The 57671-nt window shown below is 64.6% G+C and carries 46 protein-coding genes (2 of these 46 cut by a window edge); 14 read left to right on the top strand and 32 right to left on the bottom strand.

All coding sequences use genetic code 11. From position 1 onward, the window contains the following. Positions 1–1387, top strand: the 3' portion of a protein-coding gene (locus tag ACIPY3_RS00705; protein WP_400328864.1) for a catalase. 95 nt of this gene lie to the left of the window's left edge; only the last 1387 of its 1482 coding nucleotides appear in the window; its start codon lies beyond the left edge, outside the window; its stop codon occupies positions 1385–1387. A 120-nt stretch (positions 1388–1507) separates the two neighbouring features. Continuing rightward, positions 1508–2143, top strand: a complete 636-nt coding sequence (locus ACIPY3_RS00700) for a DUF2461 domain-containing protein (RefSeq protein ID WP_400328861.1) — start codon at positions 1508–1510, stop codon at positions 2141–2143. On the opposite strand, the gene ACIPY3_RS00695 is transcribed toward ACIPY3_RS00700, so the two are convergent. The 6 genes from ACIPY3_RS00695 to ACIPY3_RS00670 form a co-directional block, all read right to left on the bottom strand. Beyond that, positions 2140–3648 (bottom strand): amino acid permease, encoded by a 1509-nt coding sequence (locus ACIPY3_RS00695; RefSeq protein WP_400328858.1) that lies wholly within the window; start codon positions 3646–3648, stop codon positions 2140–2142. The two genes, ACIPY3_RS00700 and ACIPY3_RS00695, sit on opposite strands and share 4 nt — an antisense overlap. A gap of 238 nt (positions 3649–3886) precedes the next feature. Then, positions 3887–4318, bottom strand: a complete 432-nt coding sequence (locus tag ACIPY3_RS00690; protein WP_400328855.1) for a DUF779 domain-containing protein — start codon at positions 4316–4318, stop codon at positions 3887–3889. Then, a complete protein-coding gene (adhP, locus tag ACIPY3_RS00685) occupies positions 4318–5340 on the bottom strand; it encodes an alcohol dehydrogenase AdhP (protein ID WP_400328852.1) in 1023 nt (340 codons plus the stop codon). The genes ACIPY3_RS00690 and adhP overlap by 1 nt, the downstream gene beginning before the upstream one ends. 95 nt (positions 5341–5435) lie before the next feature. Beyond that, positions 5436–6959 (bottom strand): aldehyde dehydrogenase family protein, encoded by a 1524-nt coding sequence (locus ACIPY3_RS00680; RefSeq protein WP_400328849.1) that lies wholly within the window; start codon positions 6957–6959, stop codon positions 5436–5438. Positions 6960–7059: 100 nt separating this feature from the next. Beyond that, complete coding sequence (locus ACIPY3_RS00675; RefSeq protein ID WP_400328845.1) at positions 7060–8421, bottom strand: GAF domain-containing protein; 1362 nt, start codon at positions 8419–8421, stop codon at positions 7060–7062. Between the two features lie 130 nt (positions 8422–8551). Beyond that, entirely contained in the window at positions 8552–9991 is a 1440-nt protein-coding gene (locus tag ACIPY3_RS00670; RefSeq protein ID WP_400328842.1) for an FAD-dependent oxidoreductase, read from the bottom strand. Positions 9992–10121: 130 nt separating this feature from the next. Here ACIPY3_RS00670 and rarD point away from each other — a divergent pair, with 130 nt between their 5' ends. Continuing rightward, on the top strand, positions 10122–11201 hold the full coding sequence (rarD, locus tag ACIPY3_RS00665; protein ID WP_400330575.1) for an EamA family transporter RarD: 1080 nt from the start codon (positions 10122–10124) through the stop codon (positions 11199–11201). Between the two features lie 153 nt (positions 11202–11354). Here the strand turns inward: rarD and ACIPY3_RS00660 are convergent, their stop codons facing one another. The 5 genes from ACIPY3_RS00660 to ACIPY3_RS00640 all read right to left on the bottom strand — a co-directional run bounded on the left by ACIPY3_RS00660 (position 11355) and on the right by ACIPY3_RS00640 (position 18376). After that, positions 11355–12710, bottom strand: a complete 1356-nt coding sequence (locus ACIPY3_RS00660) for an alpha-L-fucosidase (RefSeq protein WP_400328839.1) — start codon at positions 12708–12710, stop codon at positions 11355–11357. Further along, on the bottom strand, positions 12707–14656 hold the full coding sequence (locus tag ACIPY3_RS00655; protein ID WP_400328836.1) for a DUF2264 domain-containing protein: 1950 nt from the start codon (positions 14654–14656) through the stop codon (positions 12707–12709). Before ACIPY3_RS00655 ends, ACIPY3_RS00660 begins: the two co-directional genes overlap by 4 nt. A gap of 69 nt (positions 14657–14725) precedes the next feature. Then, positions 14726–16375: an extracellular solute-binding protein gene (locus ACIPY3_RS00650; RefSeq protein WP_400328834.1), complete on the bottom strand. Its 1650-nt coding sequence runs from the start codon at positions 16373–16375 to the stop codon at positions 14726–14728. A 29-nt stretch (positions 16376–16404) separates the two neighbouring features. Then, positions 16405–17352, bottom strand: a complete 948-nt coding sequence (locus tag ACIPY3_RS00645) for a carbohydrate ABC transporter permease (RefSeq protein ID WP_400328832.1) — start codon at positions 17350–17352, stop codon at positions 16405–16407. Next, a complete protein-coding gene (locus tag ACIPY3_RS00640; RefSeq protein ID WP_400328830.1) occupies positions 17336–18376 on the bottom strand; it encodes an ABC transporter permease in 1041 nt (346 codons plus the stop codon). Before ACIPY3_RS00640 ends, ACIPY3_RS00645 begins: the two co-directional genes overlap by 17 nt. Before the next feature lie 256 nt (positions 18377–18632). Here ACIPY3_RS00640 and ACIPY3_RS00635 point away from each other — a divergent pair, with 256 nt between their 5' ends. From ACIPY3_RS00635 to ACIPY3_RS00625, 3 genes are all read left to right on the top strand, one after another. Then, positions 18633–19658, top strand: coding sequence for a hydroxyacid dehydrogenase (locus ACIPY3_RS00635; RefSeq protein ID WP_400328827.1), 1026 nt, complete (start codon positions 18633–18635; stop codon positions 19656–19658). Then, complete coding sequence (locus ACIPY3_RS00630; RefSeq protein WP_400328824.1) at positions 19658–20752, top strand: LacI family DNA-binding transcriptional regulator; 1095 nt, start codon at positions 19658–19660, stop codon at positions 20750–20752. Before ACIPY3_RS00635 ends, ACIPY3_RS00630 begins: the two co-directional genes overlap by 1 nt. Before the next feature lie 181 nt (positions 20753–20933). Then, complete coding sequence (locus ACIPY3_RS00625) at positions 20934–23342, top strand: polysaccharide lyase 8 family protein (RefSeq protein WP_400328821.1); 2409 nt, start codon at positions 20934–20936, stop codon at positions 23340–23342. Between the two features lie 176 nt (positions 23343–23518). On the opposite strand, the gene gabT is transcribed toward ACIPY3_RS00625, so the two are convergent. Next, positions 23519–24874 (bottom strand): 4-aminobutyrate--2-oxoglutarate transaminase, encoded by a 1356-nt coding sequence (gene gabT, locus ACIPY3_RS00620; protein ID WP_400328818.1) that lies wholly within the window; start codon positions 24872–24874, stop codon positions 23519–23521. A 93-nt stretch (positions 24875–24967) separates the two neighbouring features. Next, positions 24968–26398: an aminobutyraldehyde dehydrogenase gene (locus ACIPY3_RS00615; protein WP_397324399.1), complete on the bottom strand. Its 1431-nt coding sequence runs from the start codon at positions 26396–26398 to the stop codon at positions 24968–24970. 147 nt (positions 26399–26545) lie between these two features. Between ACIPY3_RS00615 and ACIPY3_RS00610 the strand changes: the two genes are divergently transcribed. The 3 genes from ACIPY3_RS00610 to ACIPY3_RS00600 all read left to right on the top strand — a co-directional run bounded on the left by ACIPY3_RS00610 (position 26546) and on the right by ACIPY3_RS00600 (position 30067). Next, complete coding sequence (locus ACIPY3_RS00610) at positions 26546–27988, top strand: PucR family transcriptional regulator (protein WP_400328814.1); 1443 nt, start codon at positions 26546–26548, stop codon at positions 27986–27988. Between the two features lie 112 nt (positions 27989–28100). Then, positions 28101–29384 (top strand): MFS transporter, encoded by a 1284-nt coding sequence (locus ACIPY3_RS00605; protein WP_400328811.1) that lies wholly within the window; start codon positions 28101–28103, stop codon positions 29382–29384. Further along, complete coding sequence (locus ACIPY3_RS00600) at positions 29381–30067, top strand: FadR/GntR family transcriptional regulator (RefSeq protein ID WP_400328808.1); 687 nt, start codon at positions 29381–29383, stop codon at positions 30065–30067. The genes ACIPY3_RS00605 and ACIPY3_RS00600 overlap by 4 nt, the downstream gene beginning before the upstream one ends. Before the next feature lie 65 nt (positions 30068–30132). Here ACIPY3_RS00600 and ACIPY3_RS00595 read toward each other — a convergent pair whose 3' ends face one another. The 4 genes from ACIPY3_RS00595 to ACIPY3_RS00580 form a co-directional block, all read right to left on the bottom strand. After that, positions 30133–31590 (bottom strand): rhodanese-like domain-containing protein, encoded by a 1458-nt coding sequence (locus tag ACIPY3_RS00595; RefSeq protein ID WP_400328805.1) that lies wholly within the window; start codon positions 31588–31590, stop codon positions 30133–30135. Positions 31591–31675: 85 nt separating this feature from the next. Continuing rightward, complete coding sequence (locus tag ACIPY3_RS00590; protein WP_400328802.1) at positions 31676–33142, bottom strand: FAD-dependent oxidoreductase; 1467 nt, start codon at positions 33140–33142, stop codon at positions 31676–31678. Between the two features lie 105 nt (positions 33143–33247). Further along, on the bottom strand, positions 33248–34510 hold the full coding sequence (gene cobA / locus ACIPY3_RS00585; protein WP_400328799.1) for a uroporphyrinogen-III C-methyltransferase: 1263 nt from the start codon (positions 34508–34510) through the stop codon (positions 33248–33250). A 109-nt stretch (positions 34511–34619) separates the two neighbouring features. Beyond that, positions 34620–35531 carry a glutaminase gene (locus ACIPY3_RS00580; protein ID WP_400330572.1) on the bottom strand — a complete coding sequence of 304 codons (912 nt, stop codon included), beginning with the start codon at positions 35529–35531 and terminating at the stop codon, positions 34620–34622. Positions 35532–35774: 243 nt separating this feature from the next. On the opposite strand from ACIPY3_RS00580, the gene ACIPY3_RS00575 reads away from it, so the two are divergent. Next, positions 35775–36140 carry a hypothetical protein gene (locus ACIPY3_RS00575; RefSeq protein WP_400328796.1) on the top strand — a complete coding sequence of 122 codons (366 nt, stop codon included), beginning with the start codon at positions 35775–35777 and terminating at the stop codon, positions 36138–36140. Positions 36141–36276: 136 nt separating this feature from the next. Here ACIPY3_RS00575 and ACIPY3_RS00570 read toward each other — a convergent pair whose 3' ends face one another. The 11 genes from ACIPY3_RS00570 to ACIPY3_RS00520 all read right to left on the bottom strand — a co-directional run bounded on the left by ACIPY3_RS00570 (position 36277) and on the right by ACIPY3_RS00520 (position 48380). Beyond that, positions 36277–37347: an LLM class flavin-dependent oxidoreductase gene (locus ACIPY3_RS00570; RefSeq protein WP_400328793.1), complete on the bottom strand. Its 1071-nt coding sequence runs from the start codon at positions 37345–37347 to the stop codon at positions 36277–36279. Between the two features lie 131 nt (positions 37348–37478). Beyond that, on the bottom strand, positions 37479–38036 hold the full coding sequence (locus tag ACIPY3_RS00565; RefSeq protein ID WP_400328790.1) for a dihydrofolate reductase family protein: 558 nt from the start codon (positions 38034–38036) through the stop codon (positions 37479–37481). A gap of 489 nt (positions 38037–38525) precedes the next feature. Then, complete coding sequence (locus ACIPY3_RS00560) at positions 38526–39464, bottom strand: ABC transporter permease (protein ID WP_400328787.1); 939 nt, start codon at positions 39462–39464, stop codon at positions 38526–38528. Beyond that, positions 39454–40185, bottom strand: coding sequence for an ABC transporter ATP-binding protein (locus tag ACIPY3_RS00555; protein ID WP_397324415.1), 732 nt, complete (start codon positions 40183–40185; stop codon positions 39454–39456). Before ACIPY3_RS00555 ends, ACIPY3_RS00560 begins: the two co-directional genes overlap by 11 nt. A gap of 120 nt (positions 40186–40305) precedes the next feature. Further along, entirely contained in the window at positions 40306–41454 is a 1149-nt protein-coding gene (locus ACIPY3_RS00550) for an ABC transporter substrate-binding protein (protein ID WP_400328784.1), read from the bottom strand. Positions 41455–41608: 154 nt separating this feature from the next. Further along, complete coding sequence (gene mmuM / locus ACIPY3_RS00545; protein WP_400328783.1) at positions 41609–42562, bottom strand: homocysteine S-methyltransferase; 954 nt, start codon at positions 42560–42562, stop codon at positions 41609–41611. A gap of 98 nt (positions 42563–42660) precedes the next feature. Continuing rightward, complete coding sequence (locus tag ACIPY3_RS00540; protein WP_400328780.1) at positions 42661–44073, bottom strand: sulfate adenylyltransferase subunit 1; 1413 nt, start codon at positions 44071–44073, stop codon at positions 42661–42663. Next, complete coding sequence (cysD, locus tag ACIPY3_RS00535) at positions 44074–45081, bottom strand: sulfate adenylyltransferase subunit CysD (RefSeq protein ID WP_400328775.1); 1008 nt, start codon at positions 45079–45081, stop codon at positions 44074–44076. Then, positions 45078–45791 carry a phosphoadenylyl-sulfate reductase gene (locus ACIPY3_RS00530; protein WP_400328772.1) on the bottom strand — a complete coding sequence of 238 codons (714 nt, stop codon included), beginning with the start codon at positions 45789–45791 and terminating at the stop codon, positions 45078–45080. Before ACIPY3_RS00530 ends, cysD begins: the two co-directional genes overlap by 4 nt. Then, positions 45788–47530: a nitrite/sulfite reductase gene (locus ACIPY3_RS00525; RefSeq protein ID WP_400328769.1), complete on the bottom strand. Its 1743-nt coding sequence runs from the start codon at positions 47528–47530 to the stop codon at positions 45788–45790. The genes ACIPY3_RS00530 and ACIPY3_RS00525 overlap by 4 nt, the downstream gene beginning before the upstream one ends. A 151-nt stretch (positions 47531–47681) precedes the next feature. After that, positions 47682–48380, bottom strand: coding sequence for a sirohydrochlorin chelatase (locus tag ACIPY3_RS00520; protein WP_400328767.1), 699 nt, complete (start codon positions 48378–48380; stop codon positions 47682–47684). Between the two features lie 63 nt (positions 48381–48443). On the opposite strand from ACIPY3_RS00520, the gene ACIPY3_RS00515 reads away from it, so the two are divergent. Together ACIPY3_RS00515 and ACIPY3_RS00510 are read left to right on the top strand one after the other, a co-directional pair. Next, a complete protein-coding gene (locus ACIPY3_RS00515) occupies positions 48444–49115 on the top strand; it encodes a trimeric intracellular cation channel family protein (protein WP_400328761.1) in 672 nt (223 codons plus the stop codon). A gap of 13 nt (positions 49116–49128) precedes the next feature. After that, a complete protein-coding gene (locus ACIPY3_RS00510; RefSeq protein WP_397324428.1) occupies positions 49129–49551 on the top strand; it encodes a hypothetical protein in 423 nt (140 codons plus the stop codon). A 510-nt stretch (positions 49552–50061) separates the two neighbouring features. Here the strand turns inward: ACIPY3_RS00510 and ACIPY3_RS00505 are convergent. From ACIPY3_RS00505 to ACIPY3_RS00490, 4 genes are all read right to left on the bottom strand, one after another. Next, positions 50062–50943: a type IV toxin-antitoxin system AbiEi family antitoxin domain-containing protein gene (locus tag ACIPY3_RS00505; RefSeq protein WP_400328753.1), complete on the bottom strand. Its 882-nt coding sequence runs from the start codon at positions 50941–50943 to the stop codon at positions 50062–50064. A 1357-nt stretch (positions 50944–52300) separates the two neighbouring features. Beyond that, the gene (locus ACIPY3_RS00500; RefSeq protein WP_400328748.1) at positions 52301–53404 is read right to left on the bottom strand and encodes a polyprenyl synthetase family protein; all 1104 of its coding nucleotides are present in this window, start codon (positions 53402–53404) and stop codon (positions 52301–52303) included. Between the two features lie 9 nt (positions 53405–53413). Then, complete coding sequence (locus tag ACIPY3_RS00495) at positions 53414–54757, bottom strand: geranylgeranyl reductase family protein (protein ID WP_400328743.1); 1344 nt, start codon at positions 54755–54757, stop codon at positions 53414–53416. 11 nt (positions 54758–54768) lie between these two features. Beyond that, entirely contained in the window at positions 54769–55539 is a 771-nt protein-coding gene (locus tag ACIPY3_RS00490) for a demethylmenaquinone methyltransferase (protein ID WP_400328740.1), read from the bottom strand. Positions 55540–55630: 91 nt separating this feature from the next. Here ACIPY3_RS00490 and ACIPY3_RS00485 point away from each other — a divergent pair, with 91 nt between their 5' ends. Together ACIPY3_RS00485 and ACIPY3_RS00480 are read left to right on the top strand one after the other, a co-directional pair. Next, a complete protein-coding gene (locus tag ACIPY3_RS00485; protein ID WP_400328737.1) occupies positions 55631–56980 on the top strand; it encodes an isochorismate synthase MenF in 1350 nt (449 codons plus the stop codon). Between the two features lie 158 nt (positions 56981–57138). Beyond that, on the top strand, positions 57139–57671 hold the 5' portion of the coding sequence (locus tag ACIPY3_RS00480) for an ABC transporter substrate-binding protein (RefSeq protein ID WP_397324437.1). The gene runs 262 nt beyond the window's last position; the window shows 533 of its 795 coding nt (coding positions 1–533); the start codon lies at positions 57139–57141; its stop codon lies off the right edge, out of view.

The raw sequence follows: 57671 nt of genomic DNA, 5'->3' as shown, positions 1-57671 counted from the left end.
CCACTACCTGGTGGAAAAGCTCGCACAGTTCAACCGCGAGCGGGTTCCGGAGCGTGTTGTGCACGCCAAGGGTGGCGGCGCTTTCGGTACCTTCAAGACCACCTCTGACGTCTCCAAGTACACCAAGGCCGCTTTCCTGCAGCCGGGTGCCGAGACGGACATGCTGATCCGCTTCTCCTCCGTGGCCGGCGAGAACGGCTCCCCCGACACCTGGCGCGACCCCCGTGGTTTCGCCGTGAAGTTCTACACCACCGAGGGCAACTACGACCTCGTGGGCAACAACACCCCGGTGTTCTTCATCCGCGACGGCATCAAGTTCCCGGACTTCATCCACTCCCAGAAGCGCCTCCCGGGCACCCACCTGCGTGACGCCGACATGCAGTGGGACTTCTGGACCCTCTCCCCCGAGTCCGCACACCAGGTCACCTGGCTCATGGGCGACCGTGGCCTCCCGGCTTCCTGGCGTGAAATGCAGGGCTACGGCTCGCACACCTACCAGTGGATCAACGCCGAGGGCGAGCGCTTCTGGGTCAAGTACCACTTCAAGTCCAACCAGGGCGTCAACTCCATCACCGGCGAGCAGGCTGAAGCCCTGGCCGGTTCGGATGCAGACTTCTACATCCGCGACCTCCACGGGAACATCGAGGCCGGCAACTTCCCGTCCTGGGAACTGCACGTCCAGGTCATGCCTTACGAGGACGCCAAGACCTACCGCTTCAACCCGTTCGACCTCACCAAGGTGTGGCCGCACGCCGACTACCCGCTGATCCACGTGGGCACCATGGAGCTGAACAAGAACCCGGAGAACTACTTCGCGCAGATCGAGCAGGCCACCTTCGCGCCGTCGAACTTCGTGCCGGGCATCGCTGCTTCCCCGGACAAGATGCTGCAGGCACGCATCTTCTCCTACGCTGACGCACACCGCTACCGCGTTGGCACCAACCACGCCCAGATCCCCGTGAACCAGCCCAAGAGCCCGGTCCACAACTACAGCCAGGATGGCCAGGGACGTTACCTGTTCAACTCCCCGTCCACCCCGGTCTACGCTCCGAACACCGTTGGTGGCCCGGCTGCCGTTGAGCCGGCTTCCCCGGCCGGTGGCTGGGAGAACGACGGCGAGCTCACCCTCTCCGCACACTCCCTGCACGCTGAGGACAGCGACTTCGGCCAGGCCGGTGCGCTGTACCGCGAGGTCTACGACGAGGCTGCCAAGGCACGCTTCCTCGACACCATCACCGGTGCTGTTGGCGGCGTGAAGAGCGCCGACATCAAGGAACGCGCCATCCAGTACTGGACCAACGTTGATGCCGAACTCGGCGCCAAGCTGCGCGCCAACCTCGGCGCCGGCGAAGGTGCCTCCGACGCCGAAGCAGCCAACAAGCTCTAAGCGTCAGCCCTAACGGGAACACCCCGCTGCGGATTCTTCTCCGCGGCGGGGTGTTTTTCTTTTCCACATAGGATTTCCGGTCTATGGCTTCGCCCGGTAGCGCATCCCTAGGATCCTTGCATGAGCACATTTGAAGGAATCCCCTCTGCCGCTTTCCGCTTCTACGAGGAGTTGGAAGAGAACAACAACCGCGAGTGGTGGCTTGAGCACAAAACGACGTACGACGCCGAGGTGCGGGAACCGCTGACCGCTCTCCTTTTGGAGCTGGAACCGGAGTTTGGGCCGGCTAAGATTTTCCGGCCCAACAGGGATATCCGCTTCTCCCAGGACAAGTCGCCGTACAAGACGGCCCAAGGTGCCTTCGCCGAAAGCAAGGAAGGCGTGGGCTTCTACGTCCAGATCAGCGCCTACGGACTCCTGATCGGCGGCGGCTACCACTCACATACCCCTGCGCAGTTGGCCCGGTTCCGCGCCGCCGTGGATGCCCCGGGTAGCGGCGAAGAACTCCGGAAGATCGTTGACGCAGTGGCCGCTGCGGGCTTTGCCGTCGAAGGCGAAAAGCTCAAGACCGTGCCCCGCGGGTTCGACAAAGACCATCCACGGGCCGAACTCCTGAAGCATAAGTCACTCTCCGCAGGGGTGGAGGTGGGTGAGCCGGAGTGGCTCTCCACCGCAGCGGCCCGCCAGGAGATCGCGGCCCGCTGGGAAACCCTCCGGCCATTGGTGGACTGGGTCAGCGAACATGCCGCACCCTAGCCCACGGGAGAGTCCACAGCCTCCTTGGCCGCGGCGAACTTCTCGTTCAACCGTGAGTGGCGCTGGCCGTAGGCGAAGTAGATGACCATGCCAACAACCAGCCAGATGCCGAAGAAGATCCAGGTCTGCACAGCCAGGTTGGTCATCAGGTAGAGGCAGAGGATCGCGGAGATCCACGGCACTACCTTGCCGAAGGGCACACGGAAGGCAGGCTTGAGGTCAGGGCGCTTCTTGCGAAGCACCAGGATGCCCAGGCTCACCATGACGAACGCGGACAACGTGCCGATGTTGATCATTTCCTCGAGCAGGTCAACGGCGGTAAGCCCGGCAACCAAGGCCACAGCCGCACCACAAATGATCTGCAGCCGGGCAGGCGTGGCGCGCTTCTCGCTGGTCTTGGACAGGGCACGGGGCAGGAGACCGTCCCGACTCATGGCGAGGACCACCCGCGCCAGGCCCATGAGGAGCACCATGATCACGGTGGTCAGGCCCACCAGTGAACCGAAGGCAATGACCTTGGCGGCATCGTTGTTACCCACGGCCTCGAAGGCCGTGGTCAGCGTCGGGGCTTTCTCTGCCGCGAGCTGCGTGTAGGAGACCATGCCGGTCAGCGCCAGGGAGACCAGGATGTAGAGGAGCGTCACCAGGGCGAGGCCGCCGAAGATGCCGCGCGGAAGGGTCTTCTGCGGGTTCTTCACTTCTTCGGCCGAGGTAGCAACGACGTCAAAGCCGATGAAGGCGAAGAACACCAGGGCTGCGCCCGCGAAAATGCCGAGGGTTCCGTATTGCGCCGGTACGGCACCGGTCAGGAATCCGAAGAAGGACTGCTTCATGACGTCGTCCACGCCGCTGCCCGCGGTGGGCTGCGAAGCAGGAACGAACGGGGTGTAGTTGGAGAACTTCACGTAGGTGAAGCCGACGACGATCACGAACAGGACCACGCCGATCTTGATCAGCGTGAAGATGTTGCCGACGCGGGCGGACAACTTTGTCCCCAGCACCAGCAGCACCGTGAAGATGGCGACAATGAGGAAGGCGCCCCAGTAGAGGTCCACGCCTCCGATGTTGATGGCGGGAGGCATGTCCACTCCCATGAGGCCAAAGACCTTGCTGAGGTAGATGCCCCAGTACTTGGCGATCACGGCCGCAGCGGTGAAAAGTTCAAGGATAAGGTTCCAGCCGATGATCCACGCGAGCACCTCGCCCATGGTGGCGTAGGTGAAGACGTAGGCGGAGCCTGCCACGGGGATCGCCGTGGCGAATTCCGCGTAGCACATGATGGCCAAGGCGCAGGTGACAGCCGCAACCACGAAGGAAATGGTGACCGCCGGGCCTGCGAAGTTTGCCGCTGCCTTGGCGCCCACGGAGAAGATACCGGCGCCGACAGCGACGGCGACGCCCATGATCATCAGGTCCCAGGTGCTCAGGCTTCGCTTGAGCTTGCGACCGGGCTCATCGGCGTCGGCTATCGACTGCTCGATTGATTTGGTCCTGAAAATGTTCATAAATATGCCACATTCTGGATGGGGGTGGTATAGGACTCATCAAGGATAGTGTCCGGCCAATGGACGGCCATATTTGTCCCAAATAATGAGACAACAAATGGACTAGTGGGGCTGATGGTGCTGCTGTGACTTCCGCTGTTGCCCCGCCACATCATGCGAAAGGCCCCATTCAGGCGGAAAATTCGCCGTCGTGGGGCCTTTCAGTTACTCAGGCTTGGACGTTCAGGAATGCTTGCTGTCAGACACCTGGCACGTCCCAGTCCATGATGGTGGAGCGGATCAGGAACCGTTTCCCTTCGGGCGCCTCCACGGAGAAGCCGCTCCCCCGGCCTTGGACAACATCCACTGTCAGGTGCGTGTGGGACCAGTAGGCGAACTGTTCCCTGGACATCCAGAACTCAAGGGGCTTGGCCCCAATGGAGTCTCCGTCATCGCCGAGATCGAACCTGCCCAGCAGGACGTCGGAGTCTCCCGTCAGGAAGTCACCGGCCGGATAGCACATGGGCGCAGACCCGTCGCAGCAGCCACCGGACTGGTGGAACATCAAGGGTCCGTGTTGCTCCCAGAGCTTGCGCAGCAGTTCCACTGCGGCCGGGGTCAGTGCCACCCGGGAGAAGTCCTCCCCCGGCAGTGTCACCGAAGCTTCCAGGATGTCCGGGGCCGCGGTCATCAGAACTTCAAGACCACTCGGCCGTCGATCTTGGCGTGCTTCATCTCGTCGAAGACGGCATTCACTTCAGAGAGTTCGCGGGTGGAGACCGTTGGCTTGATCTTCCCCTGCGCGTAGAACTCGAGCGCTTCCTCCAGGTCCTGCCGGGTGCCTACGATCGAACCCCGGACGGTGAGGCCCTTCAAGACGATGTCGAAGATCGGCGCCGGGAAGTCCCCGGGAGGCAGTCCGTTGAAGACGATCGTACCGCCGCGCCTGGCCATGCCGATCGCCTGGCCGAAGGCGGAGGGATGGACTGCGGTGACCAGGACTCCGTGGCAACCGCCGGTTTCCCGCTGGATGACCTCGGCTGGATCCTCGTGCAGGGCATTGACCGTCAGTTCAGCGCCGTGTTCCCGGGCGAGTGCCAGCTTGTCATCCGCAATGTCCACGGCCGCCACCCGCAAGCCCATGGCCACGGCATACTGGACGGCTATGTGGCCCAGTCCACCGATTCCGGAGATGGTGACCCATTGGCCGGGCTTGGCTTCGGTCATCTTCAGGCCCTTGTAGACGGTGACTCCGGCGCAGAGCACGGGAGCAACCTCCACGGGGTCCGAGCCTTCCGGGATGCGCGCGGCGAAACGGGTGTCCACCAGCATGTACTCCCCGAACGAGCCATCGATGCTGTAGCCGCCGTTCTTTTGCGACTCGCACAGCGTCTCCCAGCCTGTGCGGCAGTACTGGCAGTCGCCGCAAGCTGACCAGAGCCAGGCGTTGCCTACGAGGTCTCCTACGGCAACGTCCGTGACGCCTTCGCCCAGTTCCACCACTTCGCCCACACCCTCATGGCCGGGAACGAAGGGTGGCGTCGGCTTGACCGGCCAGTCGCCTTCGGCGGCGTGCAGGTCGGTATGACAGACCCCCGACGTCAGGAGGCGGACCAGCGCCTGGCCCGGACCCGGCGTCGGACGTTCCACTTCCATGACCTTCAGGTCGGTTCCAAATTCGGTAACTACTGCTGCTTGCATGGTCGTCGACATTGACGATCTCCCTTTTTCAGATGAACAACAGGATGTGTTGTGCACGGCGGCCGCCACAGGGACCAGCTGACGGACGGCTGCCGTGCACAAGCTCTCTAGAAGAAGCCGAGTTTGTTCTCGTTGTAGCTGACCAGCAGGTTCTTGGTCTGCTGGTAGTGGTCCAGCATCATGGCGTGGTTCTCACGGCCGATGCCTGATGACTTGTAACCGCCGAAGGCAGCGCCTGCGGGGTACGCGTGGTAGTTGTTGACCCAGACGCGTCCGGCTTGGATTTCGCGGCCCGCGCGGTAGGCAACGTTGCCGTTGCGGGACCAGACGCCGGCGCCGAGCCCGTAGAGGGTGTCGTTGGCGATGCCGATGGCGTCGTTGTAGTCGCTGAAGCGCGTCACCGAGACCACGGGGCCGAAGATTTCCTCCTGGAAGATCCGCATCCGGTTGTGGCCTTCGAAGATGGTGGGCTGGACGTAGTAACCGCCGGCCAGGTCGCCTGGGAGCTCGGCCCGGGCACCGCCGGTCAGGACCTTCGCGCCTTCCTGCTTTCCGATGTCGATGTAGGAGAGGATCTTCTCGAGCTGGTCGTTGGAGGCCTGCGCGCCGATCTGGGTCTCGGTGTCCAGCGGGTTGCCCTGGATGATCTTGTTGGTGCGGGCGACGACGTCGGCCATGAAGGAGTCGTAGATGCCTTCCTGGACCAGAGCACGGGACGGGCAGGTGCACACTTCGCCCTGGTTGAACGCGAAAAGCGTGAAGCCTTCCTGGGCCTTGTCGTAGAAGGCATCGTTCTGGGATGCGACGTCGTCGAAGAAGATGTTGGGGCTCTTGCCGCCCAGCTCCAGCGTGACGGGGATGAGGTTGTTGGAAGCGTACTGGCTGATGAGCCTGCCGGTGGTGGTCTCGCCGGTGAAGGCGATCTTCCTGATGCGGGGGCTGGAAGCGAGGGGTTTGCCCGCCTCGACGCCGAAACCGTTGACCACGTTCACGACACCGGCGGGCAGCAGGTCACCGATGAGTTCCATGAGGACCAGGATGGACGTCGGCGTCTGCTCTGCCGGCTTCAGGACCACTGCGTTGCCGGCGGCCAGCGCCGGAGCGAGCTTCCACACGGCCATGAGAATGGGGAAGTTCCAAGGGATGATCTGCCCCACCACGCCGAGCGGCTCGTGGAAGTGGTAGGCCGTGGTGTCATCGTCGAGCTGGGACAGGTGGCCTTCCTGGGCACGGATCGCGGAAGCGAAGTAGCGGAAGTGGTCGGCAGCCAAAGGGATGTCCGCATTGAGGGTCTCGCGGATTGGTTTGCCGTTGTCCCAGGTCTCAGCGACGGCGAGGAGCTCCACGTTCTCGTCGATCCGGTCGGCGATCTTGTTGAGGATGGCTGCGCGTTCAGTGGCTGAGGTTTTGCCCCACGACGGCGCCACCTTGTGCGCGGCATCCAGGGCCAATTCGATGTCTTCGGCCGTGCCGCGGGCAACTTCGCAGAAGGCCTTGCCAGTGACAGGAGTGATGTTTTCGAAGTAGCCGCCCTTGACCGGGGCCACCCATTCCCCGCCGATCCAGTTCTCGTAACGGTCCTTGAAGGTGACCTTCGATCCCTCTGCACCTGGCTGTGCATAAACAGTCATTGCTAGCTCCTTTGCTGCGAATCACGGTGGCTGTCGCCATTGATCCGAGCCTAGGAGCGGGAAGGTTGCAGCTACGTTGCAACCCTGTGAGGCGGGTCACTCAGACGGCCAGTTCGTCCTCCAGCCGCTCAAGATCGGCCACGATCGCAGCCCGCTTGGGCGAGCGCGGCGGCAGGAGCTTCAGGATCGCAAGGCGGAGTTCGACGTCGAACCGTGCCTCGGGCAGGTCGGCGTACTTGAGCAGCGAATCGGCGCTGCCGTCGCTCAGCAGCGCCTCGCGCAGCAGGTGCGAGACCCGTTCGCGCAACTGCACGACGCCGGGCGCCTCCGATCGTGGGAGGACGGCACCTTTGTAGATCTCCAAGGCAATCCGGTGGGCTCCGCGCTGCAAGCAGGTGAGGACCTGGCCGGAGTCGGGCAGGAGTTCCACGGGCAAGCGGTAGGGCCGGGATTCAGGGACCGCTTCCGGGCTGAGTTCGTGGATAACCTTGCGCAGCCGGACCATCTCGGCGCGGAGCGTCACCGCAGAACCTTCCCCGGGGTACAGCTGGGCACAGAGGTCATCGGCGCTCAGCCCTGCGGGGTGGTTGCCGAGAATGGCGAGGATTTCGCTGTGCCTCGCGGACAGCGTCGCCGTCCTGCCGTCGATGCTGAGCAACGCCTGGTCGCGACCCAGGAGTTGGAGGCTGTTGCGGTACAGCGAATGCTTGTGAGGTTTGTCCCCGGAACCGGCGCTTGCGGCGGAAGGCGAGCTCCGGCGTCGTGGTTTTGCGTTTGCTGTCGCAGCGAGTTGCAGGCGTTCGATCCGTAACTGTGCCTGGGCCGCCGCAACCGTTGCCTCAACGAGCGAAACCGTGTGTGGGGCTACGGCTGTCTCCGTGCCCGTGATGTCGACGACACCCAGAAGGGCCCCGGAATCGGGATCGTGGAACGGTACGGCCGTGCAGCTCCACGGATGGACCGAACGCTTGAAGTGTTCAGCGCCGGAGATCTGGATGCTGCGGTCCAAGGCGAGCGCGGTACCGGGTGCGCTGGTCCCTACGGAGGCCTCGGACCAATCCGAACCGGCAACGAACATCATGCCTTCAGCCCTGCGTTGCATCACGGGGTCGCCATCAACCCAGAGGAGGCGGCCGACGTCGTCCCCCACAGCCACCAGCAGGCCGCTGTCGTGGCTGGGCTGGATCAGGAGCTTACGGATCACCGGCATGATCGTGGCGAGCGGATGCTGCGCCCGGTAGTCCTCGAGTTCGTCAAGGTCCATGGCGAGCGGCGCTTCGGCCACGTCCGGGTTGGCTTGCAGGATGGCCGAACGTTGCCAGGACTCGCGCACCAGGCTGCGGAGGCCGGCCAGGTCCGCCGGATCCCAGGACTCCAGGTGCTCGTGGCCCGTAAGGGCACGCCGCTGCAGCAGCTTGGCGGCTTCGCTACCCGGAAGCGGCGGGTGGACTGGGCTCTTCATCGAACTCCCTGGCTGCGGTACATGCCGCGGTAACGGGGCGGCGTTCACGGCGGGCGGTACGGGCCAGTCTAGTTCGGCACCCGGGCTTTGGGTACAGCCGGGTTTGCCGCCGGCCGGTTTGCTCCGGGGTTCAGCCGCGGGAGATACGGATCATTTCCTCGCGCGGGACCACCTTGATGCGTTCGCGGACCACGCCGTCGCCGTTGTCCGCGCCGCCGGACCACGCCTCACCCAGGGCGGCCTCGTGGGCGTCCAGCCGGTTCCACCCCTCCCACGTGGTGTACTCGACGCCACGCTCCTCCAGGAGGTTGATGATGGCCTGCGGATCCGGGTTCTCCGCCGGGGGCAGGTTCAGCCGGTCCTCGAGCAGGCAGCCAATGGTTTCCAGCGCGTCCCCCTTGGTGTGCCCGATCAGGCCCACGGGACCGCGCTTGATCCATCCTGTGGCGTAGATTCCCGCTACGGGTTGGCCGTCGGCACCCAGGACGCGACCGCCGTCGTTCGGGATGACGCCGCGGCGGGCGTCGTACGGCAGTTCCTCAAGGGGCGAGCCGTGGTAGCCGATGGCCCGGTAGACGGCCTGGACGGGGTACTCGATGAATTCGCCGGTGCCCTTGGCGTTGCCCGTGCCGTCCAGTTCCATGCGTTCGAACTTGATGGCGGACACCGTGCCCGGGTTTTCCGGCGAATCCAGGATCTCCACTGGGCTGTGCAGGAAGTGCAGATGCAAGCGGCGGGAGGAAGGCTGTTCGGACTCGGCGTGTTCCTCCACCAGCCAGTTGGTCAGGGTGTTGACCATGGTCTTGATCTGGTTGTTGGTGCGGATGGCCTCGTCCGAGGCGTCGTCGAACTCGAAGTCCTCCGGGTAGAGGACAATGTCCACGTCCTTGCAGTGCGAGAGTTCGCGCAGTTCCAGCGGGGTGAACTTCACCTGCGCAGGGCCGCGGCGACCAAACACATGGACGTCCGTGACCGGCGATTTCTTCAGGCCCTGGTACACGTTGTCCGGAATTTCGGTGACCAGCAGTTCTTCGGGGTGCTTGGCCAGCATGCGGGCGACGTCGAGTGCGACGTTGCCGTTGCCGATCACCGCGATCTCCTTGGCTTCAAGGGGCCAGTCGCGGGGAACGTCCGGGTGGCCGTCGTACCAGGAGACAAAGTCCGCGCCGCCGAAGGAACCTTCGAGTTCGATCCCCGGAATGTTCAGGTCGGCGTCCTTGATGGCTCCGGTGGAGAAGATCACGGCGTCGTAGAAAGCCCGGAAATCATGCAGCGTCAGGTCCCGGCCGTACGTCACATTGCCCAGGAACCGGATGTCGCCCCGGTCCAGCACCTTGTGGAGCGCGTTGACGATTCCCTTGATGCGCGGGTGGTCCGGCGCTACGCCATAACGGATCAGGCCATACGGCGCAGGATACGCCTCGAAAAGGTCGATGCTGACGTCCACCTGCCCGTCCTTGACCTCGTTGGACTTGGTCAGGATGTCCGCGGCGTACACACCGGCCGGGCCTGCGCCGACGATCGCAACGCGAAGTGGACGACTGGGGGTTGTTGCGGCTGAGTCAGACACCGGGAGCCCTTCCGAAGCAGTGAGCCACGCCCGTTGTTGGGGCGCGCAGGTTTCCAATTCTAGATCTCGACCCCTGCCCCGGCGGCTCATATGGCAGGACTCACACAAATTCCTAATGTTTCAGGGAATATTGCGGAATATTGCGCCCGTGGGTGGTGTTGGCGCTTTTGTGTCGACACCCGAACAAACCACCGCAGCCACGTCCTCTTCGAACCAGCCCACGACGGCGGCAGCCGGGGGCGGCGGTGGCAGCAGTACGGATTCGGGTGCTGTTGCGGTGAAACCGGTTCGGAGTGAGACCACCACCGGCGTGTTGTTCGGCATCGGCGCGTACGGGCTCTGGGGTCTGCTCCCCCTCTACTTCTTCGTGCTGCAACCGGCCGGAGCCATCGAGATCGTCGCCAACCGGATTGTCTGGTCCTTGGTTTTCTGTGCCCTCCTGATCACGATCACGCGGTCCTGGAGAACCCTTTTTGCTGCGGTGAAGGACCGCTCAGTGATGGGACCGCTGGCATTGGCAGCAGGCCTGATCGCGGTCAACTGGCTCACCTACACCTTCGGTGTCACCACCGGCCATGCGGTGGAGACCTCCCTCGGCTACTTCATCAACCCCTTGGTGTCCGTGCTCCTCGGCGTGTTCGTCCTGAAGGAAAAGCTCCGGCCTTTGCAGTGGGCAGCCGTGGGAATCGGCTTCGTCGCCGTTGGCGTGCTGACGTTCTCCTACGGGCAGCTCCCGTGGATCGCCTTGCTCCTGGCCTTCAGCTTTGGCCTGTACGGCTTCGTCAAGAAGAAGGTGGGACCCAAGGTGGACGCGCTCACCAGCCTCTCTGTTGAAACCGTGGTGCTGGCCCCCTTCGCAGCCATCACCATGGTGGTCCTCGGAGCTACCGGCGTTGCCACGCTCACCACCCAAGGTCCGGGACACTTCTGGCTCATCTTGGCCTCGGGCGTCATCACCGCGGTTCCCTTGCTGTTCTTTGGAGCATCCGCCCGCCGTCTGCCCATGACCACCATCGGCCTGCTCCAGTACTTTGCCCCGGTGCTCCAGTTCATCGTGGCGCTCGCCGTTTTCCACGAGGCCATGACCACGGCCCGCTGGATCGGTTTCTGCGTAGTGTGGCTGGCCCTGGTGCTCCTCACCATCGACATGCTGAGGACTGCGCGGAAGAACGCGGTGCTCCGGAGGCAGGCGAAGCTCGCGGCCGCCTGAGTCCCGGGGTGTCGCCGGGTTCGTGGGAACGCTGCGCGGGGTTGCGCGGGGTTGCGCCGCGTTCGTGGGAACGCTGCAGGTTCGCTGGAAGTTTCCCGGCGAAAGCGCAGGCTTCCCGGGAGTTCGCCGGGTTCGTGGGAACAGTACGGGCCCTTACGTGAGCACGTCCGGGTTTGGCTCCCTTAAGCCCTCCCCCGCGCGTTCGGCGGTTTCCAGGCCCAACACGGGCACACCCCGCATCCCGGAAACGTCCACCTCCACCAAGGAATCCGCCAACGGCTTGAACGAATGGGCTCCAGAGCCCAGCAAGCGGAGGCCCACGAGGGCCAATCCGCCCGGCAGCTGGATCCGGATCCGCCCTGAGGCAGGCATACGCGTGACGATCGCAAAAACCCTGCCTGTGGACTGGTCCTCGGTGAAGTACCCCCAGCCGGGGTATTCCCAACCGTCAGCAAAGCCGCAGCCGTACACCGCCTCACCGTTCACCGCGAGCCATCCACCCACCCCGCGTGCGATCTCCACCTCGGCGGGAGCCATGGAACCGTCGCCACGGGGCCCGAAATTCAAGAGCAGGTTCCCGCCCAGGGAAGTGCAGTGGGCGATCATGTCCACAATGTCCAGGGGGTGCTTGAGCGTGGACTGCGCCCATTCGCCTTGGTGGTAACCCCACGATGCCTGCGGAATGGTCATGCACGCTTCCCAATCGCGCTTGGCAACGCCGGTGTTCCAGGGTTCGGGCAGCCTGCGCTCGTATCCGCTCTCGTAGTCGCCCATGAGCCGGCCGTTGGAATCCACGTGCCGCGCACCGAAATCGTCGGCCCGTAAGCGGCTGTTGACCACCACGCCCGGGATGCGTTCCTTGAGCATTTGCTCCACCTCCCACGTCCACCAGCCGTTGGCTTTCACCGACTCGTCCCAGGTCCCGTCGAACCAGAACCCCTTCACGTCCGGATACCTGTCCGCCAGTTCTTCCAACTGTTTCATCGCGAAGTCGAGGTAGCGCGCGAAAGCCGCGTGGTCGCCGTCGTTCTCCAACGTGAAGCGCCAGTCCGGGTGGTGCCAATCGAGCACGGAATAGTAGAAGCAGACATCGATCCCACGGGCCGTGTAGGCCTCGATGAGTTCGGCCAGGACATCACGGCCGGACGGAGTGTTGCCCATGTGGAAGTCCGTGTAGGCACTGGGCCAGAGGCAGAAACCGTCGTGGTGTTTGGTGGTGATGGTCATGTACTTGGCTCCGAGGGCCACCGCTGTGTCTGCCCACGCGCCGGCGTCGAAGTCCGCCAGCGTGAAATCGTTGGCCAGCGCCTCCCACCGCGCCTGCGGAATGCCGGCGATCCGCGGGAGGAACTCGGCCGCGAACTCCACGTCCTTGCCCTCCCACCGGCCCGCGGGCAAGGAGTAAAGACCCCAGTGGATGAATTGGCCCACGCGGTGTCCGCGGAAGCGCCGCATGGCGTCATCCTCGCGGGGATTCTCGCGTGAAGCACCGTACTTGAGCTCGATCACTTCCCCACCTGCCCGTCCCACGGCACGAACGACGCCAGGTCAACGGATTGGGTACCGCCGTCCGCCCACCTCACCGTGACTTCCGTCCCGGAAACCACGACGGCGGCCATCGCCTCCAGCCATTCGGGTGCCGGGGCAGGGTCCCGGGTGAGCGTGTGCAAAGCGACGTGCACTGTTTGCTCCGTGGTCCGCCGGGCAGAGAGATGCGGCACTGCCGAGTGTTCACCCATGGCGTTGGACCCCGTGTATCCGGTGGTTTCAGCGTCCTCCCAACCATGCATCCCCGTGACGGCTGCGAAAACGTCCCCGTTGTTCACCCATGCTGTGGCGCCTGACGCCCCCGCGGACACAGGCTGGTTTCCGGCAACCGCGTGGCCACCTTCACGGACCCGGTAATCCGCCGGACCGCGCACCAGATGGCAGCGCACTTCGTGGATCCCCCTGGTTACCGACACCGTGGTGACGGCAGTACCCGCGAGTGCCTTGCCGTACAACTGCGGAACATGGACCGAGCCGCTGACAACGCCGTCCGTCCGGCTGCCTCGGAGCGCACAACGCCGGCTCGCCACGCCGTCGGATCCCAGCAACGCGAGGTGGCCGTCAATGTTGTCCGCCCACGCCTGTCCCGTTCCCGGCGCGGTGTGGGTGGAATAGGAGAACCTGGCATAGTGCGGATCGTCCGGATCCGGTCCACCGCCAACTGGCAGGCCGCAATGGTCGCTGCCGTGGTTGGTCAGGCGGGACAGGCCTCCGTGGGTACTCAACGTCCACCCCAGGTCCGGCAGCGGGCGAACGATTGGCGGACCATCGCTGGGCTGCGGCTCCTCCACGTCCTGCCACACCGGGTGTTCCGGTGGGAGGGCCAGCCCCAGGAAACCAATGCCGGCCAAATAGGGCGAGCCAAAACCGCTGTAGGCCTGGCACGATCCTTCATGCGGGCCGTACCACCCCAGGCTCAGGGGTTCGTCGACACCCACGCCGAGGGCGGTGAAGTTCGCCAAGACCCCTGACGCCAACCTCCGCGTGGCCCCGGAGGACAACGGATTCACTCCGGACATTTCAGCGCACCACAACGCTGCCAGGACGGCTGTCCGGTACGCCAGGGAACGCCCCACATGGAGCACCGCCCCGTCCGTGGCAAACATCAGGCCCTGCGTCGACACAAACTCACGCAAACGCTCCAGATGCCGCTGCCCGTCAGGGGTTTCCTCCCGCCCTGTCATCTTGTACCAGGCCCAGAGATAGGGGTGGATGGCCCACGCGTTGTAGTAGTCGATCGAATGTTCCGGACCATCGGTGTACCACCCATCGCCCAGGTACCAGGATTCCACCCGGGCAACGTTGCGCCCGCCCGTGCAGCCGGAGACATCCTCGCCCACCGAGCGAAGGAACCCCTCGGCCATGGCAGGGAACAGCTGCCAGTTGTTGCCCCACACCTCCAAGCGGGCGTGGTGCCGCAACCAGCCGGCCACCTGCTTCTTCTCCGACTCCGTGAACGGATCCCACAACCACTCACGGGCAATGAACAGTGAGAAGGCTATATTGGCCGCCTCCACGATCGAATTGGTCACCCCCAGCAACGGCGACTTGCAGGTCACGCCCAACGGCCACCGTTCCTTGCCCACGGGATCAGTACCGGCCAGCAACGCCCCGCGGTACCACTCCGCCAAAGCCAAACGGTCCTGGCCGCGGGCTCCGGCGATGCGCGGAGCCGCCAGCAACAGGCTCCGGCCAATGGTTTCCATGCCCTCGCGGCGCTCGCCGTCGCGGGTCACGTGCCCGGGAAGCCTTGGACTGGCCTTGAGCGGGCTGGAATAGTTCCGGATGTGCTCCAGCCAGTGGTCGGCTGTGGCCTCCCACTGTGCCCGCGTCCAGCCCGTGAACGGGGAGGGTGCGGTCTGTGGTTTGGGCAGCCAGGGCAGGTTGGTGGGGAATGACTGTGTCACGGTGCTGGTTCCTTGGGTCTGGTGCGGGAGGGCTGATGCACGCTGATGAGTCTGATTGCGGCCGGAGCGCTACTTGGCCAGGGCCGATTCGTATTCGCCCCGGATGGTGTCTCCGCCGTTCTTCTTCCAGTCCGCCACCGCAGTCTTGAGTGCGTCCATGGAACCACGGCCCGCAATGACCGCCGTGGCAGCATCGGAGACTGGCTGGCCGAGCTTGGCCCCCTTGCTCGCATTCGTGGGGCTGAACAACGTGCCGCACGGATCTTCCACGCCCAGGGGAATGAGCTTGGAATAGGCGTTGTGCATGACGTCCACAATGTCCTTGTTGCTGGGATCGTAGACCACCTGCTGCGGAGCCGCGAGGTACTTCCACGGCACGGCGTTGTCCAGGAGCGCGCGGTCGGTGACCACGGGGTTGCCGTTGGCATCCAGCGTGTAGTCCGCGCCCTCTGCACCGTAGTTGAGCAGCAGGTACTCTTCACTGCCAAACGGTGCGGCCAGGAAGTTGGCCACGGCCAGGACTTCCTTGAGCTTGGCCTCATCGGCCTTCTTGAGCATCACGGTGGCGAAAGTGATGTTGTCCAGCCACGTCTGGGCCTTGCCGCCGTCGTGGCCCACCGGAATGAACGGGACCGCCTTGTTGGCCTTGTTCGCTGCCGGAACACTGCGCCCGTAGCCCGTGGGACCGATGTACGCGGGCAAGCCGTCATAGATCATGGCTACCTTGCCTGAGATGAAGGAGTTCACCATTTGCGACTTGGTCCAGCCCTCGGAACCCGGGACATACAGGCCGTCCTTGTAGAGCTTGGCGGCGAATTCGATCGCGGCAAAGTATTCGTCCGTTTCGAACGCCCTGGTGAGTTTGCCGCCGTCGTTCTTCCAGACGTTCGGGGTGCGGAACATGTGGTGGAGCATCGTCAGCCCGAACTTGGTGCTGCCCAGGGCCCACTGGTTCTTGGCAGGGTTGGTCAGTTCCTTGGCCACACGGTAGAAATCGTCCTTGTCCTTGATGTCCTCGGTGGACTTCAGGCCCACGGCTTCCAGGAGTGTCTGGTTGACGAAGCCCGAGCCGCCCGTGAGGTTCCGCGGGATGGGCAAGGAGTACAGTTTTCCGGCCTGGACGGTCTGCTTCCAGAAGACCTCCGGGATGGCAGCCAGGTTGGGGTAGTCCTTGACTTTGTCCCCGCCCAGCAACGGAGTGAGATCGGCGCATTTCGCTTGGAGAAACTCCACGATGTTCGGCACGGCGGCACCGTCGTTGAGCATGAGGTCCGGCAGTTCCCCGCCGGCAATGATGGTGTTGAACTTGGTGGCGTAATCGTCCGAGGACACGGACGTGATGTCCACTTGCCCACCCAGGCGCTTCTCGATGGCCTGCCATGCCGGGTTGTCGGCCCGGCCATTCGGGGCCGTGCCGAAGAGGTTGGTGATCGCCGTGATCCTGCCGCCGTTCAAGGGCGCCTTCGCGACGCTCCGGAAAGGGGCGGGGTACTTGTAGAACGCGGCCGGAACGCCCTCGGCGGTGCCTGGAATGTCTGCCATGGACGCCTTCAGCGGAACGGTGGAGGGCAGCAGGGCTTCGCTCGCGTTGGAGGCCACGCCGGTGGTTCGCTGGCCGCAACCGGTCAGGGCGCCGCCGCCGAACAGGGCCAAGGCGCCAATGCCTGCGACCGAGAGGAAGTTCCGGCGGCTGGGGCCGGCAGAGGGTACTGCGTTCATGGGGCTTCCCTTTCAAGTGGAATGGTTGATTAGCCTTTGATGGCGCCGGTGAGGACGCCCTTGGTGAAGTAGCGCTGGAGGAACGGGAAAACGATCACGATCGGAACCAGGGAAATCACGACGACGGCCATCTGGATCGCTTGGGACGGCACCGCCACTTCGGCTACTGCCGAGTCCCCCATCGGCTGGCCGAGCAGCACGTACTGGCGAAGGATCATGGACAGCGGCCATTTGTCGTCGTTGAGGTAGAGCATCGCGTTGAAGAAGGCGTTCCAGTACCCCACCGCGTAGAAAAGCCCGACGACGGCCAGCACACCCCGCGAGAGGGGCAGCACCATCTGGACCAGGATGCGGAAGTCCCCGGCCCCGTCGATCCTTGCGGCCTCGAAGAGTTCCTGCGGGAGGTTCATGAAGAAGGACCGGACCACCACCAGGTTGAACGCGCTCATCAGCGTGGGGAGGACCAGTGCGGCGTAACTGTCCAGCAGGCCGAGTTCCTTGACCATGAGGAAGCTGGGAATGATGCCGGGGCTGAAGAGCATGGTGAACAGTGCCGTCATCAGGAAGAAGCGCCCGCCTACGAGGTCCCGGCGGGTCAGGCCGTACGCCATGGCAACAGTGACCAGCAGGGAAAGGGCCGTTCCAACGGTCGTGATCAGGAGCGAACGGACCAAGGCGTCCGTGACCACGCCCCCGGCAAAGATGGTTTGGTACGCGGCGAACGTGGGTTCTTTCGGGAAGAGCACCAGTCCGTTGTTGGCAGCGATCTCCGACTGGCTGGACAGGCTCGTGGCCAGCACGGCGAGCAGCGGATAGAGGGCCAGGAAGCAAATGGCCACCAGGGCGATGGCCTTGGACAACTGGACAGCAGTGTTGGGCTTCTCCATCCAGGCCGGCCGCTGGCTGCGGCGGTTTACCCTGGCCTTGGCGCCGGCGCGCCCCGGACGGGCCATCAGGGTGCTACTTTGACTTGCCATTGGAATAGACACCTTCCTGTCCAAAGAAATGCGCGAGCTTGTTGGCGCCAAGGACCAGGACCAGGCCAACAACGCCCTTCACGAGTCCCACCGCCGCGGCCGGACCCCACTGTCCGTCCTGGATGCCGTGGAAGTAGACGTAGGTGTCCAGCACTTCACCGGCGCCGGGACCTACGTTGTCCCGCTGCAGCACGATCTGTTCGAAGCCCACCGAGAGGATGCTGCCGAGGTTGAGGATGAGCAGCAGGATGATCACCGGCATGATTCCGGGGAGCGTGATGTGCCACAAGCGGTGACGCGCGCTCGCGCCATCCACGGCGGCCGCTTCGTACAGTTCCTGGTCCACGTTCATGAGCGCCGCCAGGAAGATGATGGTTCCCCAGCCAGCGTCCTTCCAGATGGACTGGATGGTCACCAGGAAGGGGAAGAATTCGGGGGTGGTCATCGCGTCGAAGCGCGGCAGCCCGAGGTTTTCCAGCAGGTGCGGAACGGCGCCCGTGGCACCCAGGACTTCGGAGAACACCGCAACGATGATCACCCAGCCGATGAAGTGCGGCAGGTAGACCACGCTTTGGACGAACTTCCGGATCCTGTCCGAGACGATGCTGTTCAAGAGCAACGCCAGGCAGATGGGCACCGGGAAGAACAGCGCCAACTGGAGTCCCGTGATGACCAGCGTGTTGCGGAGGGCTTCCCAGAAGGCGCCGTCCTGGAACATCGCCGCGAAGTTTTCCAGGCCAACCCACACGCTGTCCATGAAGCCGAGGTAGGGCTTGTAGTCCAGGAACGCGATGATGTTGCCGGCCAAGGGAACGTAGTGGAACACCACGAAGTAAAGGAACCCCGGGGCGATCAGCAGCAACATCACCTTGTCGCGCCGGATCCTGGCCAGGAGGCTCTGCTTGCGGTGCCCGGGCAGCGTTGCGCCCGGAGGCCGTGAACGACGGCGGCCTTCCGCCACCGGGGCCTGCCCGCCGACGTCGGACCTCGCCTGGGGCGGCAGTGTCTGGCTGTTGGTGCTCATGCTTGTCCTCTGTCTGCGCCCCTTGGCGTGCGGGGCGGTGTGGAGTGGCTGGGGTACTCTGGCGCCCCGCGTTGAAATAGTAAGCGTTTACTATGCGTGACAAACTATCCAGAGAACTTATGTGATGTCAATAACATGCTCAAAGCCGCTCCTTTCTGTATGTAGAGCGATTGACAGGCGGCAGATCACGCACCTACTGTGGCGATCAAATAGCAAACGCTTTCTATAACTTTCTACGAGATGCGATGGGATCCACGTGACCACCAAGCTCCAGCAGGCCGGCACCATCAAGGCCGCCTTTGTGATGGGCCGCAACGTCCTGCCCACCTTGTTCAGCACGGAGGACCAAGCCAGGTTGCGCGGCATCGTGAGGCTTGTCAGGGACCAGCCCATCAGCGACTTCTCGGCACCTGGCGCCTTGGGGGAGCTCGCAGATACGGAGCTCCTGATCACCGGCTGGGGTGCGCCCGTCATCGACGGCCGCGTGCTGGACCAACTCCCCCGCCTTCGCTGCATTGTCCACGCCGCCGGAACGGTCAAGACCTTCCTGACACCCGAGGTGTACCAACGCGGCATCGACGTGTCGTCGTCGGCCTCAGCCAATGCCGTCCCGGTCGCGGAGTTCACGTTTGCCGCGATCGTCATGGGCTTGAAGCGTGCCCGGCGTTTCAGCGAGCAACTCCGCACCACAGGCGCCTCACGAAGCACCTTGGGATTCCCGTCCATCGGAACCAACGGCGTCACCATCGGGCTCATCGGAGCCTCCCGTGTGGGCAGGTTGGTGATCGGTCTGCTCAAGAACCTCGACGCAAGGGTCCTGGTCTACGATCCCTACCTGGACGCCGTCGAGGCTTCCCGCCTGGGAGTGGAGTCTGTGGGGCTGGACCAACTCTGTTCACTGTCGGATGTGGTCAGTGTCCACGCCCCGGACATCGCCGAGACGCGTGGCCTGATCGGCCGGCGACAACTGGAACTCATGAAGGACGGGACCCTGGTGGTCAACACGGCCCGGGGAGCCTTGATCGACTCCGCCGCCTTGACCGAAGAGTTGGTATCCGGCCGGCTGGATGCCTACCTCGACGTCACAGATCCCGAGCCCCTCCCGTCGGGCTCTCCGCTCCATGGGCTGCCCAACGTGGTCATCACACCCCATATCGCAGGCGCCTTGGGGAATGAGGTGCACCGCCTGGGCAGCCATGCGGTGACCGAAGTCCGCAGGTTGAGCGAGGGCTTGCCCCTGGCTTATCCGGTATTGGCCGCGGATCTTGCGAGAATCGCCTAGTGACTGAAAAGAGTTCCCCCACAGACCAGCTCCCCGGACGCAGCGGCACCGGCGCAACCATTGCCGACGTCGCGCAGGCCGCCGGGGTGTCAGTGGCCACCGTGTCACGGGCCCTCAGCGGCAACTATCCCGTGGCCAAGGCCACCCGTGAGCGCATCTTCCGTTCCGTGACAGAACTGGGCTACGTGGCCAATGCCCACGCAAGGGCCCTCGCAGGAGCCACCACGCGCACGGTGGGCATCATCATCAATGATGTTGCGGACCCCTTCTTCGCCTACATCGCCCGCGGTGTTGAACGGCAGGCGAGCGCTGAAGGCCGGCTATGCCTGATCACGGCAACCCATGGGGACAAGGAACGCGAACTTGCCCTGGTGGACCTCATGCGCGAGCAGCGGACGGATGCCGTGATCGTGGTGGGTGGAGCCTCGGACGATCCCCGGTACCGCAAGCAGATGGCCGACCGCGCGCGGGCACTGGCAGCCGCCGGTTCCTCGTTGGTGTTGTGCGGCCGCCCTTCCCTGGGCCCTGGTGTCCCCACCAAGATGGTCACTTATGACAACGAAGGAGGCGCCTTCGCTATTACCGACTACCTCATCTCGCAGGGGCACCGCAGGATCCTCTACGTAGGCGGCCCCCGCGATTTCTCCACCACGGCCTCACGGCTGGCAGGTTTCTACCGCGCCTTGGACGCCCGGGGCATCGAACGGGATCCTGATCTGGTACACGAGGGCGCCTTTGGCCGGGGCTTCGGCTACAGCCGGATGAGGGAACTGCTGGACCAGGACCTCCACTTCACGGCCGTGTTCGGCGCCAACGACCTCGTTGCCGCCGGAATCCTGGAAGCCTTGGAAGAGCGGGGCCTCCGGGTTCCCCAGGACATTTCCGTGGTGGGCTACGACGACGTTCCGGTGGCCAGTGAACTCCGGCCACGCCTCACCACGGTGCGGGTCCCCCTGGAAGAACTCGGGCGCGAAGCCGTCCGGCTGGCGCTGGCAGCCACTCCCCACGACGCCGGTGCCTCCGCAGACAACACCCTCACCGTCGGAACGCACATCGTGATCCGCGATTCGGTGTCACCACCCAGCAGATCCTGAGCACTTCTGTTCACTTCTGTTGAGGTGGGCCTCGGCTGATCGTAGGGTTGCTGAAAATTTCCGCCGCACCCATGTAACTGGCACTAGTGGTTGTTCTCAGAGCTGGGAACAACCACTACTGCCAGTCAGTTGCGGCCACCCCTCTCGAAACGGAGCAGTTTTGAACTCAACAGGACACCACATGAGCCGCAGGACCCTCTTCCACGTTGCAGGCGCAGCCGCCCTCGCCGGAGCCATGGTGGCCCAGGCCGGCCCCGCCCTGGCAGCACCGGCCGGGCTCAAAGAACTCATCGACCGCCGCAAGCTGGTCCTCACCGGCGCACGGAGCGCAGAAGGTGTTCCCGAACTCGCCACCCAGCTGGAGGGAATGGGGCAAACTGCCGAAAACTGGTGGACTTCCATGGATAAAGCCCCCGCCCGGACCTCCCTCTGGAACGACATCCCGTTGACCGGCATCGGACAATCCGCCACGGCAACGGGGAACCTGGGGCTGCACTTCAACAGGCTCTACGACATGACCCTGGGGTACGCCGTGCCGGGTAACCCCTACGCGGGCAACGCGGGGCTCGCGGCGGACATCGTCGCAGGGCTCAAGCTGCTCAACGACACCGCCTACAACCCCGGCATCCGAGCCGCCGGAAACTGGTGGTTCTGGGAGATCGGGGTTCCGCGGAAGTCGGTGGACATCCTGACCCTTCTGTATGCGGAGATCCCTGAGTCCCTCAGGACTTCCCTGCTCGCCGCAGTCCGTTGGTTCGCGCCGAACCCGAATTGGCGCGGGCGTGCTACATCCTTGGCGGAGACCGGAGCCAACCGCGTGGACAAGTCCTTGGCGTGCAGCATGCGGGGCATTCTGGACAACAACACAGATGAGATCGCCTTGGGCAGGGACGCCTTGAGCGACACCGTGCGCGGAGGAACCAACAGCGTGTTCACCTACGTGACCAGCGGCGACGGTTTCTACACGGACGGTTCGTTCGTGCAGCACAGTTACCTGCCCTACGCGGGGACCTATGGAGTGGTGGCCTTGGCCGGCATTGCCGAAATCATCGCGATGCTGGGCGGCAGCACTTGGGCCATCAACGACCCCAAGCAATCAGTTCTCCTGGACGCCATTGAAGACACGTACGCTCCGTTCGTGTGGGACGGCCGGATCATGGACACCGTGCGCGGGCGTGCCGTTTCCCGCCAGCGCGAGCCGGACTACGTGAGCGGCTTTGGCTTGATCTCCGCTGTCCTCTTGCTGGCCCCGGGCTGCGAAGAGCCCTACCGTTCGCGCTTCCTGGCACTGGCGAAGGGGTGGTTGGAACGGTGCGCGGACCAGAAGCTGGTAGGCCACCCAACGCAAAGCCTGGCGAAGTCCTTGCTGGCCCTGTCGGTGTTGTCCGATGCCTCCGTGACGGCGGCCCCGGCTCCGGTCTATAGCCGCATGTTCGCGGACCAGGACAGGCTGGTCCACCATCGCCCAGCGTGGGGTTGCACCGTCAACCTTTCCTCCAAGCGCATTGGCCGGTACGAATGGGGCAACAGCGAGAACAACCTGGGCTGGTACCAGGGTGACGGCATGACGTTCGTCTACACGAGGCAGGACCCGGCCCAGTTCAGTGCCGATTTCTGGCCCACGGTGGACCCCTATGGACTGCCCGGCACCACGGTCAACGACCAGGTACGGGCCAGTGGTGCCGGCGGAGCAGGAACGGGCATTCCCCGCGCCTACCAGGCCTTCGCGGGTGGGCTCACAGTCGACGGCCGCTGGGGTGTCATCGGCATGGACCACCTCAACCACAACAAGACTCTCTCCGGCAGGAAGTCGTGGTTCTTCCTCGACGACGCCGTGGTGTGCCTGGGTTCGGCCATCACCGGCACAGGTGGCGCTTCGGTGCAGACCACCATCGAAAACCGCGCCTATGCCCAGGGCAAGGTACCGGCGTTGCGGACCGACTCCCGGAACCGCGCCATGGCCCCCGGGGATGCGGCCGTGGTCCTGAAGCGCTCGCTCCATCTTGAGGGTCACGGTGGTTATGTTTTCCTTGACGCACCGGGAGTCACGGGCAGTCCCGAAGTGGCCGTGGTTCGCCGTACGGGCAGTTGGCATGACGTCAACTCCGGAGCAGATACGGGCGGCAGCAAGGACAACGTCACGCGGGACTACGTGACGCTGACGCACCGGCACGGCAAGGATCCCGTGGGGTCCGGCTACGCGTACATGATGCTGCCTGCCGCGACTCATGACGCCACGTTTTCCCAGTCGGCCAACCCGGACGTGAAGGTGCTGGCCAACTCGGCGGAGGCCCAGATGATCCAGGTGGGCAAGGAAGGCCTGGTGTTGGCCAATTTCTTTGCGGCAGTTGATGCGGCCGGTCATGCGGCATCCGGTCCATGTACGCTCGCCACACATCAAACAGGCGGCAAGCTCACCGTCTCGATTGCCGATCCGTCCCGGACGCAGGCCAGCGTCCGGATCACTCTTCCCGGCACGTGGAACACCCTGCTTAGTGCCGATGAGGGCGTCACCCTGGTGGGCAGCAACACCGTCGAGGTCCAGCTCGACGGTCATGGCCACCAGAAGAACCTGACGCTGGGCACCTAGGCCAGCTCCGCCGTCGAACCTGCCCGGCGAGCACCGCCGTCGAACCCGCCCGGAAGCCTGCGAAACCGCCGGAAGGTTCCGTGCGAAATCGACGGTCTCCCGCGAAATCAGCGGTAACGTGGCAACGCGAAAGAGGCGGGCCGGGGAATCCCCGGCCCGCCTCTCGCAGTAAGTCCTTACGCGTGCGCCTTGATGGCCTTCGCCAGGACGTCAAGGCCGTCCAGGAGCAGTTCGTCGCTGATGACCAGCGGAGGAAGCAAGCGGATCACGTTGCCGTAGGTGCCACAGGTCAGGATGACGACGCCTTCCTGGAGGCATGCGGCGGAAACAGCCTTGGTGAGCTCGGCGTTCGGCTCCTTGGAACCGGCCTGCACGAGTTCGATCGCGAGCATCGCGCCACGTCCACGGACATCGCCAACTACGGAAACTTCAGCAGCCAGTTCGCGGAGCTTGCCCAGGGCGAGTTCCTCGATGTGGCGTGCGCGGCCATTGAGGTCGTGCTGTTCCATGGTGTCGATGGCTGCGAGTGCTGCAGCACAGGCAACCGGGTTGCCGCCGTAGGTACCACCGAGGCCACCCGGGTGGACAGCGTCGAGGAGGTCGGCGCGGCCGGTGATCGCGGACAGCGGGAGGCCGCCGGCGATGCCCTTGGCCATGGTGATGATGTCCGGGACAACGCCCTCGTGGTCAACAGCGAACCATTCGCCCGTGCGGCAGAAGCCGGACTGAACCTCGTCGGCAATGAAGACGATGCCCTTTTCCTTGGCCCAGGCGGACAGCGCCGGGAGGAAGCCTTCGGCCGGAACAATGAAGCCACCTTCACCCTGGATGGGTTCGATGATGATCGCGGCAACCTGGTCGCCACCGATCTGCTTCTCGATCATGGTGATGGCACGCTTGGCAGCCTCGGCGCCGGTGATTTCCGGGTTCTCTTCACGGAACGGGTAGCTCATGGGCATGCGGTAGACCTCGGGCGCGAACGGGCCGAAGTTGGTCTTGTACGGCATGGCCTTGGCGGTCAGGGCCATGGTCAGGTTGGTGCGGCCATGGTAGGCGTGGTCGAAAGCAACCACGGCGTCGCGGCCGGTAGCCAGGCGGGCAACCTTGACGGCGTTCTCCACGGCTTCGGCGCCGGAGTTGAACAGCACGGTGCGCTTGGCGTGGTCGCCCGGGGTGAGGCGGTTCAGCTGCTCGGCAACTGCGACGTAGCCCTCGTACGGGGTCACCATGAAGCAGGTGTGCGTGAAGTGCGCGGCGGCGTTCTGGACGGCGGCGACGACGGCGGGATCGGAGGCACCGACGCTGGTCACGGCAATGCCGGAGCCGAGGTCGATGAAGGAGTTGCCGTCGACGTCGCGGATGATGCCGCCGTCGGCGTCTTCAACGTAAACCGGGACGCCGGAAGCGACGCCGGCAGCAACGACGGCGGAGCGGCGCTCAGCCAGTGCCTGCGACTTGGGGCCGGGGAAAGCGCCGTTGATGTTGCGCTTCTGCTCGATGCGGTACGAGAGTTCGTTCGCGGTGGTGGTCATGGAGTTTCCTTCTTTACTGATGGGGGCCGCACCGGCCGGGGTCCTGGCCGGTGCGAAGCGAAGTGGTGAGCCGGAGGGGACTATGCGATGGGGTTATGCGTCCAGCGCACTCATCACGTGCTTGATGCGCGTGTAGTCCTCGACGCCGTACATGGAAAGGTCCTTGCCGTAGCCGGACTGCTTGAAGCCGCCATGGGGCATCTCGGCCGTGAGGAGGATGTGGGTGTTGATCCAGACAGCTCCGAAGTCGAGGTCGCGGCTCATGCGCATGGCCGTGCCGTGGTCCGTGGTCCAGACGCTGGAAGCCAGGGCGTATTCGACGTCGTTGGCCAGCTCGAGCGCTTCGGCTTCGGTAGTGAACTTCTGGACCGTGATGACCGGCCCGAAGGTTTCCTTCTGCACGATGTCGTCGCTCTGCTTGGCACCGGTGATGATGGTGGGCTCGAAGAAGAAGCCCTTCTCGCCCGCACGGTGGCCACCGGTAACGATCTTGCAGTTCTCCGGCAGGTTCTCCACCACGGAGGTCACGGCGTTGAAATGGTTCACGTTGTTGAGCGGGCCGAAGTAGTTGTCTTCGTCGTTCTGCGAACCGGTCTGCAGGGTCTTGGTGTGCTCCACCATCGCCGCCACCACATCATCGTGGACAGAATCCTCGATGAGCACGCGGGTGATCGCGGTGCAGTCCTGGCCTGCATTGAAGAAGGCAAACTCGGCGATGGCCGCAGCGCTCTTCTTGATGTCCGCGTCCTTGAAGACGATCGCGGGAGCCTTGCCGCCGAGTTCCAGGTGTGCGCGCTTGAGGCCCTTGGCTGCACCACTGGCAACCGCGATGCCTGCACGGACCGAACCCGTGATGGACACCAGGCCGGGGACCTTGTGCTCCACCATCAGCGAGCCGGTTTCGCCGGTACCCAGGACAACGTTGAGGACGCCGGCCGGGAAGATCTCGCCGGCCAGGCGTGCCAGGACCAAGGTGGATTCCGGGGTGGTGTCCGAGGGCTTAAGGACCACGGTGTTGCCCGCGGCCAGGGCGGGGCCGATCTTCCAGATGGCCATGAGGAACGGGTAGTTCCACGGCGCAACCTGGGCCACGACGCCGATCGGTTCGCGGCGCACATAAGAGGTGTGGCCCTCGAAGTACTCACCGGCAGACTTGCCTTCCAGCAGGCGTGCGGCACCGGCGAAGAAGCGGAGCTGGTCAGCGCCGGCGGCAATTTCCTCGGAGGCGATGAGGGAGCGGACCTGGCCCGTGTTGCGGTGCTGTGCCTCCACCAGTTCGTCGCTGTTGGCCTCCACGGCGTCGGCGAGCTTGAGGAGCATGAGCTGGCGCTGGCCGGGCGTGACATGCTTCCAGGTTTTGAAAGCCTCACTGGCGGCGGCCATGGCAGCGTCAACATCTGCCTGCACCGAAATGGGCGACTTGGCGACGATCTCCCCATTCGTGGGATTCACGACATCCAGGAGACCCGTACCTGACGGCGTGACGAATTCGCCGTTGATGAAGTTCTGCAAGGTTTGAACCACGGTGTGCAACCCTCTTTCGGTGTGTTGGCATGGACTGGTTAGCTGATCAGAGCCTATGCCAGTGAGGTGCCCCACGGAATAGTCAGCTGCACACTCCCTGACCCGGCTCTTAGTGCGCTTGCCCAGTGCCGGGTTACCCTTGTATCCATGGCCATGTCCCTCGCTTCCCTCCTTGCTGTCCCCTCCCTGAAACTCCGGAAAACGGGCGCTGCGGAGACCACGTGGAACCAGGACATCAGCTGGGTGGCAGTGACCGAACTCGAGGATCCGCAACGCTTCCTCAACGGCGGCGAATTGGTCCTCACCACCGGCCTGCGCCTCAAGAGTGCCGCGGACCAACGGCGCTTTGTCCGGCAGGTCCAGCGTGCGGGTGCCGTGGGCATCGGCTTTGGCATCGGACTCACCCACGAGGCAGTTCCGGAACCCCTCATCGCCGAGGCCAACCGTTGGGGATTGCCCCTGGTTGAGGTGCCGTATGCAATTCCGTTCATCGCCATCGGCAAGCTCGTGGCGGAATCGCATTCCGCGGACCACTATTCAAACCTGGAACGGCTCCTGGCCGGCCACCAAATTCTGGCCCGCGCCCTCCTCACCGGCGGCGGACTCGCAGAACTACTGAAGCAACTCGGCAGCATGCTGCGCACGGACCTTGTGCTCACCCAGTTCAGCGCCCAGTTGTACAACAGCGTGCCCGGGAAGCCGGCTCCCACCGCGGAGGGCTGGGCCTCCTATCCGATTCCCACGGGCCGCCGCGACGCCTGCACGCTGTGGTTGCGCCAGCCCTTCATCGACTCCGGCATTGTCAGCTATGCCCAAAACCTCATCAGCGTTGAACTCAACAACATGGTCAAGCAGCGTCAGGCCCAGCGCGCCATGGCCGGCCAGGTGCTGGACGACGTCATCCACGGGACCCTGGAAACCATCGAGGCCGCCCGTCGTTTGGCCGGCGTGGGCATCAACAGCACCCGGAAAAACGTAGTGCTGGTTGCCGAATCCACGGCCCACCACAAGCAACTGGTCAGTATCTCGCTGCCGCAGGCGCTGGAAGGCGGCGTGAGCGCCGTCGTCGGGAAGGACCTGGTTGCAGTGGTGGCGGACGACGGCAGTTCGGCCACCGCGCTGGCAAAGAGCCTCAGCGACCACCTTCAGGAGGCGGGAATCCACGCCGTGATCGGCATCGGCGGCGCCTACACCAAGCCGAACGGCCTGCGGTGGAGCTACTTCGAGGCGCGCGACGCCGTGGCGCACGGCTTGCCGGTCAACGAGCCGGAGCGGCTGAGCCTGACATCGTTGCTGCTCGCCAGCGAAGACGTCCCGCTGGCGGACATGGCGAGCGAGTCCCTCACTCCCCTGCGCAAGTTCGATGCCGCCCATGGTGCCGAACTCGTGGCCACGCTCGAAAGCTACCTGAACCACAACGGTTCCGTTGCAGCCGTGGCCGAGGCGCTGACGCTGCACCGGAACACGGTCCGCTACCGGCTGGCCCAGATCACCGAACTCACCGGCTACGACCCCTCCCAGACCCAGGACCGGGTGCAGTTGTGGCTGGCCTTGGCGGTCCAGCGCCTGGGGTCGCGGAACCCCCGGTAGAACGTACGACGGCGGCACTCCCGTTGGGTGCCGCACCGCCCCCTGCGTGTCACGCTGGAGAGATTCGCCACAGAAGTCTAGACATTAGACGTCAAACGTCTAACCTTTAGATATGGCGACGACTTCACTTACTACGACGACAGGAAACATCCCTACGATCTCTCCCGCCGGCACTGCTGCTGCTTCGGTAGCCAGTGCCCGCGCGCCCAAGCCGCGCGTCGTCGCCGTCGTCGGCATTATTGCCGTGGTGCTCATCGGCCTCAACCTTCGTGCCGGCATCACCAGCGCCGCCGCCCTTTTCCACGAACTGCAGCAGTTCCTGGGCTATGGCGCTTTGGTGGCCTCGATCCTGCCCTCCATCCCGCTGCTGTGCTTCGCCGTGGCCGGGCTGGGGACCTCGTGGCTGACCCGCCGGGTAGGCGTAGAGAAAGCCATCTTCATCGCTTTGGCGCTCTTGGCGGCAGGCCTGTTGGTCCGTGGTGTTCCCGCCACTGGCGCACTTCTGGGCGGCACGGTGCTGGCGATGTCCGGGCTGGCTGTCTGCAATGTGGCCATGCCCTCGCTGATCCGTGAGCACTATTCCGAGCGCACCTCCATGATGACCGGGCTCTACACATTCACCATGTCCGGTGGCGCCACGTTCGCAGCGGCCGTCAGCGTTCCGTTGGCGCAGCAGCTGGGTTCGCCGTCCATGGGCTTGGCAGCCTGGGGACTGCTGGGCGTGGCTGCACTCCTCGGCTTCCTGCCCGTGGTCCTGCACAGCCACCGCAATGCCGCCAAGACCGAACGTCCCCGGGTGTCCATGTGGCCGCTGCTGCGCACCCGGTTGGGCATCCTCATCACCGCGATCTTCACCTTCCAGGCCTTCCTTGCCTACGCCGTGATGAGCTGGTTCGCCTACATCCTCACGTCGCAGGGGCTGAGTGCCTCCGAGAGCGGGCTGCAGTTCGGCGTGATGCAGCTGGTCTCCGTTGCTGCCGGCATGGTCCTGCTGGCTTTCGGTTCCCGGCCCGGCATGCTGCGCCCTGCTTTGTACCTGGCCAGCAGCTCCACCCTGGTAGCCATCGGCACCATGCTGTGGTTGCCCACGTCGCTCGCCGTCATCCCGGCCGTCCTGTTCGGCTTCGGGCTGGGCATCTTCCCGCTGGTCCTGGTGATCATCAGCCGCAGCGGCGGCTCCACCGCCGAGACCACTGCGCTCTCCACCATCGCCCAATCACTGGGATACTTGATTGCGGCCATCGGCCCCTTCGGCATGGGGCTGCTCCACAGCGCCACCGGTGGCTGGGTGTTGCCGCTGAGCCTGCTGTCCATTGTGGCCGTGGCGCTCATGGTCACCTGCCACCTGCTCACCAGCAAGCGCACAGCATCCAAGACCCAACCGAGGACGGCATGACCCTTACCCCTTCGCATCGCCCGGTCCTTGCCGAGGAGATCACCGCCAAGCTGCGGGACATGATCAAGTCCGGTGAATGGCCGTTGCAGGAACGCATCCCGGCGGAGCCTGAGCTCATGGCCACCCTGGGCGTGTCGCGGGGCACCTTGCGTGAAGCCATCAAGGCCTTGGCACACTCCGGCATGCTGGAAGTGCGCCGCGGGGACGGCACCTATGTGCGGGCCAACAGCGAGATCTCCGGCGCCGCCCAGCGCATGTACCAGGAGCACACGCAGGAGCACATCGTGGAGGTTCGGCTGGGGCTGGACACCCAGGCAGCCCGTCTGGCCGTCAAGCACGCCACGGCCGAGGACATCGCAGAGATGCGCCGGCTTCTGGCACTCCGCCAGGATGCGTGGCTCGCCGAGGACTACCCCACGTGGGCCGGTGCCGATTGGGAATTCCACGAGCGCGTCGCCCAGGCGTCCGGCAACCCCCTGCTCCACCAGCTGTATGTGTCCTTCGGCGGAGTCTTCCACAACGACCTCCTCCGGCAGCAGCGAAAGGACGGCTTCAACGGCATCCCGCGCGAAGGCCACGACGAACTCGTGGATGCCCTCGAAGCCCACGATCCCGAGGCGGCCGTCTCCAGCGTGTACCGGAACCTCGATTTCTGCGCGGACAAAAGCCCGGTTCAGTCCTGAGCTTTTAGGGTGTGAGTCCGCGATTCCCTTGCAGCCCGGCAACGGGATCGCGGGCTTTCGACGTCCTAGCGAGCCAACTCGATCCCCGCTCCGGCAGCGTCCCGGAACCGGGCGTCGATCAGCACCACGTCCCGGCCCGCCCGGTCCAACAGGCTCGCGGCAACACTGGCCCGGTACCCGGTGGCGCAGTGCACCCAGATCCGTTCCGCTGGCAATTCCGGGATGCGGTGCAGCAGTTCGTAGACGGGCACGTTGAGGGCTCCCTCAACGTGCGAGGCGAGGAATTCGTCCGGCCGCCGCACATCAAGGACCACGTCCTCCGCCGACCGCTCCTGCCGCAGCAGACTCCAGTCGCCGTGCGGGTAGCTCCTTCGCCGCACACCCGGCGCCATGGCGCCCACCCAGCTTGTCCCCGGGCCCTCGGAGCGATCGCCACCCGGCCTGCCGGGTTCTTCCCCGCGGGACCCTTGGCTACCCGTAGAGCGCCCATCGGTGGCAGGCCCGACGGCGGCATCCGGACTTTCGATGCCGATCCTCGCCAGGTCCCGGATCGCCGTGTGCACTTCTTCGTGGGACCCCAGAAGGGTGAGCGGCTGTTCCCAGGGGATCACCCAGCCCAGGTAGCTGGTGAAGTTGGAGCCGTTGCCGTACTCGAAGGCCACGCTGCCTTCCAGATGGTCCTCCGCGAAAGCCACCCTGTGCCGGAGGTCCACCACCCACTCGCCGTCGTGCAGGCGGCGGGCCAACTCTGAAGGTTCAACGGATTCCGGAACATCCAGGTCCGCGGCGGCAGGGCCCGCAGCGTTGAGCGGGCTCATGTGCGCGTAGTAGGCAGGGTAGGCCGTGATGTTCGCCAAGAGTTCTGCCACGAAGTGGTCCTCGCTGGGGTCGGTCAGGGCATGGTTGGACGTTGCCTGCTCCCCCAGGGTGGAAGCATCCTGGTGGCTCGCCGGGCCAATGGAACAGAAGGAACCGAATCCGTGGGTTGGGTAGAGCGCCGCGTCGGGAGATGCCGAAGATACCAAGCGCCGGACGGACGAATACTGGGCGTGCGCCAACGCGGCCGTGTCATTCGGGGTCACGAGGTCCGTCCGTCCAACCGAGCCGTACAGCAAGCTGCCGCCGGAAAACACGGCCTCCGCACCGCCGTCGTGCGTTTCATCCCGCACCACGTACGCAAGGTGCGTGTGCGTGTGGCCCGGGGTGGCGACCACCCGCACGGACAGGCGTCCTACGGAAAAGGTATCGCCGTCCATGACCGGCGCCCGCGCAAACGAAACCTGGTCCGCGGCGTTGACCAGATACTCAGCGCCGTGCTGCTGCGCGAGGACCAGCCCGCCGGTGACGTAGTCGTTGTGGAGGTGGGTCTCAGCGACGTGGGTGATCCGGACGCCGGCTTCGCGGGCGGCAGCTTCCACCCGGTCAATGTCCCGTTGCGGGTCGATCACCAACGCAACGCTGCCGTCGTGCACGAGGTAACTCCGGTCCCCCAGCTGGGGCGTTTCGATGACCACGACGTCCATGCTTCAGGGTACCGCTGAGGGTTAACCCCGTTAAAGCAGCAGCGGGGCCACTCGAAATGAGTGACCCCGCTTGCCGGATAAAAAACTAGACCTGCGCAGCTACGCCGTCGCGGGAGATGCTGACCATTTCCTCGCGCGGAACAACCTTGATGCGCTCACGCTTGACCTCAACACCGTGCGACGTGCCGGCCTCGGTAGCCGCTGCGCCGAGGGCGAGTTCGTGGGCGTCGAGGGCGAGCCAGCCTTCCCAGCTGGTGAACTGCACGCCGCGGGAATCCAGGAGTTCCACCATGGCGTCGGCGGAGGGAACCTCGGCGAACGGCAGGTTTTCGCGGTCCTCGAGCAGGTACGTGACGGTCTCAAGCGCGTCGCCCTTGGTGTGGCCGATGAGGCCAACCGGACCACGCTTGATCCAGCCCGTTGCGTAGAGGCCCGGAACGTGCTGGCCGTCGGCATCCAGGACGCGGCCGCCGTCGTTCGTTACGACGCCCTTCTTGTGGTCGAACTCAACATCCGGCAGGGCCGAACCGAAGTAGCCGATGGCGCGGTACACGGCCTGGACCGGGTAGTCGATGAATTCGCCGGTGCCGCGGGCGTTGCCCGTGCCGTCCAGCTCGGTGCGCTCGAACTTGATGCCGGCAACCTTGCCCGGGGTCTCCGGGGAGTCGACGATCTCCACCGGGCTGTGCAGGAAGTGCAGGTGCAGGCGGCGGGAAGCCTTGAGCTCGGAGAGGTCCTCGGGCTGCTCGGCGATCCAGTTGGTGAGCGTGCCAACCATGGTCTTGACCTGGTTGTTGCTCTGGATGGCCTCGTCCGAGGCTTCGTCGAACTCGAAGTCCTCGGCGTAGAGGATGATGTCGACGTCCTTGGAGTGCGAGAGTTCGCGGAGTTCCAGCGGGGTGAACTTCACCTGGGCCGGGCCGCGGCGGCCGAAGACGTGCACGTCGGTGACCGGCGAAGCCTTCAGCCCGGCGTAGACGTTGTCCGGGATTTCGGTGACCAGCAGGTCATCGGCGTGCTTGGAAAGGACGCGGGCCACGTCCAGGGCCACGTTGCCGTTGCCGAGGACAGCGATTTCGGTGGCTTCCAGCGGCCATTCGCGGGAAACGTCCGGGTGTCCGTCGAACCAGGAGACGAAGTCGGCGCCTCCGAAGGAACCCTCAAGCTCAATGCCCGGGATGTTCAGGTCCGCGTCCTTGATGGCGCCTGTTGCGAAGATGATGGCGTCGTAGTGCTTGCGGAGGTCCTCGATGGAGAGGTCCGTGCCGTAGTCCACGTTGCCGAAGAAACGGATATCGCCGCGGTCCAGCACCTTGTGGAGGGCGTTGACGATGCCCTTGATGCGGGGGTGGTCCGGAGCCACGCCGTAGCGGATCAGGCCGTACGGTGCCGGGTAGCGGTCAAAGAGGTCGATGCTGACGGTGAGTTCGCCGCTCTTGACGGCTTCGCTCTTGGTCAGGATGTCAGCTGCGTACACGCCGGCAGGGCCGGAGCCGATGACGGCGACGCGAAGCGGACGGTCCGCAGAACCTACGGGGGTGCTAGTTGACACGGCTGTGTTCCTTCTTCTTCTCAGTCCTCCCAACTGAGTCGCAGTTGTGCGCGTTTTGAGGGCTCACAACGCGCACTATTGCGACTTAGTTGGGTTGGGCGGGGCTTAGTTGGTGCGGACGCGGGGACGGTTGGGGGTAATGGTGCTGTAGTCAGCGGTCTTGAAGTGCTGGGGCGCAAACGGGCTGACACGGACAACATCGCCAATGACAATCACCGCTGGATTGGCCACGCCGACGGCTTCCGCCTGGTCGGCGATAGTCTCCAACGTGCCGATCGTGACGCGCTGTTCCGGCAAATACCCGTTTTCTACGATACCTACTGGAGTGTCCAAAGGCAGACCCGAGCCTGCCAGGGCCGCCGCAGACTCACGCAATTGGGCCACTCCCATGAGCAACACCACAGTGTGGTCGGGGCGTGCGGGGACTTCGGACAACTCTTCATGGCCGGTCACCACGCTGAAGCCCTTGGCCAGTCCACGGTGGGTCACGGGAATGCCGGCCGCGGCCGGAACCGAGATTGCGGATGTCACGCCGGACACCACTTCAACCTCGACGCCGTTCTGCCGGCAGAATTCTGCTTCCTCGCCACCGCGGCCCAGGACGTAGGGGTCGCCGCCCTTGAGGCGGACCACGCGGTTGCCCTTGAGGGCTTCCTCCACGAGGATGCGGTTGATCTCAAGCTGAGGGACCGGGTGGTGGCCGGGGGTCTTGCCCACCTCGATCACGCGGACGTCCGGCGCCAGTTCTGCCAGCAACCCGCGCGGGCCAAGACGGTCAGCAACTACGACGTCGGCCTGGCCCAGGAGGCGGCGACCGCGGACGGTGATGAGTCCCGAGTCGCCCGGGCCACCGCCAATGAGGGCTACCGAACCGTTCGCTCCCGGCTTGCGGTGCCGGCGCAGCGGGAGACCGCCGGTCTCCAAGGCTGTCGCAACGGCATCACGCAGGGCCATCGCACGGCGCGGGTCTCCCCCGGCGTTGATGGCGATCTTGACGTCGTCCACCACGGCCACGGCGGGGGTCCATGCGGCCGATGATTCATGGTCGGAGGCGTTGACGCACCAGATGCGCTGCGCTTCGGCGTCGTTCGCTACCTGGGTGTCCACGGCGGGAGTGCCGGTGGCAGTCTGGACGAACCAGACGCCGTCGAGGTCTTCCGTGCGGTACTCGCGCTGCTCCCAGGCCAGCAGGCCCGAATCCACCAGGCCGCGGAGTTTTTCGGAGGCAATGGGAGCGACGACCGTAACTTTCGCTCCGGCGTCGAGCAGTCCCTTGGCGCGGCGCGCCGCGACTGGTCCGCCGCCCACCACCAGCACCGGGCGGCCAAGGAGGCGCAGTGCTGTGGGGTAAATGTCCTGTATTGCCATGAAAAAACTGTAGGGCTGGCGCGTAACATGCTTCAAAGGCCCGGACACACCCGGTAACGCTGGGTAATGCAGCGTCACAAATGACGCAACCCAAGGATGCCGCAGGTGCTCAGAAGACGGACCAGCCAGTGCGGGTTGTGAATTCGTCCAGTGCTGCCACACCGGCCACCGAGTTTCCCGAACGCCCCAGGCCTGGGCTCCAGACGCTGATGGCACACTTGTTGGGAACCACCGCGACTATTCCGCCTCCCACTCCGCTCTTGCCCGGCAGCCCTACCCGGTACGCAAATTCGCCCGCTGCGTCGTAGGTTCCGCACGTGAGCATGACGGCGTTGATCCTCTTCGTTTGGGCCGGCGACAACACCAGAGACCCGTCAGCTCCGAGGCCGTTGGAGGCCAGGAACCGGGAAGCAAGAGCCAAGTCCTCGCAGGTCATGGCCAGGGCGCACTGCTGGGCGTAGGACTCCAGGACCTCGTCCACAGGATTTTCGAGGTTGCCGCAGCTGGCCAGAAAGTGGGCCAGCGAGGCGTTCCGGTGACCGCTTTCCAGTTCGGACGCAGCCACGCGTTGGTCGGTTTCAACCAGCCCGTTTCCGGATTCGCGCCGCATTAGCTCCCGTACGGCTCCTGCCGCGTCTCCGGTCAGGCTCAGCAGTCTGTCCGTCACCACGATTGCGCCCGCGTTGATGAACGGGTTGCGGGGTATGCCTTCCTCGCTTTCCAACTGGACCAGCGAGTTGAAGGGGTTGCCCGACGGCTCCCGGAAGACACGCTTCCAGATTCCATCGCCGTCTCTGGAGAGCACCAGCGCCAGGGCAAAGACCTTGGAAATACTTTGGATGGAAAACTCCACGTGCGCGTCGCCTGCAGAGTAGACCTCGCCTTCACGCGTCACCAGGGAAATGCCGAATTGATGGGGATCCACCGCGCCGAGCTGTGGAATGTAACCGGCCACTTGTCCCTGGCCGACATGCGGTTGAACCGCTCCTGCAATGTCTTCGAGAAGGTTTTGGATGTCCATCTTTACCTTTGCTGGCTTCGTCAACCCCCTCCTCGTTGAAGGGGCGTACACATGCGCCGAAGGTGTTCACGCAGCGACGCACAGCCAATAACAGTACCGTTCGGGGCGTCGCAGGGCTTGTTCAATGGAAGCGCACGGGTGATTGGGGTCGTAGTCCACGCCCAACTGTTGGGCGCAGTGGTGGTTGCGCCGGCGCGGCCTGGATCTTTTTTCGCCAGGGACCTTGACTGTTATGGTCGGAGCATGAATCGCGAGGTCGCGTCAGGTACGTTCCTTCTGATGGTGACCCCACTCCTGGCTGGCTGTCTGGGCGACTACTCCGCATCCGGCGACTGCAACGATCTGGCGAATGAGATCTCCCACGTCATCGAAAAGTCCATCGGGTCCGCGCCATCCCTGGACAGCGCGCGGGGCGACGGAGGGATGACGCCATGGTGCCGGATCGATTTCACAACCACCGATGAGTATGCGGCCGACGATAAGCGCCTCAGCGCGCTGAAAACCGACGTCGAGGCTGGAATGGCCAACTGGTCACGTGGCATCGTCGTGACAATACATGGCGGCAACGACCGCAGCATTGAGCTTCTCTCACCTGGCGAACAGGACTGAACAGCGCAACCCTGTTCTATCGTGCCTGTCCTCGCCCTCCAATGACCCGATCTCTCGTATGACCCGATGCTGGAGGTCTTCCGTTGCCGGTCGACCGTCATGAGAAATCCACCCATAGCGGCCGTCTGCCGTTACGCTAACGCTGGATCGCGTCTCCTTGCACCATGTCGTCCCAACTTGGCTTCCAGCCGAACGCAGGGGCGACGTGTTTGGCCACATTCCCCAGGAGCTTTGCGTTGTACTCCACGCCCAACTGGTTTGGAACCGTGAGCAGCACGGTGTCCGCTGCCTGCACCGCCGCGTCCTGCGCGAGTTCCTCGGCCAGTTGCTCCGGGGAGCCGATGTAGCTCTTACCGAAACGGGACAGGGCGCCGTCGAGTATCCCCACTTGGTCCTCGCGATCAGCCTTCGCGCGCAGACCAAAGTAGTGGTTGTCTTCCGCGTCCACGATCGGAATGACGCTGCGGCTTACGGAAACCCTTGGCTCGAAGTCGTGACCCGCTGCTGCCCAGGCATCCCTGAACATCTGGATTTGTTCGGCCTGCAGCTGACCGAAGGGCACGCCGGTGTCCTCGGTAAGGAGAGTTGAGCTCATCAGGTTCATGCCTTGCTCGGCCGCCCAGACTGCGGTCTTCCTGGTGCCGGCACCCCACCAAATCCGTTGTGGAAGGCCGGGTGACTGTGGCTGGATGGGAAGCAGCCCGGTAGCGCCTCCTGCGTAATGCGGGTCTGCCTGGGCTACGCCGTGTCCTGCAATGGCCTTGCGGAACAAGGCAGTATGGCGTCGTGCCATGTCGCCGCCGTCCTCGCCCTCCTCAGGAACGTAACCGAAATTGGAAGCGCCGTTCAGCGCCGGCTCGGGTGAACCACGGCTCACGCCGAGTTGCAGCCTGCCGTCGCTGATCAGGTCTGTGGCCGCTGCTTCCTCCGCCATGTACAACGGGTTTTCGTAGCGCATGTCGATCACGCCCGTGCCCATTTCGATGCGACTGGTGCGTGCTGCGATGGCACTCAGGAGCGGGAAAGGCGAAGCCTGCTGCCGGGCGAAGTGGTGCACGCGGAAGAACGCGCCATCAACGCCTAGCTCCTCAGCGGCGACAGCGAGCTCGATCCCCTGCTTGAGGGCTTCGCCTGAGGTGGGAACCAGTGAACCGGGGACGCGGGCCCAATGGCCGAAGGAAAGGAAACCGATCCGTTTCTTGTGCATGTCCGGGACAACGCCGGGCCGTGCCCGCTCATTCCGCGCAGGTCAGGTTTGTGCTGCGAACCACTCGGTAACCGGACTACGAGCCGCCTTCCGTGCCCGCCCAGGCTGCCACCGCCGTCGTGCGTAAAACCCTAAGCAGCCCGGCGGTAGTGCATGGCCACAGCTCCGTTGCTGAGCGGCAACGCCTCGACCAGTTCGAGGCGCCGCGTGCCCGGCAGTCCGTCCTGATAGAGGGTGGGGCCGTGGCCGGTGATCATGGGGTGGAGCAGGAATTTGTACTCGTCGATCAGGTCCAGCCTGTCCAGCTCCGTGGCCAGCTTGCCGCTGCCCACCAGCACCCCGTCGGGAGTGTTGTCCTTGAGTTCCTGGACGGCTGTCCGCAGCTCGCCCGTCAAGTGGTGGCTGTTGGTCCACGGGAACTCGCTTCGCGTTCCGGAAACGACGTACTTCGGCTTCGTCTCCAATTTGTCCGCCCACTCCTTCAGGGCCGGCGGCGCATCGACCTCGCCGCGAGCGACCAGCGGCCAGTAGGCTTCCATCATTTCGTAGGTGGTGCGGCCCCAAAGCATGGCCCCGCCTTGGTCCAAAAGGCGGGTGAAGTGCGCATGCGTCTCGTCGTCGGCGATGCCCTCACGGTGGTCGACGCAGCCATCCAACGTGACGTTGATACTGAAAGTAAGGAGTCCCATCTGGCGATCCTAGCCCTCGGATGCGGGCGCGTCAGCGGGTGCCTCCCGCTACGGCACCCGTTCCCGCCACCCGCACCCCGCACCCCGCGGCTGAACCCGCCACGTTGCCGCCGACAGCACCAGTTCGCGCCATCCGCACCCGTTAGAACGGGAGCACTGGGCGCGAAGGGGTGCGGGGCAGACGAAGAAGGGGAGCGAACGGCGGGAACGGCAGCATAGGGCGCGAAAGGTTGCGGGGCAGACGAAGAAGGGAGAGAGCAACCGCGCAAATCGGACGATACGTGGGAGAGGATCGCGGGGAAAGGGGTGTTCGGTGAGAGAGCGTCCGCAACAAAGGGGTGTTCGGTGAGAGAGCGTCCGTAAGAAAGGGGTGTTCGGTGAGAGAGCGTCCGAAGGTAAAGCCCGACGGCGGGAGTCACCGTCGGGCTTTATGTCGCCTTTCGAAAGGGCACGTCGCGTTTCGAAAGGGCTCGTCGCGTTTCGAAAGGGTTAGCGGGAGCTGCCCGCGAGCAGGCCGCGGCGCTGCAGGAGGCGCTTCTCGATCGGGCCGAACACGAGCAGCTCGATCAGGATGCCCACAAACAGGATGAGCAGGATAGCGGACATCACGATCGCCATATCGGACAACGCACGGCCTTGGTCAAGCAAGGAGCCGAGACCGAAGCCGATGGTGCCGCCCACGGCAATGATTTCCGCGGCCATGAGGGAGCGCCATGAGAACGCCCAGCCCTGCTTCAAACCGCCGATGTACCCGGGGAGGGCGGCCGGAAGGACGATCTGCAACGCCATCTGCACGCGGTTGGCGCCAAGGACAGTGCCAACGCTGCGGTACTGCGGCGGGATCTGGTCGACGCCGGAAATCAGGCCGTTGATAATCGACGGGATGGCACCCATGAGCACCACGAAGTAGACGGTGGCATCCGTGAGCCCGAACCAGATGATGGCGGCGGGGACCCAAGCCACGGAAGGCAGGACTTGCAGGCCGGAGATCAACGGACCGAAAGCGCGCCGGAGCGGAGCAACCTGCGCCAGCAACAAGCCCACAGGAGTTGCCACCACCACGGAAATCAGGAAGCCCACCAAGCCACGCTGCAGCGAAGTCCACACGGATTCCTGGACCTTGCCTTCGCCCCACAGGACGCCCAGCTGGGTGAGAACATCAATCGGGCCGGGAACCTGGTCGCGGCGCTTCAAACCCAGGGAAACGTAAAACTGCCAAACGAGCACGAGGACCACCAAGGCCGCCACTGGCAACAGGATGCGCTTCCAGTCAATGCCGGCCTTGCGCCGTGTGTCCGATTGGAGGTTGTCCAGGCCCGCCTCGAGGTCCCGCAGCTCGGAAGGGTTGCCCTTGATGGACGGCGAGGTGATGTGGTTCTGGTCGCTCACGGGGAGGGTCCGCTCTTCGGTGGTCTGGTTACTTGGCATGGCGGCGGATCTCCTCGCGAAGTCGTCGGGTAATGACGCCGGTGAGCTCCCCTGCCCGGCCGGCGTCGGTGCGGTGTTCTTCGGTGACATCCCACTCAGCCACCACCCGGCCGGGACGCGAGGACAGCAGTAGCACGCGCTGACCCAGGCGCACGGCCTCGCGGACGTTGTGGGTCACGAAGATGATGGTGCGGCCCGTTTCCTTCCAGATCCGCTCAAGTTCGTCGTGGAGGAGGTCGCGCGTGATGGCATCCAGGGCAGCGAACGGCTCGTCCATGAGCAGCACCTGCCGGTCCTGGGCAAGCGAACGGGCCAGGGCCACACGCTGGCGCATGCCGCCGGACAGTTCGTGCGGACGCTTGTCCCCGGCACCGCCGAGGTGGACGAGCTCCAGCAGCTCTGTTGCCCGGGCACGACGGCTCGCCTTGCTGCTGGACTTGTCGGCGAGCTGCAGGGCGAGTTCAATGTTGCCGCGCGCCGTCAGCCACGGGAACAGGGCGGAGTCCTGGAACATGAAGGCCGCACCATCGCTGGGCACCTCAAGGGCGCCCGACGTCGGGTGCTCCAGTCCCGCGATGATGTTCAGCAGGGTGGACTTGCCGCAGCCGGACGCACCGAGGAGGGCAACGAATTCGCCCTGCCCGATGGTGGCGTTGACGTCGTCCAGGACGGGGGCGCCGTCACCGAAGCGTTTGCCCAAGTTCTCCAGTACGACTGGCATGGTCCCGTCCTTCGTTTGTTGTTCGTGAAGCTGGTACTGCGTGCGCCGCGGCCGGAGGGGTCCGGTTGCGGCCGAGGCCGGTCCGCGTCCGGGGTGGAAGCGGACCGGCCTGTGTAGTGCTTAGTCCTGGCCGAGTCCGGCGGCGGAGGTTTTCTTGCCCTGCACTTCGTTCAGGGCGCGGAGGTCGAAGATGCCGTTGATGTCGGCGGTCTTGGTGGTGCCTGCGTCCACGCCGTCCTGGAGGAGCTTCTTGTAGGTCCCGGCCAGCGGGTCGGTGGTGAACTTGATGTTCTGCAGCGCCCGGTCGATCACGTTGGCCGGGAGTGGCTTGCCCGCGGTGTCCTTCAACACGGCGTTGATGGTGGTGGCCTTCTCCTCGGCGGAGGCGGAGTTCAGCCAGTTCACGGATTCAACGTGGCCTTTCAACAACGCCTTGACCGTCTCGGGGTGTTCGGCGGCGAACTTCTTGTTCACGATCAGGATGGTGGTGGTGAAATCACCCTTCTCCCACAAGTCCTTCTCATCCACCAGGACCTTCGCCCCGGCCTCCAGCACCAAACGCGAGGCCCACGGCTCAGGCAACCACGCGCCGTCGAGCTTTCCGTCCTGGAACAACTTCAACGTCTGGGCGTTCTCGGTGGGGTTGATGGTCACATCACCACTGCCATCAGGGCTGGTCTTGTACCCTTGGTCCCCCAACCAGGCCCGCAGCGCCACGTCCTGGGTGCCTCCAAGCTGCGGCGAGGCAAGGACCTTGCCTTTGAGGTCCGCTGCGGAGTTGATCTCTGGCTTGACCACCAACTGGGCGCCACCGGCGGCCGCACCGGCGATGATGCTGATGGACTCGCCGTTGCTCTTGACGAAGGAGTTGATCGCCGGGTTCGGGCCAATGTACGTGGCATCGATCGCGCCGGCGTTCAGCGCCTCGATCGCGGCCGGGCCGGCGTTGAACACCTGCGTGCTGAGCTTGGTGCTGCCGAGCTCCTTGGCGATGAAGCCCTTGCTGGTACCCACCAACGCCGGGCCATGGGTGACGTTACTGAAGTAACCAAGCTTCAGCTCAGCCGCCGGCGAGGTGGTCACAGCCGGGGCTGCCTGGTTGTTGTTCGACACAACCGAGGCCACGGCCGCGCCCGCACCGATCAGCAGGACCAGGCCGACGGCCAGTCCGATCTCCAAGGCACGGCGGCGTTTGGGCTTGGTGGACTCACCCGCAACAATGCGGATGGTGCCTGGATCAGGCTTCTGCGACTCGGGGGTGTTTGCCATGGGGAGGTCCTTAGAAAGCTTTGGGGATGTGAAGCGGGGCGAAGATCGGGCCCCTAACATCGCCCATCGAAGGCAAGGAAGGACCGTTCCAGGGAGGTCATGAATTCACAGTAGGGACTGTCATATTTCGCTTCAATCCCGGAGAAATCGGGGTTCATGAAGGTTCATGTGGCGTCATATTCGTCGCCAAGGCTTCAATATCCCGCGGATTCGTGCGGCAGCAACCTCCCACCAAACGGGCACCCAGCGCCCGCCAGTCAGCAGCGTTGCCAGCCAGGGTGCCGACGTGACCGGCACCCTCGGAAGCTCCCCAGGTCTTTGTCACGGCGTCGTAGGTTTCACCCGAATTCGGGTATGCCACCAGCGGCGCGTCGGTGAGGTTCCGGAGGGTGCCCAACGCCGGAGTCACAAGTTCCAGCGGCACGCAATTAAGCCCGACGGCGGCAACGCGCGGTTCCGTGCGGAGCAGCGCCGCCACGTCCGTCAGGGGCGTTCCGTCACTGATGTGGGCACTGTCCCGCAGCGTAAACGTGAACCAGCTTTCGACGTCGAACTCCGCCACGAGCGCCAGCAGCGCCTCAGCCTCGGCAAAGGATGGCAACGTCTCGCAGGCAAGGAAGTCCACCCCGGCGTCCACGAGCGCGGCGATGCGTGGGCGGTGGAAATCCCGGAATTCCGCGGAAGAAAGCGTGTAATCGCCGCGGTACTCGGAGCCGTCGGCGAGGTAGGCCCCGTAGGGTCCCACCGACCCTGCCACCAGGAGGGAGCGGGCACCGGGGTGCGCAGCGTAGTACTCCTGCCGGGCTTCGTCGGCCAGCCTGACACTCCGGGACACAAGCTCCAACGATTCCTCTACGGAAAGGCCCCGCCGCGCGAAGCCTGCCGGCGTGGCCTGGTAGCTGGCCGTGATCGCCACGGAGGCGCCGGCGTCGAAATAGTCCCGGTGGACCTGCTTGATCAGGTGCGGCTGTTCCAGCAGGACCTTGGCGGACCACAACGGATCGTCAAGATCGCAACCGTGGACTTCGAGTTCGGTGGCCAGGGCGCCGTCCAGGACCAGGTCAGTGCCTGCGTCAAGGAGGGTGCTCAAGGTGGTGTTCCGGGGCATGGTGCCTTTCCAAAAAAGAAACCGCGGCCTGTTCGGATATCCCGCCTTTAATGGCCGGGACCAGCGAACAAGCCGCGGTTCTGTGTCTTTGCGTGTCCTTAGATGACGTAACGTTCGTCTTCGTGGTCGCCCGGGTGGTCCTTGACCAGGCCGGCGGCAAGGGTGTTGCCATCGATCGGGTCGATCACCAGGAACGCACCCGTGCGGCGGTGGCGCAGGTAGTTCTCCAGAGGCAGCGCTGCGGCGAGACGAAGCTGCGCGTTTCCGATGTCGTTGAGCTCCAGGCTCGACGCCGGCTCGGACTTGAAGGTGGCGAGGTCCAGCTTGCCGGACACGCTGCGGACCAAGGCCTGGACCGTGCGGGTCCCGTGCTTCACCAGGACCTTCTGGCCTTCACGCAGGGGCTTGGGCGAGAGCCAGCACAGCGAGGCGTAGAGGTCTGCGGAAGCTTCGCGGACGGTCCCTGCTGCAGCGATCGTGTCCCCACGGGCAATGTCGAGTTCATCGGCCAGACGGACCGCCACGGACTGCGGGGCAGCTGCTTCTTCAAGCGAGCGGCCGGCGAAGTCGATGCCTACCACCGTGGTGTTGCGCGGTTCGTGTCCCGGAGTCAGAACCGTGACCTGGTCGCCAACCTTGACCGAGCCTTCGGTGATCTGGCCGGCGTAGGCGCGGTAATCGCGGTAGGCCTCAACGTCCAGTCCACCGGCTACGGCGTCGGGAGCCAGCGCACCTTGCGGGCGGATCACCAGCTGGACCGGGAAGCGGAAGCTTTCCAGTTCGGATTCGAGCTCATCGGCGGCCGGAAGGGTTTCGAGGACCTCCAGCAGGGCGGGGCCGTTGTACCAGGGGGTGCGCTCCGAGCGGTCCACCACGTTGTCGCCGTCCAGCGCCGACACGGGAACCACCAGGAGGTCGGCTACGCCATCCGAGCCAAGGCCCAGCTCGCGGGCAACCTTCTGCACGTCCGCTTCAATGTCGCGGAACACCTGCTCGCTGAAGTCCACCAGGTCGATCTTGTTCACAGCCACGATCACGTGGGCCACGCGCAGCAACTGCAGCACGGACAAGTGGCGGCGGGTCTGCTCCAAGACACCCTTGCGGGCGTCGATCAGTACGACGACGGCATCCGCAGTGGACGCGCCCGTCACCGTGTTCTTGGTGTACTGAACGTGGCCGGGGCAGTCCGCCAGGATGAAGCTGCGGCGGTCCGTGGCGAAGTAGCGGTAAGCGACGTCGATGGTGATGCCCTGCTCGCGCTCGGCACGCAGGCCGTCGGTCAGGAGCGCCAGGTCGATGCCGCCCTTGTCGCCGCCGAAACCGCGATCCGCGGAGGTGCGGGCAACGGCGTCGAGCTGGTCGGCAAGGATCGCCTTCGAGTCGTGGAGGAGGCGGCCCACAAGAGTGGACTTGCCGTCGTCGACCGAGCCGGCGGTAGCGAAACGGAACAGCGTGGACGGAAGCGGCGCGGACTCGAGTCCGGCTTCCAGGAAGGTGGTTTCGGTGCTCATTTAGAAGTAGCCGTCCTTCTTGCGGTCTTCCATGGCTGCCTCGGAGATGCGGTCATCTGCACGGGTGGCGCCACGTTCGGTCAGGGTGGAGGCAGCGACTTCAACAACGACGTCGGCCACGGTGTACGCGTCGGATTCGACGGCACCGGTGCAGGACATGTCGCCCACCGTGCGGTACCGGACCGTCTTGGTGATGACGTCCTCGTGCGGGAGCGGCTGGGAAACCTCGCCGACCGCGCGCCACATTCCGTCGCGGGCGAACACCTCGCGCTCGTGGGCGTAGTACAGGCCGGGGAGCTCAATGTTCTCGCGCTCGATGTAACGCCAGATGTCCAGCTCGGTCCAGTTGCTGATGGGGAACGCGCGAACGTGCTGGCCAACCGTGTGGCGGCCGTTGTACAGGTTCCACAGCTCGGGACGCTGGTTGCGCGGATCCCACTGGCCGAACTCGTCGCGGAGGCTCAGGATGCGCTCCTTGGCACGGGCCTTGTCCTCGTCGCGGCGGCCGCCGCCGAAAACGGCGTCGAACTTGTTCTTCTGGATCGCATCCAGCAGCGGAACCGTCTGAAGCGGGTTGCGGGTGCCATCGGCACGCTCGGCCAGTTCGCCGCGGTCGATGAATTCCTGCACCGAGCCCACAACGAGCTTCAGGCCCAGGCGCTCAACCGTGCGGTCGCGGAAGTCCAGGACCTCCGGGAAATTGTGGCCGGTATCCACGTGGAGCACCGGGAAGGGAACCTTGCCCGGCCAGAAAGCCTTGGTGGCCAGGTGCAGCATCACCACGGAGTCCTTGCCGCCGGAGAACAGCAGCGCGGGCTTCTCGAACTCGGCAACAACCTCGCGGATGATGTGGATGGCCTCGGACTCGAGGGTGTCCAGTGAGCTGAGTCGCTCGACCGAGGATCCGCCGTGCCCGCTTCGCGATGCCCGCCACGCCGCGGCGGATTCCTCGGTCTCGCTCTGCAACTGGTTCAACTCGAGGTCCTCGCTGGTTGTAGAAGTGCTCATGTGTGTAGTCCGCATTCTGTCTTGTCGGTACCTGACCAGCGGCCGGCTCGGGGGTCTTCGCCCGGGGCCACTTTGCGGGTGCAGGGCTGGCATCCGATGGACGGGTAGCCCTGGCTCAGGAGGGGGTTGACGGGAAGGATGTTGTCCTCGGAGTACTCCACCAACTGATCGAAGGACCAGTCCACCATGGGGTTCACCTTGACCAGGCCGAAGCCTTCATCCCACGTGACCACGGGGGTGTTGGTGCGGGTGGGGCCTTCGTCGCGGCGTACGCCGGTGAACCACACCTCGTAGCCACCAAGCGAACGCCGGAGCGGTGCCACCTTGCGGAGCGCGCAGCACTGGCCGGGATCGCGGGCAAAGAGGTCCTTGCCCAAAAGGCTGTCCTGCTCTTCGACCGTGTGTTCGGGGAGGACGTCCACCACGTTGACCCGCAGGTTCGCCGCAACCTCGTCACGGGTCTGGTAGGTCTCCTTGAAGTGGTAGCCGGTCTCCAGGAACAGCACGTCGACGCCGGGAATCTGCTCGGCCACCAGGGCCGGCAGGACCGCATCAGCCATGGAGCAGGCCACCGTGATGGCGGGCAGTTCGAAGTTCCGTGCCACCCACGCGATCACGTCGGCGGCGGGCGCGTTCCAGTCGAGCTCGGCGGCGCCGGCTTCGGCCAGTGCCTTGAGCTCTTCGTTGGAGCGCTTGGTAATCACTGTCACTGGAGGTCTCCTTCGTCTGCGGAGTGTGCCCACTCAGCGAAGGTCTGGCCCTCGGCGCCAACTTCGACGAACTTGCGGACCACACGCTCGACGTAGTCGGGCAGGTTTTCGACCGTGACCTTGAGGCCGCGGACAGTACGCCCCAAACCGGCTTCTTCGCGCTCGTTGTTTGCCAGCCCGCCACCAAGGTGGACCTGGAAACCCGGGGTGGGGTCGCCGTCGGGCGTCGGCAGCATCATGCCCTTGAGGCCGATGTCAGCAGTCTGGATGCGGGCGCAGGAGTTGGGGCAGCCGTTGATGTGGAGGGACAGTGCCTGGGGCAGCTGCTTGGTTTCCACGAGGTCGGCCAGGCGGCGTTCCAGTTCGGCGATGGCCGTTGCAGCGGTGACCTTGGTTTCAACAATGGCCAGCTTGCAGAACTCGATGCCGGTGCAGGCGATGGTGCCGCGACGGAACACGGACGGACGGGCGGAGAGGCCCAGGGTGTCCAGTTCGGCGATGAGCGGCTCCACCTGGTCCTTCTCAACATCCAGGATGACGAGCTTCTGGTGCGGCGTGGTGCGCAGGCGGTAGGTGCCGTGCTGCTCCAAGGTGTTGGCCAGCTTCACCAAGGCCTCACCGGACGTGCGGCCCACAGTGGGGGTAACGCCGATGAAGAACTTGCCGTCCTTCTGCTCGTGGACGCCAATGTGGTCGCCCGGCGAGGTGGGCTTCGGAGCGGCCGGGCCGTCCGGGAGCTTGAAGCCGAGGTATTCGTCCTCGAGGATCTGGCGGAACTTGGCCGGACCCCAGTCGTTCATGAGGAACTTCAGGCGGGCCTTGGTGCGCATGCGGCGGTAGCCGTAGTCGCGGAAGATGCTGGTGACGCCGAGCCATACTTCGGCGGCAACATCGGCAGAGACGAACACGCCAAGTCGCTCAGCCAGGCGCGGGTTGGTGGAGAGGCCGCCACCAACCCAGAGGTCGTAGCCGGCACCGAGCTCGGGGTGGACGACGCCTACCAGGGCAAAGTCGTTGATCTCGTGCACCACGTCCTGGGACGGGTGGCCCGTGATGGCGGTCTTGTACTTGCGGGGCAGGTTGGCCAGCTCCGGGTCGCCGATGAAACGCTCGGACAGTTCGTGGATCAAGGGCGTGGGATCGATGATCTCGTCCTTGGCGATGCCCGCAACCGGGGAGCCCAGGATGACGCGGGGAACGTCGCCGCAAGCCTCGGTGGTGGACAGATCCACAGCTTCCAGGCGGCGCCAGATTTCCGGGACATCTTCAACGCGGATCCAGTGGAGCTGGATGTTCTGGCGGTCCGTCAGGTCGGCGGAGCCGCGGGCGAAGTCCACGGAGATCTGGCCGATGACGCGGAGCTGCTCGGTGGTGAGGGCACCGCCGTCGATGCGCACGCGCAGCATGAAGTACTTGTCTTCGAGCTCGTGCGGTTCAAGCGTTGCGGTCTTGCCGCCGTCGATCCCGGGCTTGCGCTGGGTGTAGAGGCCCCACCAACGGAACCGGCCGTGCAGGTCCGTGCCATCGATCGAGTCGAAGCCTTCCTTGGCATAGACAGACTCAATGCGCTCACGGACGTTCAGCCCGTTGTCTTCCTGCTTCCAGGTTTCGTTGGCATTGAGGGGCGTGGTGCCGTCAACCTTCCACTGACCGTGGGGCTTGGCGGCCGGGCGGGTGCGTGCGGGACGCTTCGAGACTTCGGTGTCCGCGGGCGCACCGGCTACAGCTGTTTCTGTCATATATCGAGGGTAGGTGTGGCCAGATTTCGCCAGCAAAGGTCCGGAAATGTTGAGTCACCTAAGGAAACACTTCGTCATGAACAGTCGTGGGGCCTTGTCCGCACCAGCTTCTTATGCAGTCCCTTGCCCCGTCATCTCGCGGCCGAATGGTTTAGGAAAGGCTGTCCTTTATTGCGTCATACCGCTCCAGCGCGATCTCGGCCAGAACCGGTGAGGGCAGCAGCGGGTCCGTCACAATATCCGCCCCTGCCTTGAACAACTGGTCGTGGAAATAGCCTGTCGCCAGGAGGTAGGACGCAATGAAAACCCGGCCCCCGCTTCCGGTGAGCTCTGAACGCAAGGAGGCAACGCCGTCGGGCACGTTGGGCTGGGCGCTGGCACCGTAAGCCACCCGGACTTTGTTCGGCAGCAGTTCCGCGAGCAGGCGCGCCTGCTCCTCCGAGTCAACCGAGCCGTCCGGAAGGGACGATCCCGCGGCAGCCAGCAGGACGCCGTCGTTCTCCTGCAGTCCGGAGGCGCGCAAGCGGGCGGCCAGCAGCTCCGCCAGTCGCGGATCCGGCCCAATCGGCTTCGCGGCCACTACCTCGGGCCGGGTCTTGATCGCTTTGGGCACGTCAACCTTGATGTGGAACCCGGTGCTGAGCAGAAGGGGTACCACCACGGCCTCGGTTCCCTCGGGCAGCCCTTCCACCACCCCGGACAGCTCGGGCTCCTGGACGTCCACGTAGGCCTCCAGGACCTGAAGCCCCGGCCGCAGTTCCTCGATTTCGGCCATGACCTGGCGAATGGCTGCCTGGCCCTCGGCGTTGCGGGTTCCGTGGGCACAAGCGATCAAGACGGGGCTGTTCATGGGAGCTAGCGTAACGTTGAGCCAGCACCTGTTGTGAAGCGCGCTCCAGAAAGAACCGTCCACTTGATTTCCATCGACATTGTTCTTCTTTGGCTCGACCTCATTGGCGTGTTCTTCTTTGCCGTTTCAGGCTCGCTGTTGGCCGCGCGGAAGCAGTTCGACTTTGTTGGCTCAGTGCTGCTTGCCTCCATCGTTTCCCTGGGCGGCGGTGTCATCCGGGACATCATCATCGACGCCGGTCCCCCGGCTTCCTTCACCAATCCCGCCTATCTGGCCCCGCCCTTGCTGGCCGCGCTGCTGGTTTACTACCTGTTCTCCTCGGTCCAGCGGTTCACTTCCCTCTTGACCCTGTTCGACGCCGGCGGGCTGGCCCTGTTCTGCATCACCGGTACGCTGAAGGCCCTCACGGCGGGGATGAATCCCGTGACCTGCATCCTGCTTGGCGTCACCACGGCTGTTGGCGGCGGGCTTTTGCGGGACATCACGGCCAACGAGATTCCCACCCTCTTCAACAACCGCGACATCTACGCCCTCCCGGCCTTCGTCGGCGCCGGATTGACCACGTTGCTGTGGCATCTGGGTGACTTCAACGGACTCTGGGCCTGCCTTGTCGCGGGCATCGTTTTCGCCTTCCGCGTCACCGCCTGGCGACGCGGGTGGTACGTGCCATTGGCCGTCCGCGGTTGGCACCGCGCAGGGGTTGGCCCGGGGGCGAATTCCGGGGTCCGCGATTAGCTAGGATTAGAGCATGACTGACATGTTCCTCGAGAAGTTCCGCGCGCTGGTCCCAAAGTATCTCGAGGATGAATGGCAGGAAGAAGACGGCCTCACGCCCGGCGAACTCGATGACGCACTGTCCGAGCACTCCTTCACCATCCCCCTGGTTCTCCGCGAGTTCTACCTCGCCCTGGGCGGCTGCGAAGACCTCATGGAGGCCTACCACTACTTCTGGGATCCCGAGGAACTCGAAGTCGATGACGAAGGCTTCCTCATGTTCCTTGAGGACGAGGACGAGCAGTTCACGTGGGGCTTCCGCGTCGCCGACCTCGGCGTCCCTGACCCCATCGTCTTCCGCCGCAACAATGCCCGCGGCCAGTGGAAGAGCGAGGAAGGTACGTTCTCCGAGTTCGTCTTCGACATGTTCGATTGGGCATTCAACGACGAAGACTAGGTTTTTCTTGTTTCTCAGCCCCCGGGCAGCCCGTTGTGGTTGCCGGGGGCGGTTTTTGTTGTGCGGCGCCGCTGGCCCGGGGCCCTCGTCCTGCCATCCGGCCCCGGGACCGCCACGCCACACTCCTCCCGCCCCCCTTTCGGCCCGGCCTGTGTACCTCGACGACCCACTTTGAGCGGGAAGCCGACGCAACACGCCGTTGCAGTGGACTCCCGGCTACCTTTTGCCCTCAAAGTTGGTCGTGGCGGTACAGCGCTCAGAACATTAATTACGACGGCGGCTGGCTGGCCAGGTATCGGAACGGCCCCGCCACACTCCCCCGGCCCTGTTCGCCTCATCCATCCGGCCTCTGTCCCGCCATGCCACACTCCTCCCGCCCCCCTTCGGCCCGGCCCGTGTACCGCCACGACCCACTTTGAGCGGGAAGCCGACGCAACACGCCGTTGCACGGGCCTCCCGGCTACCTTTTGCCCTCAAAGTTGGTCGTGGCGGTACAGCGCTTGGAATTAATTACGACGGCGGCTGGCTGGCCAGGTATCGGAACGGCCCGAAACGCCCGGCCTCCCTGTTCCGGAGCACGGCCAGGACTTCGTCCACCATCTTCTGTGGCTGATACACAACGTCTGCATAGTAGTAGTGCAGGCTCGGGAGGCCTCCGAGGAGTCCTGCATTGTTCCGGTATTGGTCCTTCTTCACCTGTTTCGGCTCGAAATGAGTCCCGCCGTCGAGTTCGACGATCAGGCATTCCTCGATCAGGCAATCAACTTCACCGACCCCTGGGACGTCCGCGTGCATCCGGACTTGCAACCCGGCCCGCGTGAAGTGGGTATGAGCGAGCACCTCCAAGAGCGAGTCGGCCCTCGGCAGGACAAGGTCCAGGATGGCCCTGGCTACTCCGTTCCGGTTGCCGTTCATCTTGGTCTTCAGGAAAGTCGTGGTCAGCAACGCATGACTGACAGCACTCTGCACCATGACCAGGGCTTCCAACTCGGGGAGGCACCTCATGGCATGCAACAGGACGTCGGCGACTCCTGCCACGGGTAGATAGGGATGGTCCGGGTGCAGGCGCTGGCCGTGGTGGACAACCCGTCGCCTGGCAAGCCCGGTGCCGCAGCTCAGGTGGAGCTGCTCACCAGCGTGGAGCGGACCATCGTGGAGCGTCCACAGGCCATAGAACCGGGCGGCGGAAACGCATGTCAGTTTTCCATTGGCCCGGAACGCCGCCACGATGTCCGGATCAGCGTCCTTCGAGACGTACACACCTCGATGGAGCCTGCTGATATCGCCCTCCTTGACGGCTTTCGCCAATCGCCTGCGGGTAAATCCAGCTGCATAGAGGGATGCGGTGGTCGCAGCCCCATGACGGCTGCGGAGAAATTGAGTGACATCCATCAGTCCATGCTGTGACTCCGCCAAGGCCGCACGCTGCACTCAGAAAGCCGTATGTGGAAAACCCCCGTACCCCCACCACCCACTCTGCAGCGTCCCCACCGGCCGGAGACTCCTCAGCCGGCGTGGCATGGATTCGTGACCACCAAAGTTGGTGGTCACGGCACGGTTGACCTTTGTAAATGACAGCACTTCCATCGAAATTTCTTTGACCCACGGAGTTGCTTATGTGACAGAGTTGTCATAAGCTATTCACGGATCCACTAAATGCCTCCGGTGGGTCTGATGCGAACGGAGATTGTGGTCCCGGTTCGGTGCAGCGTATGACTCGTAACGTTGCAGCGAGCCGGGGCCATTCCATTTAAGCCCTCGCCACCACCCACCAGCCCAGCCGCGCGCCCAAAGCCGAGCACCGCCGTCGTGATGTGCCACCAAAGACAGGTGCCGCCGTCGTGGTGTACCGCCACGACCAACTTGACGCCGACAGCCGAAGACACGCCGCAAAACCGGGCCCCTCAAAGCCCCAGCCCACCCAAAGTGGGTCGCGACGGCACCCACGGACGCCACCAAACCCTGGCCCAGCCGCCGCCGTGTAGCCACCAAACCGTGGCACCGCCGTCGTCGTGTGCCGCCACGACCAACTTTGACGCCGGCGGCCGAAGACACGCCGCTAAACGAGCCCCACAAAGCCCAGGCCCACCCAAAGCGGGTCGCGACGGCACCCACGGAAGCCACCAAAGCCAGGTGCCTCCGCCCTGCGCCACCCAAAGCGGGTCGCGACGGCACAGACGGAAGCCACCAAACCCTGGCACCGCCGCCGCGGTGTGCCCTCCAAAGCTGAGCACCGCCGTCGTGGTGTGCCCTCCACGACCAACTTTGACGCCGACAGCCGAAGACACGCCGCAAAACCGAACCCCTCAAAGCCCCCGCCCACCCAAAGCGGGTCGCAGCGACACAGACGGAAGCCACCAAACCCTGGCCACGCCGCCGTGTGCCCACCGAAACCGTGCACCGTCGTCGTGATGTGCCTCGAAAGCCAGGTGCCGCCGTCGTGATGTGCCGCCACGACCAACTTTGACGCCGACAGCCGAAGACACGCCGCAAAACCGATCCCCTCAAAGCCCCTGCCCACCCAAAGTGGGTCGCGACGGCACAGACGGACGCCACCAAAGCCGAGCACCGCCGTCGGGGTGTGCCGCCACGACCAACTTTGACGCCGACAGCCGAAGACACGCCGCAAAACCGGGCCCCTCAAAGCCCCGGCCCACCCAAAGTGGGTCGCGACGGCACACGACACCAAACAAAAAAGCAGGCCCCCAACCCCGGAGGGTCAGAGGCCTGCCTCAACGCAGAAGAAAGGCTAGCTGCTCCGGTCCACCACGGCGTGGGCGAAGTTGGTCAGGGAGGACTTCACAACACCATCCGGCAGCGGGGCCAGGGCGGCAACGGCCTCGGCAGACCACTCGCGGGCGATCTTCCAGGACTCGGCGGTGACGGGGTGTTCGCGGAGGCCGGCGACAGCCTCAGCCAAGGCAGCGTCGGAAGACAGGTCGCCATCCACCAGTTCAAGCAAAGCGACGGCCGAGGCATCCCCAGCGGCAGCGTCACGGCGGAGCAGCAGCACGGGAAGGGTGGGCACGCCTTCGCGGAGGTCGGTACCCGGGGACTTGCCGGACTTTACCTTCACGCCGGTGACATCGATGACGTCGTCAGCCAATTGGAAGGCAACGCCAACCTTTTCGCCGTATTCAACCAGGACGTCCTCGTACTCAGGAGCGGCACCGGCGAAAATCGCTCCGAGCTGGCCCGAAGCCGCAACCAAGGACCCCGTCTTGTCCGCGATGACGGAGAGGTAGTGGTCCACGGCGTCCTCGTCCTCGCGGGGACCAACGGTCTCGTGGAGCTGGCCGAGGCACAGGCGTTCGAAGGTCCGGGCCTGGATGCCAAGTGCGCGGGAGCCGAGCTCGGACACCAGGATGGAGGCGCGGGCAAAGATGAGGTCGCCGGTGAGGATCGCGACGGAGTTGCCCCATACTTCGTGGGCCGTCGGGGCTCCCCGGCGGAAGGGCGCGGAGTCCATGACGTCGTCGTGGTACAGCGTGGCCAGGTGCGTCAGTTCAACCACGACGGCGGCCTGGACAACCTCGGGACGGGAAGCATCGCCAAGGTGGGCGCACAGCAGGGTCAGCAAGGGACGGATGCGCTTGCCGCCGGCCTCCACCAGGTGGCGCGACGTTGCGTCAGCCAGCGGATCCGAGTTGGAGATGGCCTCGCGAAGCTTCTTCTCCACGCGGGCAAGGTTGGTGGTGATGGCGGGGCCGAGCTCGGCGTCGCCTGCGATGGCGGCAAAACCGGCGGGCAGCTGGAGGCCCGTTGCGATCGCGGTGGTGTTGGGGGCGGGCTCGTTGGAGTCCGGCAGGCCGTGCCCGGCATGGGTCCAGCTGTGTTCGGCAGAGTTCGTCACGGGTTAACCCTAACTAGTTGGTGCGGAAACCGCGGTGTCGGACCCTGCCGCTGCAAACGGGCGGGTGGAGGAAGTGTTGGACGTGGGTGGAACGAGCATTTCCAGGACCCGGATCACCCGGTCTTCGAAGCCCTTCGCCGAGGAGTCCGTGAGGTTGGCCAGCAGCCGGACCACAAAGCGCATCAGCACGGGAATGGGCATGCCGGTCCGCAGGGCGAGCTTCATCACGGCGGGTTTGCCGATCAGGAAAGCAAATGCCCGTCCGAGCGTGAAATGCGAACCCCACTGGTCCCGCACATAGTCCGCGTACCGCGAAAGGTGCGCATCGGCGTCGTGCGTGTTCCATCCGGCAGAGGCAGTACGGGAGGAAGCATCGATCAGGAACTCCGCCGCAAACCGTGCCGACTCCATGGCGTAGGAGATGCCCTCGCCGTTGAACGGGGACACCATGCCGCCGGCGTCGCCCAGCAAGAGCAGCCCGGGCGAGTAGTGCGGGGTGCGGTTGAAGCCCATGGGCAGCGCGGCGCCACGGATCTCCCCCACCTGGTTCTCCGGGGTGAAGCCCCATTCGGACGGCATCGCGGCGGTCCACTCACGCAGGACCTGCTTGTAGTCGAGCTTGCCGAATTCCTTGGAGGAGTTCAGGATGCCGAGGCCCACGTTGGACGTGCCGTCGCCCACGCCGAACACCCAACCGTAGCCGGGCAACGGGTTGCCGGATTTGCCGGGCAGCTCCAGCCAGCCTTCCATCCAGTCGTCGTTGTGCCGGGGCGAGGTGAAGTAGGTGCGCACGGCCACACCGAGGGGCCGGTCGTCGCGCTTGTGCATTCCCAGCGAGACTGCGGTCCGCGTGGAGTTGCCGTCCGCGGCGAGCACGACGTCGGCAAGGAAGTCGCGCGTTTCCCCCGTCTTGCGTCCGGACTCGTCGAGGATCGCGGCGCGCGCGCCGATCACGCGTCCGTCATCAGAGGTCAGTGCGGTGGTGACGCTGTGGCGTTCAAGCACGACGGCACCTGCCGCCTCCGCGTGCCGGGCGAGGGATTCGTCGAAGCCGAGGCGGGTTCGAATGAGTCCGTAGGTGGGAAAGTCGGAGACCTCGGGCCAGGGCAGCTCTATGGTGCGGCCACCGGCGATCAACCGGAGGCCCTTGTTCCGGCGCCACCCGTCCTCAACAGAGTGCGGCAACCCAAGCTTCTGGATCTCCCGGACAGCCCTTGGAGTGAGCCCGTCCCCGCACACTTTTTCGCGCGGGAAGGAGGTCTTTTCCAGGACCGTCACGTCGATGCCTGCCTGGGCCAGGTAATACGCGGCGGTGGACCCTGCGGGGCCCGCGCCAACTATCAGTACTTTCACGGTGTCCTAAGTCAGCCTGACTGCGCGCCCGTCCGGCGCGGTTTGATCTGGCGGCGCAGCTTGGCCACGGGAACGCTTTCGCGGTGTTCGGCGGGCTTCTGCGCGCGGTGCACTGCGACGATTCCGCCGCTGAGGTTGCGATAAGTGATGTCCGTCCAACCTGCGTCGGCAAGCCACTGGGCCAGGTGGTCCTGGTCCGGCCAGGCGCGGATGGATTCGGCGAGGTAGACGTAGGCGTCCGGGTTGGAGGACACCTTGGTGGCGATGGCCGGGAGGGCACGCATGAGGTACTCGGTGTACATGGTGCGCCACAGCGGAACCACCGGCTGGGAGAACTCGGCGATGACCAGGCGGCCACCGGGCTTTGTCACGCGGAGCATCTCTTGGAGGGCCTTGCGGGGTTCAACGACGTTGCGCAGTCCGAAGGAGATGGTGGAGGCATCAAAGCTGTTGTCCGCGAACGGGAGATTGGTGGCGTCACCGGCAATGAAGTCGATGTCCGGGCGGCGGCGCTTGCCAACCTTGAGCATCCCCAGGGAGAAATCGCAGGCCACAACATCCACACCGGCATCGGCGTAGGGCTCGCTGGAAGTACCGGTTCCTGCAGCCAGATCCAGCACGCGCTGCCCGGCCTTCACGTCGATGGCATCCACCACGATCCGGCGCCACCGCCGCGTCTGCCCCATGGAGAGGACGTCGTTGACAACATCGTATTTAGGGGCGACATCGTCAAACATCGTCGCAACTTCGTCCGGACGCTTTTCCAAGGATGCTCGGTTCACCCGTCAATTGTCTCAGACAAACAGCCAAGTTTGCTGCGCTGTAGAAGAAGGGGCGGGTTCTGCCTGCACCCGGGAGTACTGTTGTTCCATCATGACCAGCACGCTCCGCACTTTGACAGTCCCCCTCGATGTCGATTCATCCTCCGGGGGGCTGCCGTCGTTTCTGGTGCGTGACGACGTTCTGTGCTGGTCCCGCCGCGAGGCTGGCCTGGTGGGATACGGGGAGCTGACCCGCTTCAGTACCACCGGTCCGGAGCGTTTCCTCGAGGCCGATATCTGGTGGCGGCACCTCATCCTTGAGGCCGAAATCACCGACCATGTTGAGCTGCCTGGGACGGGGCCGGTGGCGTTCGGCTCCTTCGCTTTTTCCAAGACCTCGCCGCACGTTTCACGCCTGATCCTGCCGGAACTCGTGGTCGGCATCCGCGACGGCCGCGCCTGGGCCACCCAGCTGACGTTCGACGACGGCCCCCTCACCGAGGCGACTGTCCTGGCCACTGTGGAACGCTGGCTGTCCGGCACCAACGGTGACGAACCCGCCGTCGTAACTTCCGACGTCGGGCGCTCACCTGACGGCGACGCGCTCAACGGTTCGCGTGGCTCGCTTGGGCGCGGGTCGCTTACCGAAGCAGCGTGGATGGAAGCGGTGACCAACGGTGTGGAGGAAATCCGTGCCGGGAAGCTGGAGAAGCTGGTGCTGGCGCGCGACGTCGTTGCCACCCTTCCATCAGGGGTCAACGCCGCGGAGGTGCTTCGCCAACTCGCGGCACGGTACCGGGAATGCTGGACGTACGGCGTGGACGGTTTGGTGGGTGCCACCCCGGAGATGTTGATCCAGGTGGAGGGCCGCACAGCCCAAGCCCGCGTGCTGGCCGGGACCCTCGACCGCAGGGACGCCGAGGGCATCGACGGCTCCCCCATGGAATACGCCGAACGCGTGCTGGCCGGGTCGGAGAAGCAGCGGCACGAACACGAGATCGCCATCGATTCCCTGACCCGGCAGCTGGCCCCGTTCTCCGAAGCGATGAACTCGCACAGCGAACCCTTCATCCTGGAACTGCCGAACGTGTGGCACCTGGCCTCGGACGTGAAGGCCGAACTGGCGGACATCGAAGGCCATGTGCCTACGTGCCTCGCGTTGATCAACGCCCTCCACCCCACCGCAGCCGTGTGCGGAACACCCACGTTGGTTGCCGGCGCACTGATCAGGAAACTGGAACATCTGGACCGAGGACCCTACGCAGGTCCGGTCGGCTGGCTGGACGCGGCAGGCAACGGCGAGTGGGGCATCGCCCTGCGCGGAGCCGTGATCGAGGACGCCAACACCGTGCGCCTGTATGCGGGCTGCGGCATCGTTGAAGGCTCACAGCCCGAAGCTGAATTGGCCGAAACCTGGGCCAAGTTCCGTCCGATGCTCGAAGCCCTCGGCATCCGCCGCTGAATCTGGGATTCCAGACCGGGACTCTCCGACCCCCCTTGCATATTCGCTAAACTGGTTATCCAATAGTGAAACTTAGTTTCCTGTGATGCACATCTCACGTTCGGTACTACACTAAAGACCGACTCAGTCCAGCATCCACTGCAACAAAAGGTAAAAATATGCAGATCTCCCGTTCGGTTCTGTCCGGTACCAAGATGGCCGCCGTGCTCGCAGCAGGTGCTTTGGCCCTGACCGCATGCGGTGGTTCCTCCACTCCGGCCGCCTCAGGTTCGGGCCCCCAGCTCATCAACGCCGGCAAGCTGACCGTTTGCTCGGACATCCCCTACGAGCCTTTCGAGTTCCAGAAGGACGGCAAGAACGTCGGCTTCGACATGGACATCGCGGCCGAAGTTGCCAAGGACCTCAAAGCCGAACTCAACGTGGTGGACAGCTCCTTCGAGGCTATCGAAACCGGCACGGCCCTCACTGGCTGCGACGTTTCCATCTCCTCCATCTCCATCACCGATGTCCGCAAGAACGTCATGGACTTCTCCAGCCCCTACATGGATGACGACCTGACCCTGGTGGCCTCCACCGCTTCCGGCATCAGCAACCTTGACGGCGCCAAGGGCAAGAAGGTGGGCGTCCAGCAGGCCACCACTGGCGCCCAGTACGCCAAGGACAAGGGAATTGACGCCCAGCAGTTCGAGGA

Origin of the sequence: Paenarthrobacter sp. NPDC089714 (assembly GCF_044748905.1) — a bacterium.
Lineage (GTDB): Bacteria > Actinomycetota > Actinomycetes > Actinomycetales > Micrococcaceae > Arthrobacter.
The sequence above is the reverse complement of the archived record's forward strand: the minus strand, read 5'-3'. Positions and strand labels throughout refer to the sequence as shown.

What these genes read in the sequence shown, in the direction of transcription:
- ACIPY3_RS00675 (WP_400328845.1), bottom strand. Translation starts at nt 8,421, where the DNA reads ATGAAGAGCCCAGTCCACCCGCCGCTTCCGGGTAGCGAAGCCGCCAAG.
- ACIPY3_RS00570 (WP_400328793.1), bottom strand. Translation starts at nt 37,347, where the DNA reads ATGCACAAGAAACGGATCGGTTTCCTTTCCTTCGGCCATTGGGCCCGC.
- ACIPY3_RS00640 (WP_400328830.1), bottom strand. Translation starts at nt 18,376, where the DNA reads ATGAGCACCAACAGCCAGACACTGCCGCCCCAGGCGAGGTCCGACGTC.
- ACIPY3_RS00485 (WP_400328737.1), top strand. Translation starts at nt 55,631, where the DNA reads ATGACCAGCACGCTCCGCACTTTGACAGTCCCCCTCGATGTCGATTCA.
- cobA (WP_400328799.1), bottom strand. Translation starts at nt 34,510, where the DNA reads ATGGCAATACAGGACATTTACCCCACAGCACTGCGCCTCCTTGGCCGC.
- ACIPY3_RS00625 (WP_400328821.1), top strand. Translation starts at nt 20,934, where the DNA reads ATGAGCCGCAGGACCCTCTTCCACGTTGCAGGCGCAGCCGCCCTCGCC.
- mmuM (WP_400328783.1), bottom strand. Translation starts at nt 42,562, where the DNA reads ATGCCCCGGAACACCACCTTGAGCACCCTCCTTGACGCAGGCACTGAC.
- ACIPY3_RS00505 (WP_400328753.1), bottom strand. Translation starts at nt 50,943, where the DNA reads ATGGATGTCACTCAATTTCTCCGCAGCCGTCATGGGGCTGCGACCACC.
- ACIPY3_RS00555 (WP_397324415.1), bottom strand. Translation starts at nt 40,185, where the DNA reads ATGCCAGTCGTACTGGAGAACTTGGGCAAACGCTTCGGTGACGGCGCC.
- ACIPY3_RS00695 (WP_400328858.1), bottom strand. Translation starts at nt 3,648, where the DNA reads ATGAACATTTTCAGGACCAAATCAATCGAGCAGTCGATAGCCGACGCC.
- ACIPY3_RS00510 (WP_397324428.1), top strand. Translation starts at nt 49,129, where the DNA reads ATGACTGACATGTTCCTCGAGAAGTTCCGCGCGCTGGTCCCAAAGTAT.
- ACIPY3_RS00525 (WP_400328769.1), bottom strand. Translation starts at nt 47,530, where the DNA reads ATGACAGAAACAGCTGTAGCCGGTGCGCCCGCGGACACCGAAGTCTCG.
- ACIPY3_RS00605 (WP_400328811.1), top strand. Translation starts at nt 28,101, where the DNA reads ATGGCGACGACTTCACTTACTACGACGACAGGAAACATCCCTACGATC.
- ACIPY3_RS00580 (WP_400330572.1), bottom strand. Translation starts at nt 35,531, where the DNA reads ATGGACATCCAAAACCTTCTCGAAGACATTGCAGGAGCGGTTCAACCG.
- ACIPY3_RS00680 (WP_400328849.1), bottom strand. Translation starts at nt 6,959, where the DNA reads ATGACTGTTTATGCACAGCCAGGTGCAGAGGGATCGAAGGTCACCTTC.
- ACIPY3_RS00700 (WP_400328861.1), top strand. Translation starts at nt 1,508, where the DNA reads ATGAGCACATTTGAAGGAATCCCCTCTGCCGCTTTCCGCTTCTACGAG.
- ACIPY3_RS00600 (WP_400328808.1), top strand. Translation starts at nt 29,381, where the DNA reads ATGACCCTTACCCCTTCGCATCGCCCGGTCCTTGCCGAGGAGATCACC.
- adhP (WP_400328852.1), bottom strand. Translation starts at nt 5,340, where the DNA reads ATGTCGACGACCATGCAAGCAGCAGTAGTTACCGAATTTGGAACCGAC.
- ACIPY3_RS00645 (WP_400328832.1), bottom strand. Translation starts at nt 17,352, where the DNA reads ATGGCAAGTCAAAGTAGCACCCTGATGGCCCGTCCGGGGCGCGCCGGC.
- ACIPY3_RS00595 (WP_400328805.1), bottom strand. Translation starts at nt 31,590, where the DNA reads ATGGACGTCGTGGTCATCGAAACGCCCCAGCTGGGGGACCGGAGTTAC.
- cysD (WP_400328775.1), bottom strand. Translation starts at nt 45,081, where the DNA reads ATGAGCACTTCTACAACCAGCGAGGACCTCGAGTTGAACCAGTTGCAG.
- ACIPY3_RS00610 (WP_400328814.1), top strand. Translation starts at nt 26,546, where the DNA reads ATGGCCATGTCCCTCGCTTCCCTCCTTGCTGTCCCCTCCCTGAAACTC.
- ACIPY3_RS00520 (WP_400328767.1), bottom strand. Translation starts at nt 48,380, where the DNA reads ATGAACAGCCCCGTCTTGATCGCTTGTGCCCACGGAACCCGCAACGCC.
- ACIPY3_RS00540 (WP_400328780.1), bottom strand. Translation starts at nt 44,073, where the DNA reads ATGAGCACCGAAACCACCTTCCTGGAAGCCGGACTCGAGTCCGCGCCG.
- ACIPY3_RS00560 (WP_400328787.1), bottom strand. Translation starts at nt 39,464, where the DNA reads ATGCCAAGTAACCAGACCACCGAAGAGCGGACCCTCCCCGTGAGCGAC.
- ACIPY3_RS00690 (WP_400328855.1), bottom strand. Translation starts at nt 4,318, where the DNA reads ATGACCGCGGCCCCGGACATCCTGGAAGCTTCGGTGACACTGCCGGGG.
- ACIPY3_RS00565 (WP_400328790.1), bottom strand. Translation starts at nt 38,036, where the DNA reads ATGGGACTCCTTACTTTCAGTATCAACGTCACGTTGGATGGCTGCGTC.
- ACIPY3_RS00650 (WP_400328834.1), bottom strand. Translation starts at nt 16,375, where the DNA reads ATGAACGCAGTACCCTCTGCCGGCCCCAGCCGCCGGAACTTCCTCTCG.
- ACIPY3_RS00575 (WP_400328796.1), top strand. Translation starts at nt 35,775, where the DNA reads ATGAATCGCGAGGTCGCGTCAGGTACGTTCCTTCTGATGGTGACCCCA.
- gabT (WP_400328818.1), bottom strand. Translation starts at nt 24,874, where the DNA reads ATGACCACCACCGCGAACGAACTCTCGTACCGCATCGAGCAGAAGCGC.
- ACIPY3_RS00550 (WP_400328784.1), bottom strand. Translation starts at nt 41,454, where the DNA reads ATGGCAAACACCCCCGAGTCGCAGAAGCCTGATCCAGGCACCATCCGC.